Source organism: Pseudomonas syringae group sp. J254-4 (assembly GCF_032586855.1).
Lineage (GTDB): Bacteria > Pseudomonadota > Gammaproteobacteria > Pseudomonadales > Pseudomonadaceae > Aquipseudomonas > Aquipseudomonas amygdali.
Window position 1 is genome coordinate 57672 of sequence record NZ_JAWHOO010000018.1, and the last position, 57369, is coordinate 115040.

Below are 57369 nucleotides of genomic sequence, written 5' to 3' on the forward strand. Positions count from 1 at the left end.
TCGACTCAAGCACTTCAACAAGGAGGCCAACCTTGAACGAGCCTGCTGAGTTTCGTCGTCCCGACACGTTCACCGTGCATATCGGCCAGGAGCAATACCTGGTACCGAGTAGTTGCCCACATCGTGAGGGCTGGCTGGAGCATGGCGTGGTCAACGAGAAACGCCGGTCCATTACCTGCCCCCTGCACTTCTCGGTGTTCAGCCTCGAAACCGGAGAGCAATTGAGCGGCCCGCCTTGTGGCAACCTGCAGGTTCGGCGACTGAGGTAGAAGCGCGTCCCACGGCAGGATTGGCTCCTGCCGTGGAGGCGTCATGTGAGGCGCAGGAACCTTTTCAGTTCCGCACCCTGGGCAATCGCATCGTGTCGGCCCAATTCGATCAGTTCGCTGCAATAACCCGATTCAAACAACAGATAGCTCAGGACACTGGCGCCACTGCTTTTGGTCGCGCCCGGCCCGCGGAGGAACGTGCGCAATGCAGGCGGAAGTTCACGGCGGTGCCGGGCAGCGATTTCGTCCAGCGGGCGGCTTGGGGAAATCACCAGAACTTCCACCGGCTCCATACCCGGCTGCCTGATCTGATCGCCAGGCAGCAACGCGCTGGCCATGTTCAAGCGCTCCAGCAACTCGATATCGCTTTCCAGATTATCGATGAACGTGCTGTTGAGCATGTGGCCGCTGATCTGCGCCAGACTTGGCTGTATGCCGATTGGCGCACGCGGCGCCGGCCTTTCGGTTTTCAGCCCGCGCGGATTGCCGCTAACGCCTACGACCAGAACACGATTGGCACCCAGATGCAGCGCCGGACTGATCGGCGCCGACTGACGCACGGCACCGTCACCAAAGTATTCCTGATCCAGCATCACCGGGGCGAACAGCAAGGGAATGGCTGAACTGGCCAGCAAGTGATCCACGGTCAGTTGAGTCGGACGGCCGATACGCCGATGGCGCAGCCAGGGCTCGATGGTGCCACGGCCTTGATAGAACGTGACTGCCTGCCCTGATTCATAGCCAAAAGCTGTTACCGCCACGGCGCGCAGGTGATGGGCATCAATGGCGGCCTCGATTCCGGACAGGTCCAGCCGCTCGTTGAGCAGTTCACGCAGAGGAGAGCTGTTGAGCAAGGCAACCGGGATATTTCGCCCGAAGCCCATCAGGCTGCGGCCGAAAAAACGGCTGGCCTGATGAATCACACCAGACCAGTCGCTGCGCAGCACCTGATGGCTGCGGAACGACTGCCAAAACTCGGTCAACTGGTGAATGGCAATGCGAAAGTGCAGCGCGCCGCTGGCCAGTTTCACCGCGTTGATCGCCCCGGCCGACGTACCGACAATGACCGGAAAGGGATTGGGAGAACCAGGCGGCAGCAAGTCGGCAATGCCGGCAAGTACGCCAACCTGATACGCAGCACGCGCACCGCCACCTGACAAAATAAGCCCGGTCACGGGCTCGACTTCGGTTACAGCCTGGGTCACTACTGCGGTATCTGGCATCTACAACTGGCCTCAGTGGTCAACGACGCTTTTTATCTACGTTTGTTATATAGCTTCGGTTCGCCAGCCGGTCGACTCTTGAAGCGCCGATGCGCCCAAAGATACTGTTCCGGGCATTCAGTGATAGCACTTTCTACCCATTGATTGATACGCAAGCAATCGGCTTCGTCGCTTTCACCCGGAAAATCCTGCAGCGGTGGGTGAATAACCAGCCTGTAACCGCTGCCGTCCGCCAGACGCTGCTGAGTGAAGGGCACCACTTGAGCACGGCCCAGACGAGCAAATTTGCTGGTAGCGGTCACGGTCGCGGCCTGAATGCCGAACAGCGGCACAAAGATGCTCTGCTTGGCGCCATAGTCCTGATCCGGTGCATACCAGATGGCCCGGCCGGCACGCAGCAACTTGAGCATGCCACGCACGTCGTCGCGCTCGACAGCCAGCGAATCAAGGTTGTGCCGCTCGCGTCCGCGACGCTGGACGAAATCGAACAGTGGGCTCTTGTGTTCGCGGTACATGCCGTCGATGGTGTGTTGCTGGCCCAGCAGCGCCGCGCCGATCTCCAGCGTGGTGAAGTGCAGCGCCATCAGAATCACGCCCTCGCCTTTTTGTTGGGCATTCTGCAAATGCTCAAGCCCTTCGACATGGGCAAGCCTGGCCAAACGTTTTTTCGACCACCACCAGCTCATGGCCATCTCGAAGAAGGCGATCCCGGTGGAGGCGAAGTTTTCCTTGAGCAGACGCTTGCGCTCGGCCGCAGACAAATGAGGAAAACACAGCTCAAGATTGCGTGACGCGATATTTTTTCGATCAGTGGCCACTCGGTACATGACCGCACCCAATGCCCGACCGATGGCCAGCAGGGCGCGAAACGGCAACTGGACAACCAGCCATAAAAGCCCCAGCCCCAGCCACAACGGCCAGAAACGGGGGTGAAGGAAACTGGCTTTAAAGCGCGGGCGATCCATTTGGGCTTCCGTCAGAACAAAGGCCGCGCATTCTACAACGGTTCTACCTGCTTGCGGCTCGCGGGCGTTCTCGCTATAAGTCTCGGCACTTTTAGCGACAAGCTGTTGTGTATATCAACCATGAGCCAGATTGAATCGCAAAACCCGGAACCTGTATTTCAGCTCAAGGGCAGCATGCTCGCCATCACCGTGATGGAGCTGGCCCGGACCAACCTTGAAGCGCTCGACCGGCAACTGGCGGCGAAAGTGGCACAAGCCCCCAACTTCTTCAGCAATACGCCGTTGATCCTGGCTCTGGACAAACTCGCGCCGAACGAAGGCCCGGTGGATCTCCCCGGGCTGGTGCGTATCTGTCGCCAGCACGGTCTGCGCACCCTGGCGATCCGTGCCAACCGCATCGAAGACATCGCTGCAGCCATTGCCGTTGATCTTCCGGTGCTGCCGCCGTCCGGCGCACGTGAGCGCGTAATCGACCCGATTGAAGTCGAAGCGCCGAAAAAGATCCCGGAAAAACCACCCGAACCGCTCATTAAGCCGACCCGCGTGATAACCGCTCCGGTGCGCGGCGGTCAGCAGATTTATGCCCAGGGCGGCGATCTGGTTGTGGTTGCGCCGGTCAGTCCCGGTGCGGAACTTCTGGCCGATGGAAACATCCATGTGTACGGCCCAATGCGCGGCAGGGCACTGGCGGGAATAAAAGGCGACACGAAAGCACGAATCTTCTGTCAGCAGTTGAGTGCAGAGCTGATTTCGATTGCCGGGCAATACAAGGTTTCCGAGGACTTGCGCAGGGACCCGCTATGGGGCTCGCCGGTCCAGGTCAGCCTGTCAGGTGATGTGTTGAACATCATTCGTCTTTAACGGATACTGCCGCAATTTTCAAAGTATCTCTGATTCGTCGCGAAACCGTCGTGAAGGCGGCAGGAAGTTCTGACAAGCACTGCTTTTCAGCGGGTATATGAGTTGAAAGTAATAGCTTAACGCTACCTTTCCGGAATCAGACCCCAGAATTGACACAATGCTTCGACGGGCGCGGCGCCAGGAGATGCTCTTCAGGGACTTAATGTCCTTTTCCTCTAGGGGTGATACACCTTGGCCAAGATTCTCGTTGTTACATCCGGCAAGGGTGGTGTGGGCAAGACCACCACCAGCGCCGCTATCGGTACCGGTCTCGCATTGCGTGGTCACAAGACAGTCATCGTCGACTTCGACGTCGGCCTGCGTAACCTCGACCTGATCATGGGTTGCGAGCGTCGTGTCGTGTATGACTTCGTCAACGTGGTCAATGGCGAAGCCAACCTGCAACAGGCGCTGATCAAGGACAAGAAGATCGAAGGCCTGTTCGTGCTGGCCGCCAGCCAGACCCGTGACAAGGACGCACTGACCAAGGAGGGCGTTGAAAAAGTCCTCATGGAGCTGAAGGAATCGTTCGAATACATCGTCTGCGATTCGCCGGCCGGCATCGAGACCGGTGCTCACCTGGCCATGTATTTCGCCGATGAAGCGATCGTCGTGACCAACCCCGAAGTATCCTCTGTGCGTGACTCCGATCGTATGCTGGGCCTGCTGGCCAGCAAGTCACGTCGTGCCGAACGCGGCGAAGATCCGATCAAGGAGCACCTGCTGCTCACTCGCTACAACCCTGAGCGTGTCAGCAAGGGCGAAATGCTCGGTGTGGAAGACGTCAAGGAAATCCTTGCTGTTACCCTGCTCGGCGTGATCCCCGAATCCCAGGCTGTCCTGAAAGCCTCCAACCAGGGCGTACCGGTCATTCTCGATGACCAGAGCGACGCTGGCCAGGCCTACAGCGATGCCGTTGACCGCCTGCTGGGTAAAGACCGGGAACATCGCTTCCTGGATGTGCAGAAGAAAGGATTCTTTGAACGTCTGTTCGGGGGTAATTAATGAATATTTTTGACTTCTTTCGTGACCGCAAAAAAGAAAGCACGGCCTCGGTAGCGAAAGAGCGTCTGCAGATCATCGTTGCGCACGAACGCGGCCAGCGCAGTACCCCGGACTACCTTCCTGCACTGCAGAAAGAGCTGGTGGAAGTGATCCGTAAATACGTCAATATCGAGTCCGATCAAGTTCAGGTTGCGTTGGAAAGCCAAGGCAGCTGCTCGATTCTGGAACTCAATATCACCCTGCCAGATCGCTGATCAGGCAGTCGCTTGCGGCGGTATCGGCGCACTTCTCAGGAAGCTGCGCCCTTACCGCCGTTGGCGTTTCTAGCGTTTCGAGGCCGTTGCATGCCGTTGTCGAACATCCGCATCATTTATCAGGACGCAGCCGTTCTGGTAATCGATAAGCCTACCCTGCTGCTTTCCGTCCCCGGCCGCGCCGATGACAACAAGGATTGCCTGATTACCCGCCTGCAGGAAAACGGCTTCCCCGAAGCCCGCATCGTCCATCGTCTGGACTGGGAAACGTCGGGCATCATCCTGCTGGCCCGCGATGCCGACACGCATCGCGAACTGTCGCGTCAGTTTCATGATCGCGAAACCGAAAAAGCCTATACCGCACTTTGCTGGGGTCAACCGTCGCTGGACAGCGGCAGTATCGACCTGCCGTTACGCTACGACCCGCCCACCAAGCCCCGGCATGTGGTTGACCACGAGGCAGGCAAGCACGCGCTGACATTCTGGAAGGTCGTCGAACGCCACGACACCCACTGTCGGGTCGAACTTACCCCTATTACCGGTCGCTCGCACCAACTGCGGGTGCACATGCTGTCGATCGGTCATCCGCTGCTGGGCGATGGTCTGTATGCCCATCCCGAAGCGCTGGCGGCGTACCCGCGCCTGTGCCTGCATGCGAGCATGCTGAGCTTTACCCATCCGGGCACCGGCGAGCGGTTGACCTTCGAGTGCCCCGCGCCTTTCTGATCTGAATGACACGCTGGCTATCGTGCAGATGCTCCGCGTCATACAGCTGCTCTGACTATCGTTCCCACGCTCCGCGTCACACAGCGGTTCTGCGACTTCAGGTGGATTTAGGGTCGACTCAGGTCACCTTTTCGCCCCTCGGCGAGTTACTTTGATGGGGCCAAAGTAACCAAAGCCCCCCGCTCCTGTTTCCGGCCCGACTTCGTCGGGTTCCTTCGCCCTGTCACTGATCCGGGGGTCGCCGGATCAGCGCCAGGACTCAGCCGTCACTAACGTCGCACTCTGCGTCGTCAGTGCCACCGCGGTTGAAAAGCGTTTCTGTGGCAGCGGCAACGACTGAGCCAATGCGGTAAACTCGCGCCATTGCTGTCTGGAGCTATTTATGCGCGCAGAGTTGAACAAAGGCCTCATCGATTTTCTGAAGGCTTCTCCCACCCCGTTCCACGCCACCGCCACCCTCGTGCAACACTTCGAAGCTGCGGGTTTTCAACGGCTGGATGAACGTGACACCTGGGCAATAGAAACTGGAGGTCGTTACTTCGTCACCCGTAATGACTCTTCTATCGTCGCCTTCCGCATGGGCCGTCAGTCGCCACTCACCGGCGGAATTCGCATGGTTGGCGCACACACGGACAGCCCGTGCCTGCGGGTCAAACCGCAACCGGAACTGCAACGCCAGGGCTTTTGGCAGCTGGGCGTCGAAGTCTACGGCGGCGCGCTGCTGGCACCGTGGTTTGACCGTGATCTGTCGCTGGCGGGTCGCGTCACCTTCCGCCGCGATGGCAAGGTTGAAAGTCAGTTGATCGACTTCAAGCTGCCGATTGCCGTGATCCCCAACCTGGCCATCCACTTGAACCGCACCGCCAATGAAGGCTGGGCGATCAATGCGCAAAACGAACTGCCGCCGATCCTCGCGCAAGTGGCTGGCGACGAACGCGCGGACTTCCGTGCGCTTCTGACTGATCAACTGGCCCGCGAACACGGGCTGAATGCGGACGTGGTGCTCGATTACGAGCTGAGTTTCTATGACACACAGAGTGCCGCCGTTGTCGGCCTCAATGGGGACTTCCTGGCAGGCGCACGCCTGGACAACCTGCTGTCGTGTTATGCCGGGATGCAAGCGCTGCTGAACAGCGAAAGTGACGAAACCGCTCTGCTGGTGTGCACCGATCATGAAGAAGTCGGTTCGTCGTCGACCTGTGGCGCAGACGGCGCAATGCTTGAGCAGATCGTCCAGCGCCTGCTGCCGAGCAGCGAAGACTACGTACGAACCATTCAGAAATCGCTGCTGATATCGGCCGACAACGCCCACGGCATACACCCCAACTACGCCGAAAAACATGACGCCAATCATGGTCCCAAGCTCAACGCCGGGCCGGTGATCAAGGTCAACAGCAACCAGCGCTACGCCACCAACAGTGAAACAGCCGGTTTCTTCCGCCATCTGTGCATGGCTGAAGAAGTACCGGTGCAGAGTTTCGTGGTGCGCAGCGACATGGCCTGCGGCTCGACTATCGGGCCAATCACCGCCAGCCATTTGGGTATCCGCACGGTAGACATCGGCCTGCCAACGTTCGCCATGCATTCGATTCGCGAGCTGGCCGGCAGTCATGACTTGGCGCATCTGGTCAAAGTACTGAGCGCGTTCTATGCCAGCCACGAGCTGCCATAACATCTGCAATGATTGATCCTCGTGGGAGCGGCGTGCTGCTCCCGCGTAACAGTCCTGACGCCCGGTAAAACACCCTGATTGAAAAAATAAAGTTTCGCGGCTTACACATAAAAAACAACGCAGGCTTTATCGGTTTTATCCTCGGCACCTTTGGGCAGTACACCGTTGATTCGTTTATAAAGGGACTTCATGTCCCGAACCGCACCGACGTACCCTGTCGATGATTCAGTACGAATAAACCGGCTCCGTGACTCAGGTGTCGTCCTCGTCGGTTTTATTGACGATATCGTCATCGTCATTCACGTAATACGGAATGTCGGCTTCAACGCCGTTCTCTCCCGTCCTGGCCACCAGTTGTCTGTACCGCTTGCCGTCCCAGAGTCTGAAAACAAGCGTGGAGTCTTCTCCTGCCGATAACGTGGAACCTTCACTGCCAATGAGTTTGCTACGAGCGCCTGCTGTCAACACACTGTTCTTTCCGGCGGTCAATCTGCTTTGGTCTCCCGCCATCAACGTGCAGTCGTGCCCGCCGGTCAACTTGCTTCTGTCGCCAGCGGTGAGGTAACTGTTGTTACCGGCCAGTAGTTTGCTGCGGTCCCCCGCGGTCTGATTACTGTCTGCACCGGCAATCAACCTGCTGCGATCACCCGCCAGTTGTACACTGCCCGCACCGGCAATCAGCGTGCTGCGAAAGCCTGCTGTCTGCGAGCTGCCCTTGCCGGCGATCAGCATGCTTTTATTTCCGGCCACCTGAATACTTTCATGGCCCGCAATCAACGAACTGCCATAACTCGCGATCTGGTTACTGCCGTAGCCCGCAGTCAATGTGCTGCGAATGCCTGATGTGAGACTGCTGCCATAACCGGCAATCAACACACTACGAAGCCCGGCGATCAGCGTACTGCCGTAACCTGCCGTCAGAAAACTTCGGATTCCGCTGGTCAGGGAACTGCCATAACCAGCGATCAATGAGCTGTCCTGCCCGGCTGTTGCCGTACTGCCATACCCCGCCGTCAGTGAACTTCCATGCTCGGCAGTCTGGGTACTGCCATAACCTGCCGTGAGCGTACTTTTATAGCCTGCCGTCTGCGTACTGCCATAGCCCGCGATCAGCGAACTCTCATAGCCGGCGGTAGAGGTACTTCCGTAGCCGGTGGTGAGCGAGCTTTTTTCCTGCGCGGTTTGCGTACTGCCATAACCGGCTGTCAACGTGCTCTCGTAACCTGCCGTCTGCGTGCTGCCGTAACCGGCGATCAGCGAACTTGCATAACCTGCGGTGGAAGTGCTTCCGTAGCCTGTAACCAGGTCACTGCGCTCCTGCGCCGTTTGCGTACTGCCATAACCCGCAGTCAACGTGCTCTCGTAACCTGCCGTCTGCGTACTGCCGTAACCCGCGATCAGCGAACTTGCATAGCCCGCAGTGGAAGTACTTCCGTAGCCGGTGGTCAGCGAGCTGCTGTCCTGTGCGGTTTGCGTACTGCCATAACCGGCTGTCAACGTGCTCTCGTAGCCTGCCGTCTGCGTACTGCCATAGCCAGCAATCAGGGAGCTTGAGTAACCCGCAGTCGACGTGCTTCCGTAGCCTGTCACCAGGTCACTGCGTTCCTGTGCCGTCTGGGTACTGCCATACCCGGCAGTCAATATGCTTTTGAAGCTGGCCGTTTGGGTGCTTCCATAGCCGGCGATAAGCGAACTGTTTGATCCTGCCGTTGAAGTGCTGCCATAACCTGCGACCAGGTCACTGTATTCTCTGGCCGTCTGAGTACTCCCATAACCGGCGGTCAGCATGCTTCTGTAACTCGCGGTCTGGGTGCTGCCATACCCTGCAATCAGCGAACTGCCCGAACCTGCGGTTCCCGTACTGCCATAGCCCGCAATCAGGTCGCTACCGTCCCTGGCCGTCTGAGTACTGCCATAACCAGCGGTCAGGATACTTTTGTGGCCCGCAGTCTGCGTACTTCCATAACCCGCAATGATGAAACTCTCGTGACCCGCGGTACCTGTACTTCCATAGCCTGCGGTGAGGTTACTGGCAGCCCCGGCCGTTTGCGTACTGCCATAGCCCGATGTGAGTACGCTGCCCTGCTGTGCGGTCTGGGTACTGCCATAACCTGCCGTGAGCGAGCTTTCACTGCCCGAGGTTTGCGTGCTGCCGTAACCGGCGATAAGCGAGCTGTCAGCGCCAGCTGTTCCAGTACTGCCATATCCGGCCGTCAGGGTGCTGCCTTCACGGGCAGTCTGGGTACTGCCATAGCCTGCGGTGAGCGAACTTTCGCTGCCTGACGTCTGCGTGCTGCCATATCCGGCGATCAACGAACTGTCGGCACCTGCCGTGCCAGTGCTGCCGTAGCCCGCCGTCAGGTTACTGCCTTCCTGGGCCGTCTGCGTACTGCCGTAACCCGCTGTCAGCGCACTGTCACTTCCCGAGGTCTGCGTGCTGCCGTATCCCGCGATCAGAGAGCTGTCGACACCTGCTGTACCCGTGCTGCCGTACCCCGCCGTCAGGTTGCTTCCCTCCTGGGCCGTCTGCGTACTGCCGTAACCCGCCGTGAGCGAGCTGTCACTGCCCGAGGTTTGCGTGCTGCCGTAACCGGCGATCAGCGAGCTGCTGGACCCTGCCGTGCCGGTGCTGCCATACCCAGCAGTGAGATTGCTGCCTTCCTGAGCCGTTTGCGTGCTGCCGTAGCCTGCGGTCAGGGCGCTGTCACTTCCCGAGGTTTGCGTGCTGCCGTATCCCGCGATCAGAGAGCTGTCGACACCTGCTGTACCCGTGCTGCCGTACCCCGCCGTCAGATTGCTGCCCTCCTGGGCCGTCTGCGTACTGCCGTAGCCCGCGGTCAGCGAACTGTCGCCTCCCGAGGTTTGTGTACTGCCATAACCGGCGATCAACGAGCTGTCCGAGCCTGCCGTGCCGGTGCTGCCGTACCCTGCGGTGAGATTGCTGCCTTCCTGCGCCGTTTGCGTGCTGCCGTAACCAGCCGTGAGCGAGCTGTCTTCTCCGGAAGTCTGGGTACTGCCGTAGCCGGCGATCAGCGAGCTGTCCGAACCTGCCGTGCCGGTGCTGCCGTACCCTGCGGTGAGATTGCTGCCTTCCAGCGCCGTTTGCGTGCTGCCGTAACCCGCTGTGAGCGAGCTGTCTTCTCCGGAAGTCTGGGTGCTGCCGTAACCGGCGATCAGCGAGCTGTCCGAACCTGCCGTGCCAGTGCTGCCATACCCTGCAGTGAGATTGCTGCCTTCCTGTGCCGTTTGCGTGCTGCCGTAACCCGCTGTGAGTGAGCTGTCCCCGCCAGAAGTCTGAGTACTGCCGTAACCGGCGATCAGCGAGCTGTCCGAACCTGCAGTGCCGGTGCTGCCGTACCCTGCCGTCAGGTTGCTGCCTTCGCGGGCGGTCTGGGTGCTGCCGTAACCCGCTGTCAGCGCGCTGTCCCCACCGGCGGTCTGGGTGCTTCCATAGCCAGCGACCAGCGAGCTGTCGGAGCCGGCGGTGCCTGTACTTCCATAACCGGCAATTAGATCACTGTGGTTGCCAGCGGTCTCGTTACTGCCATAACCGGCAATCAGACGACTGTGATTGTCGCCACTCAACGTGCTGCCGTAAGTGGCGGTCTGCAAATTCTGCGGCGTCGTCACCGGTAGGGTGTTTACTGGGGGGGCAGCCGCGCTGACCAACGCGACATCGAACACTTCATGACGGGCCTGTTCGGCCACCGGTAACGTGACACTTGCTGCCGCAGGCATGGGCGTGGGTATGGCCGTAGGCGTTGACGTTGACGTTGACGCAGGGTCGGCCTGACGTGCCGAAATGAAGTGTGACGCGCTGATCCTGTCGCCGACATGAACCACCTCGGCCCGCGGAAACTTGACCATTCCCGGCTCTTCCAGACTGATGATGTCTGCAACGGCGACTTCACAGACAATCCATCGAGCATCGGCATGCACGCTTAGAAAAGCGCTGGTTCCAGCGCCCCACAGTAAACCGACCAGACCATTCTCATGCCGCCTGGTTGACTGCCAGTATCTGGATTCCACCGCGCCGGACGCGGGCCATATAAGGCCGCAGTGATCGGCCATGTTATTTGCACAGGTACGCAGTACCAACGCCTTGTCGAGATTCATTACAGCATCCTCATAGATCCTTTAAATAAAAGCAGCCGTACTTATCAAGCATTGCTTTATAGGACAACTGCCATGTCAGCCTTAATCCAAACATGGAACGATCGTGCAAATGATACCAACTAACCAGTGCATATCCTTCCACACCAAAAACCTACCACACCCCATTAACAAACATTAATTAATATTAAGATTTTTCTTAAATCCGCTGAAAACTAGAATAATTACTCTGGAAAATCTCATCAAAAAAACCAACTAATTTAACGCCGCCCCGCCAGCAGCAATAGAACACCGCTCATTAATTTTTTTTGCTAATCAAACGCATGCATTATACAAAACCTATTAAACAGTCTGTAAATTGCACACTTTCCTATCAAAGAAATGAGTATTTATTTATAGAAAACAGCAAACTAACGGTGGTACAGACCGCGCTTGGGAAGTGGGTTTGCCACACCGGCATTCAGTCGCCGTGCACCTCTGCGCGCACATGAATAGCATCATGACGCCAGTATTCGAGGTCACAGTCGATCAACCGATCTTTCCAATCATAATTGACACGTGCAATGCGCAGGCCCGGGCTACCCAGTGAAACCTTCAGTGCAGCGGCCGCTTCGCTGTGCAGCGCTGTGGGGACCATGTCGAAGCGCACCCGACCGTAATGAATGTCATAGCGGCGGGCGTAGAGTTCACTGAGCGATTCGTTCAGGTCGTGTTCGAGAATGCCGGGGAACAACTCCGGTCTCAGGTAGTGCTCGACATACAGCACCAGACGCTGATCGATCCGTCGCGCGCGACAGATCTGGATCACGCTCGACAGCGCCGGCAGTTCCAGCATTTCGCAGATCATCGCTGAAGCAGGTTGCAGGCGTGCAGACAGAAGCCGGGTGTGCGGCACCCTTCCCTGGGCACAGACCATTGCGTGGAAATGGCTGCGCCTGATCAGGTCATAGGCCAGTCGTGGCGGGGAAATGAACCAGCCGCGACGCTCTTCACGGTAAATAAGCCCTTGCGCCTCCAGTTGCACGAGAGCCTCACGCAACGTGATACGGGTGGTAGCAAACACCTCGCTAAGCTTGCGCTCCGCAGGCAGCTTGCTGCCATGCGGCAACAAGCCATGTTCGATCTGCTCTTGCAGAGCACTGCAAATCGTTGTTACCGCCCGTGGCACATCTTCGCGCATTCCGGTATCCGTCTGGACTAGACCAGCTCTGTTGCGGGGCACACATCAGTGCAACCGACGCCGTTAACTCCGTTGCTTCAAGCCTAGGCCGGGCACATGACCATTCTGTGACATGACAAAACACGATCCATGCCAACTGCTCTGAAAAAAGGTCTTTAACCGTTGAAAAGCAAGCATGTTCCCATGGTCTACGCTTAGCGCCAGGCACTGCCGAACCACGTTAAAAACAGCTTCTGCCACTGAACACGACACGAAAATGTCATGCAAAAAGCCTAACTTGGCTCAGGTATTGCTGATCTAGACCAAACAATCCGCAACGAACACTTCTTGCAAGAAGTGCACTAGGAGCTCCGAATGAAACATCTTTTGTTGGCATCACTCCTCGGTTCAGCCATGGCAATGAGTTCGCTGGCCATGGCTGCGGACACGGACCTTAAAACGCTGGAGGCTGCGGCCAAGGCTGAAGGCGCGGTCAATAGTCTCGGCATGCCGGATGACTGGGCTAACTGGGGTGGCATCTGGAAAGACCTGGAAACCAAATACGGCCTCAAGCACATGGACACCGACATGAGTTCGGCCCAGGAGATCGCCAAATTCGATGCGGAGAAGGACAACGCCAGCGGTGACATCGGCGACGTGGGTGCCGCGTTCGGTCCTATTGCCGTTGCCAAAGGCGTGACCCAGCCTTACAAGCCAACCACCTGGGATCAGATTCCGGAATGGGCCAAGGACAAGGACGGCCACTGGGCGCTGGCCTACACCGGCACCATCGCCTTTATCGTCAACAAGAACCTGTTGCACGGCTCTGAAATACCGAAAAGCTGGGCCGACCTGAAAACAGGTAAATACAAGGTTTCCATTGGTGATGTGAGCACTGCTGCGCAAGCAACCAATGGCGTACTGGCCGCAGCCATTGCCATGAAAGGCGACGAAAGCAACATCGAGCCAGGCCTGGCACTGTTCACCGACCTGGCCAAGCAGAAGCGCCTGTCGCTGGCCAACCCGACCATTCAAACCATCGAAAAAGGCGAAATCGAAGTCGGCGTGGTCTGGGACTTCAACGGTCTCAACTACAAAGCCAAGATGGCCAAACCGGATGACTACGTGGTGCTGATCCCTTCGGACGGCTCGGTAGTTTCCGGCTACACCACCATCATCAACAAATACGCCAAGCACCCGAACGCTGCCAAACTGGCGCGTGAATACACCTTCAGCGATGCCGGTCAGATCAACCTGGCCAAAGGCAATGCGCGTCCGATTCGCGTCGAACACATCAAGCTGCCAGACGACGTGAAAGCCCAGTTGCTGCCGCATGAACAATACCTCAATGCCAAGCCGATCAAAGACGCAGCTGCCTGGGAGAAAACCTCCAAAGCGCTGCCTCAGAAGTGGAACGAACAGGTCATCATCGAGATGAACTGATTCTCTCCTGCGGCTCAGGGATGAAGTCGTGTACATCGGGCGAGCCAGACTCGCCCGTTCTTTCAAGCGAGTCGCCCATGAAACACAACGTCATCCTGATCGTGCTCGATGGCCTCAACTACGACGTGGCCCGCCACGCAATGGGCCATCTTCAAGCCTGGCATGATGCTGGCCGCGCCGCGCTCTACAAGCTGGAATGCGCGCTACCCGCCCTCTCCCGCCCCCTGTACGAATGCATATTGACCGGGGTCGCACCTATCGACAGCGGCATCGTGCACAACAACGTTTCACGCCTGTCTAACCAGCGCAGCGTCTTTCACTACGCTCGCGACGCCGGGCTGACCACTGCAGCGGCGGCCTATCACTGGTTCAGCGAGCTGTATAACCGCACGCCGTTCGACACGGCACGCGATCGTCATACCGAGGCAACGGAACTACCCATTCAGCACGGGCTGTTCTACTGGGCCGATCACTACCCGGACTCGCACCTGTTCGCCGACGCGGAAAGCCTGCGCCTTAAACATGCACCGAACTTTCTGCTGATCCACCCCATGAACATCGACGACGCCGGGCACAAGCACGGCCTCGACACTGCGCAATACCGCAACACCGCCCGCAATGCCGACATCATTCTGGCTGACTACCTGCAACGCTGGCTGGACGCAGGCTATCAAGTGCTGGTGACCGCCGACCACGGCATGAACAACGACCGCTCGCACAACGGCCTGCTGCCGGAAGAACGCGAAGTGCCGCTGTTCGTGCTGGGTGATGCGTTCAGCCTGAATGTCGACGCTGCACCGCGCCAGATCGATCTGTGCGGCACCATCTGCGAGCTGCTCGGCGTACATCACGACAAACCGGTCTGCCGGGAGATTCTCAATTGACCCGATTTTCCCGAGGCAAGTGGCTGGGGCTGTTGTGCCTGGTGCCCTTTGCCGTGTTCTTCATTGTGTTTCAGATTGCGCCGCTGCTCTGGGTGGCGATCCACAGCCTGCAAAGCGACGCCGGTTGGGGCTGGGAAAATTTCACCAAAGCGTTCAGCTCGAAGTTCTATCGGCAGGCGATCCAGTACAGCCTGGAGATCAGCTTCTGGTCGAGCCTGTTCGGCATCATCATCGCCGTGCTGGGTGCCTATTCGCTGCGAAAGGTAGACTCACGGCTGCGGGATTTCGTCAATTCGTTCGCCAACATGACCAGCAACTTTGCCGGCGTTCCATTGGCGTTCGCGTTCATCATTCTGTTGGGTTTCAACGGCGCATTGACCCTGATCCTCAAGCAGACCGGGATCATCGATGACTTCAACCTGTACTCCAAAACCGGGTTGATCATCCTCTACACCTACTTCCAGATTCCGCTTGGCGTGCTGCTGCTCTACCCGGCATTTGACGCTGTACGCGAGGACTGGAACGAGTCGGCGGCACTATTGGGTGCCAGCGGTTATCAATTCTGGCGCTATATCGGCCTGCCGGTCCTGACCCCTGCGCTGCTCGGTACGTTCGTGATTCTGCTGGCCAACGCGCTGGGCGCGTATGCCACGGTTTACGCCCTGACCACCGGCAATTTCAACGTGCTGCCGATCCGCATTGCCGCGATGGTGGCAGGCGATATCACCCTGGACCCGAACATGGCCAGCGCTCTGGCGATGATTCTGGTCGGCCTCATGACTCTGGTCACAGTCGTCCATCAGTGGCTGTTGAAGAGGAGCTACCATGTCGCGCGCTGAACGAAGGCCCGCGGGCATTTACCACAAAACCGTGGTTTACCTGCTGTTCCTGATCCTGCTGCTGCCGCTGGCCGGGACCTTTCTGTACTCGATTTCCACCAGTTGGTCGGCGACCATTCTGCCCAGTGGCCTGACCTTCAAGTGGTACGTGGCGCTGTGGAGCGATCCGCGTTTTCTGGCGGCGTTCGGCCAGTCACTACTGGTATGCGTCGGCGCGTTGATACTCTCGGTGGTGCTGATTCTGCCGCTGCTGTTTGTCGTGCATTACTACTTCCCGCGCCTCGACGGGCTGATGAACATCCTGATCCTGCTGCCGTTCGCCGTGCCTCCCGTGGTCTCTTCGGTGGGCTTGCTGCAACTCTATGGCTCAGGCCCCATGGCCATGGTAGGCACGCCGTGGATTCTGATCGGCTGCTATTTCACAGTCGCCCTGCCTTTCATGTACCGCGCCATCACCAATAACCTGCAGGCCATCAACCTGACGGACCTGATGGACGCCGCCCAATTGCTTGGGGCGAGTACCTGGCAAGCAGCGTTCATGGTCGTGCTGCCTAACCTGCGCAAGGGCTTGATGATTGCCCTGCTGCTGTCATTCTCGTTCCTGTTCGGTGAGTTCGTGTTCGCCAACCTGCTGGTCGGCACTCGTTATGAAACCCTGCAGGTCTACCTGAACAACATGCGCAACAGCAGCGGTCACTTCAACAGCGCGCTGGTGATTTCCTATTTCCTCTTCGTGCTGGTGCTGACCTGGGCCGCCAATCGACTGAACAAGGACAAAGACTGAAATGAGTTTTGTCAGCATTGAAAACCTGCAGAAAAGCTATGCCAGCACGTCAGTGTTCAGCGACATCAACTGCAGTATCACGAAAGGCGAGTTTGTCACCTTGCTCGGCCCATCCGGCTGCGGCAAGTCCACGTTATTGCGCTGCATTGCCGGGCTGACACCGGTCAATAGCGGGCGCATCCTGCTTGATGGCACTGACCTGGTGCCGCTCACACCACAAAAACGCAACATCGGCATGGTGTTCCAGAGCTACGCGCTGTTTCCCAACATGACCGTCGAGCAAAACGTCGCGTTTGGCCTGCGAATTCAGAAAGTCAGTGCGGCCGACAGCGAAAAGCGCGTTGCCGATATTCTGCGCATGGTCGAGCTGCACGACTTTGCCACGCGTTATCCGCATCAGTTATCCGGCGGGCAATGCCAGCGCGTGGCTCTGGCGCGCTCGCTGGTCACTCGCCCACGCCTGCTGTTGCTTGATGAGCCGCTGTCGGCACTGGATGCGCGAATTCGCAAAAACCTGCGTGAGCAGATTCGCGCCATTCAGCGCGAGCTGGGCCTTACCACGATCTTCGTGACCCACGATCAGGAGGAGGCGCTGACCATGTCCGACCGCATCTTCCTGATGAACGAAGGCCGGATCGTGCAGAGTGGTGACGCAGAAACCCTTTACACCGCTCCGGTTGACGTGTTCGCTGCGGGCTTCATCGGCAACTACAACCTGCTGGAAGCCGAAGACGCCACACGTCTGATGCAACGCCCGATCACCAGCCGCATTGCGATTCGCCCTGAATCGATCCAATTGAGCCTGACCGGCGAACTGGAAGGCGAAGTACGCAGTCACAGTCTGCTCGGCAACGTCATCCGCTACCGGATACAGGCCCGCGGCGTGGAACTGGTGGTCGACGTACTGAACCGCAGCGCCGACGACCTGCACCCGGATGGAAGGCGTGTAACACTGAACATCGAACCGTCGGCGCTCTGTGCTCTGAACTGACCGTGCTCTGAACTGAATTTGTTCTGCACGGATAACGCCACACGCTTGCCGATCAAGACGCCAGGCGTGAAGCTGACAGCTGATTCAACAGACTTTTAGGAGAAACGCACATGCCCTTGGCAATTTTTGACCTGGACGAGACCCTGATCGGTGGCGACTGTGCCACGCTCTGGAGCGAGCAGATGGGTCGCCTGGGCTGGGTCGACTCAACCTCGTTCATGCAGCGCAACGACGAACTGATGGCCGCCTACAGCGCAGGCGAGCTGGCGATGGAAGAGTTCATGGCGTTCAGCCTTGAACCCATGGCGGGTCGTACGCCTGAAGAAATCGATCACCTGGTCGGCCCGTGGGTCGAGGATGTGATCGAGCCGATTATCTACAGCGACGCTTGCAAATGTATTGCTCAGCATCGCGCCAAAGGCGACCGGATTCTGGTGATCTCGGCGTCAGGTGTGCACTTGGTAAAACCCATCGCAGAACGATTGGGGATCGACGAAGTGCTGGGCATCGAACTGGACGTGCAACATGGCGTGTACAGCGGTGCCACGGTCGGCGTGCTGACCTATCGGGAAGGCAAGATCACGCGCCTGATGGAGTGGCTGGACGCCGAAGGGGAAAACCTTGAGGGGGCGAGCTTCTACTCGGATTCGCGCAATGACCTGCCGCTGCTGCTCAAGGTTGACCACCCTAACGTGGTCAACCCCGATGCCGTGTTACTGGAACACGCGCAGAAAGCAGGCTGGCCGGTGCACGACTGGAGCTGAGCCCAGAGGCACCGACGGGTCAGACCAGGCTTTCGTCGATGACCAGCACGATCTTGCCGGACACCGTGTTGGTCGCCAGCTCTTCGAACGCAGCGTCGGCATCCTTGATCGCAAAGGATTTTGCCAGTTGCGGCTTGAGGCGGCCTTCAGTGAACAGCGGCCAGACGTGCTGGCCCAGGTCGCTGAGCAGGTCGGCCTTGAATGTGTCATCGCGACTGCGCAAGGTCGAACCCATCAGCTGGATACGTTTGCCCAGCACGTGCGCCAGATCCACCTGCGCCTCGCGCCCGCTCATGATACCGATCAGCACCCAGCGACCGTCCAGAGCCAGCAGTTTCACGTTGAGTTCGGCGTAGCTTGCGCCCACCGGGTCGAGGATGACGTTGAACGGTGCAAAATCGTTCAGGCCTTCAAGACTTTCGCTACGTACTACGCCCCCCTGTGCTCCCAGTTCGACGCAATAGGCCAGACGCTCGGTCGAACCGACGCTGACCCAGACCGGGTTGCCGAACGCTTTGCAAAGCTGAATACCGGCTGAACCAACCCCACTTGCGCCTGCGTGCAACAACACCTTTTCACCCGGCTTGAGGCCTGCCAGCTGAAACAGGTTGAGCCACGCGGTGGCATACACCTCAGGGATGGCGGCGGCCTCATGCAGCGACAGCCCCTCCGGGACCGGTAATACATGTCGCCCGTCGACCACCACTTCTTCGGCCATCGCCCCGCCCGCCAACAGCGCGCAGACGCGGTCTCCGACGACCCAGGACGTACCCGGACCGACTTCGGCGATCACGCCCGAGCACTCCAGACCCAGCGTCTGAGTGACGCCGGGCGGCGGCGGATACTTGCCTTCGCGCTGTAACAGATCGGCACGATTCAAACCTGCCGCAGCCACTTTGATACGTACCTGCCCCACATCGAGGGCCGGACTCGGCTCCTCGACCCATTCCACATGTCCTTCAACGCCTTGCAATGCCTTCACGGTGCCTCCATAGTGAGTCCAGACTGAGCCCGTGGCTGTTTTGCCCGGGCTTTTGCATTATGCGGCCGGGTCCAAAGGAACCGGCGACCTCAAAGACGGCCTAATATGCGTTATCAATTGTCCTCGCGTCGAATCAGCATGAAGCAATTATTCCCCAGCACTGCCCTCGCACTGTTTGTCGGCCTTAGCGTTTTGCCGATGTCAGCCAGTACCTTTGCCGCCAACAGCTGGGATAATCTTCAGCCGGACCGCGACGAAGTGATTGCCAGCCTCAACGTGGTTGAGCTGCTCAAACGACATCACTACAGCAAGCCGCCCCTGGACGACAAGCGTTCGGCGATTATTTACCAGAGCTACATCAAGCAACTGGACCCCTCGCGCAGCTATTTCATGGCCAGCGACATTGCCGAATTCGACAAATGGCAGTTCCAGTTCGACGACTTCCTCAAAAGTGGCGACCTGAATCCGGGGTTCACTATCTACAAGCGCTACCTGGACCGCATCAAGGCGCGTCTGGACTTCGCGCTGGCTGAATTGAGCAAGGGCGTCGACAAGCTCGACTTCAACACCAAGGAAACCCTGCTGGTGGACCGCAAGGACGCCGCATGGCCCAAGGACACTGCCGAACTCGACGAGCTGTGGCGCAAGCGCATCAAGGATGAAGTCCTGCGCCTGAAGATCGCAGGCAAGGACCCGGCGAAGATCCAGGAAACCCTGACCAAGCGTTACAAGAATCAGCAGGCCCGTCTGAACCAGACTCGCGCCGAAGATATCTTCCAGGCCTACATCAACACCTTCGCCATGTCTTACGACCCGCACACCAACTACCTGTCACCTGACAGCGCGGAAAACTTCGACATCAACATGAGCCTGTCGCTGGAAGGCATCGGCGCTGTGTTGCAGAGCGATAACGACAACGTGAAAATCGTGCGTCTGGTCCCGGCAGGCCCGGCGGCCAAGACCAAGCAGGTCGCGCCGGCCGACAAGATCGTGGCCGTTGCCCAGGGCGACAAGGAAATGGTCGACGTGATCGGCTGGCGTCTGGATGAAGTCGTCAAGCTGATCCGCGGTCCGAAAGGTTCCGTGGTCCGTCTGGAGATCATCCCGGCCAGCAATGCGCCGAATGACCAGACCAGCAAAATTGTCGCCATCACCCGTGAAGCGGTGAAGCTCGAAGAACAGGCGGCCAAGAAGTCGATCCTGCACCTCAAACAGGATGGCAAGGACTACAAACTCGGGGTCATCGACATCCCTGCGTTCTATCTGGACTTCAAGGCCTATCGTGCTGGCGATCCGGAATACAAGAGCACCACCCGTGACGTGAAGAAACTGCTTACCGAGCTGCAGGCCGAGAAGGTCGATGGCGTGGTACTGGATCTGCGTAACAATGGTGGCGGTTCGTTGCAGGAAGCGACCGAGCTGACCAGTCTGTTCATCGACAAAGGCCCGACCGTGCTGGTGCGCAACGCCGACGGCAAGGTCGATGTGCTGGAAGACGAAGCCAAAGGCGCGTTCTACAAAGGCCCTATGGCCTTGCTGGTCAACCGTCTGTCCGCTTCGGCGTCGGAGATTTTCGCTGGCGCGATGCAGGATTATCACCGCGCACTGGTGATCGGTGGCCAGACCTTCGGTAAAGGCACCGTGCAGACCATTCAGCCGCTCAATCATGGCGAACTGAAGCTGACCCTGGCCAAGTTCTACCGGGTTTCCGGTCAGAGCACCCAGCATCAGGGTGTAGTGCCGGACATCACTTACCCGTCGCTGATCGATACCAAGGAAATCGGCGAGAGCGCCCTGCCCGAGGCCATGCCATGGGACAGCATCAAACCGGCGATCAAACCTGCCATCGATCCGTTCAAGCCCTTCCTGGCCCAACTGCAGGCGCGACATGAAGCGCGTTCGGCGAAAGACGCCGAGTTCGTGTTCATTGAAGACCGCCTGGCGCTGGCCAAGAAGCTGATGAACGAAAAAACGGTCAGCCTCAATGAAGCCGACCGTCGTGCCGAGCATGCGTCCATCGAAAGCAAGCAGCTCGCGCTGGAAAACACCCGCCGCAAGGCCAAGGGTGAAGAGCCGCTGAAGGAGTTGAAGAAAGAAGACGAAGACGCGCTGCCAGTGGAAGACGAGAAAACCAAACCCGAGGACGATGCCTACCTGGCAGAGACCGGGCGTATTCTGATCGACTATCTGGGGCTAAGCGCCGCTGTGGCAAAAAAATAAGGCAGACTCATTGATGGCCATTTAGCTTCAACGTCATCAAACAGTCATGAAGCTGTCGTGAAATACGGGGCTGAACGCGCAAGCGCTCAGCCCTTTTTATTCTCTTCGAGACGACCATGACCCTAACCGAACAGTTGAGCACACTGAGTTCAATTCTGGCTCGTGGTGATTTGCACAGCTTGTTCCAGCCCATCGTTTCGCTATCGGAACGTCGAATTCTGGGTTATGAAGCCTTGACCCGCGGACCGTCCAACAGCGCGTTGCATTCGCCCCTGAACCTGTTTGCCATCGCTCGACAGGCAGGCCGCCTGAGTGAGCTGGAACTGAGTTGCCGTGACAGCGCCTGCCGGCGTTTCAGTCAGCAGAAGTTGCCGGGCAAGCTGTTCCTCAACGTCTCTCCCGAATCGCTGCTCGAAACGTCTCATCCTCCCGGCCGGACGCTGGAAATGCTGCGCCGATACCACATCGCGCCGAAGGACGTGGTCATCGAACTGACCGAGCAGATGCCTACCGACGATTTCGACCTGCTGTACAACGCGCTGCACCACTACCGCGACATGGGCTTCTCCATCGCGCTGGATGACCTGGGTGCTGGTTATTCAAGCCTGCGACTCTGGTCGGAGCTGCGTCCAGACTACGTGAAAATCGATCGGCACTTCATCGACGGAATTCATCAGGATGCGGTGAAGCGCGAATTCGTTGGCTCCATGCTGCAGATGGCCAAGGCTTCCAGAGCGACCGTGATTGCCGAAGGCATCGAATTACCCGAAGAGCTGGCAACGCTGAAGGACATGGGCGTAAACCTGGTTCAAGGCTATCTGCTTGCGCGCCCGCAAGAGCGCCCGCCGCGCGACACCCGCGCCATGCTGCCCAAGGCAGAGACCACCAGCGTGTCGCTGAACGAAGAAGCGGCAGACCTTTCTGCCCTGCTCAACCCGCAACCATCAGTCAGCCAGTCCACGCCCACCGCTGAAGTACTGGAAGCGTTTCGCAGGCAGGCCAATCTCAACTCGCTGGCCGTGCTGGACGACGAGGCCAGGCCCTGCGGCATCGTCCATCGGCATTCATTGTCCGAGGCACTGCTCAAGCCCTTCGGCACCGAACTGTTTGCCCGCAAGCCGATCAGCCGTCTGATGAGCGATGACTTTCTGGCCGTGGAAGTCAGCCAGTCACTGCAACAGGTCAGCCGACTGTTGACCAGCCGCGCCCGGCAGCGCATCGAAGAGGATTTCATCATCACCTCCAACGGTACCTATCTGGGCCTCGGACGGGTGATCGATGTTCTGAAATTGATTACCGAGATGAAAATCCAGCAGGCACGTTACGCCAACCCGCTGACCCTGCTGCCCGGCAATGTTCCGATCCAGCAATGCCTGACGCGTCTGCTGCAACAGGGCCGCGAATCGGTGATCTGCTATGTGGACATTGACAGCTTCAAGCCTTTCAACGACATCTACGGCTACGCCCGTGGTGATGAAGTGCTGCTGTGTCTCGCGCAGTGCCTGAACGACCGTATCGACCCGAGCAGGGACTTTGTCGGACACATCGGCGGGGATGATTTTCTGATGGTGCTGGGCGTCGAGGATTGGGAGCGGCGCCTGAAAACCCTGCTGGATGATTTCCAGAATCAATGCCGACGTTTCTACCGCGCGGAACATCTGGAAGCCGGTTGCTTCGTCGCCCTCAACCGACAGGGACAACGCCAGGAATTCCCGTTGTTATCACTGTCGATCGGCGTGGTGCACCTGCATGAAGAAAGCTGCACGTTGGTCGATGCCAGCCAACTGGCCGACCTCGCTTCACAGGCCAAGCACTTCGCCAAGGATGTCGCCGGCGCAAGCATTCACGTCATAGATTCAACGCGGCTGGATTTGTTGATGCAGGCGTGAGGGCCGGTGCCATTCCCCTACTGCGCTTCAACTTCCGGATAACTGTATTCAAACACCCGAACCACTTCCGAGGCATGCCATGAGGCTGCCGCGACGCCGTCCGACGGTCCGGAGAAACGGCCCAGGCGTTCAGCACACTCGAAAAAACCAGGACGCGGCAGGCGGCTTGCGCCCTGGCTGATGACCAGCGAACTGCGCAAGGGCTGTTCAGCGCGGGCATCCATGGCGGCGAGGTGCTCAAGAGCCGCCGTCAGGGTCTGCATGGCCGGACTGGGCAGTTGCAGGCGTTCCACCAGCGCGCGATAGGTCAGCAGATGCCGTTGGCGACGGGCCAGATCGAGCTCATTGAGCAGCCCGTCCCAATGCTGACGACTGATGCGCACGCTCACGACTCACCTCGCCAGCCCGGCACCCCAAGCTCCCACGCCAGGCTGCGCTTGATGGCGCCGTCCGGCTCACGAGTACCGTTCTCGATCAATTCCAGATAGGACGGGCTGATCCCGACGGTACGCGCCAGGCTCGCCGCTTCAAGGCCCTTGGCCTCGCGCAGTGCACGCAACTCATCGAACCCGGGAAGCTCACCGGCGGTAGTGCCGGAAGTCGATACAGCCGGCTCGCTGGAAGGTTTGCCGGCCAGTCCGGCAGCCTTCAGCAGCGCTTGATACTGCGCCCAGGGCAGCACTGCATATTCCGGCTCACCGTCACGGGATATCACTTGAAGATCCATAGAGTCACCTTGTACTACACGACCGCACACTGATCAGGCTTGATTCATAGGCTGGCATCTTAACAGCGTAACGCTACGGCTTGTGTTCCATCCGTGAGACTTACACCTTACCCCGCTCTTTCTCCAACAGCGCCTGAGTCTTGGGCAACTGCTCGACCACGATGAGCTTCTCGGGCGGTTGCTGCTCACGCCATGCGCGAAAAGCATCCAGTTCGTCGCTCAAGTGCTTGGTGACCCAGGCCAGCACTGCGATGTCATCGAACATTCCCAGGCCTGGAATCCAGTCAGGAATAGCGTCCAGCGGGCTGAGGAAATACATCAGGCCCGCGACAATGGACAAAATGGCTTTGGGGCTGATGCTTCGGTACTCACCGCGCCAGTAAGCCAGGCACAGGGCCTGGAGCAAACGCAGATCGTCCTTGAGCTTGCCCAGACGATTACCTTCACTGTTGCCCTTGCGCGCGACCGCAAACAACAACCCTGGCAGTCGCCCCGCTGCCAGCAGACGCCGGGCTCCGGGCAGATAACGGATAAAATTCCACGGTGCTTTCATACCCACTCCCGTTCAGCAAAATGTCTTTCGATAAAAGCAGATCCGGCGAACCTGCCTGGCCGGAGCTACAAGGTTATCCACAATAATTGTGGATAACCTTGTGAACAGTGGCTTTTTTCATGCCTGAACTCCCCGTTATCGGGGGGCCACAGTCAAATCGGGCGTTTTTTACTCACAAAAAAGCTACAAAGGTGTGAAACCGGTACCTTGCTCAAGCGAGTGCCGTTACCTTGCCGGACTGTCGGACAATGCTACTGCGCGCGTCCATGATAGTGGGACTGCCCGAATGGCCAAGCGTTCGGGAAATAAGCCGGACACAAAAACGCCCTGTCGAGACAGGGCGTTTTCTGTAGCCAGGTAGTGCGTTACTTCTTGGCCGGAGCCGAAGCGGCAGGAGCTGCCTCTTCTTCTTCGTCGGCATCAGCACCAGCAGTCGGTGCCGCTGCAGGGTCCTTGATACCCAACAGTTCAAGATCGAACACAAGTACCGAGTTGGCCGGGATAGCCGGGCTCGGGCTCTGCGCGCCGTACGCCAGATCACTAGGGATGAAGAGTTTGATCTTCTCGCCTACGTGCATCAGTTGCAGACCTTCGACCCAACCCGGAATAACGCCGCCTACAGGCAGGTCAATCGGGCTGCCGCGTTCAACGGAACTGTCGAAGACCTTGCCGTCAATCAGTTTGCCTTCGTAGTGAACAGTCACAACATCGGTAGGCTTGGGCTGAGCGCCATCCGCTTTCTTGATGATTTGATACTGCAAGCCGGAAGCAGTGGTGACCACGCCGTCCTTCTTGCCGTTCTCTTCGAGGAATTTCTTGCCGGCGGCCGAAGCCTCTTCGCTCATCTTGGCCAGACGCTCCTCGGAGCGCTTCTGCAGGGCTGAGAAGGCTTCAACCAGCTCTTCGTCTTTGAGTTTCTGATCTTTCTTGCCGACTGCGTCTTCGATACCCAGGGCTACAGCCTTGGAATCCAGATCATCCATACCTTCCTGAGCCAGGCTTTTGCCCATGTTCAGACCGATGCCATAAGACGCTTTTTGTGCCGGAGTTTTCAGCTCTACGGTGCTGGCTTGCTTGTCACAACCTGCGAGTACCAGACCGACCAGGGCAATCGCCGCTGCCAACCGATGCTGTTTCATGCTAATTCCTTGTTCATGCGCCAAAAGGGCAAACGAGTAAAGCCGCGAGCTTATCAGGCCGCCGCGATCAATGGCTACCGGCATGAGAGGGAGAAAACGCCGATAAGTTCAGGTATCCAAAGGTTTTCCCGGCGCGGCACTGGATTGTTCAGTTGCAGTTCAGTTTGCGATTCGCATGGGAAACGCGCGGGTTTGCAGCGAAGGGCTCAAGGCACGGGCCTGACCACCCCTGCATGAGGCCAGCGCTCACTGGTCTGCAGCACGCGCAGTTGCCCGGCTCGTGCCACTCTGCGAACAAAGTCCTGCATATTGATCGTACCTGCGGCGAGTTGCGCCTGGATGGACTCAGCCCCCGAGTACACGCGCGACACACTTCGCAAAAGCTGAAGCTCCTCGTCGGACCGGCTGGGTGTGTACGCGAGCAGTGCACCATCGGCTGCCGAGAAATAAACTGCCGACATCTCGAAGCCATAACGAATTGGCGAGCCTTTGGGTCGCTGTGCAGGCTTGTACCGATAACTGAACATGCGATGCAGATCGTCCGGGTCGAAGAAATCGCTCACTACTTCACGCCCGCCTTCGGCTACGAGGTTGGCAGACGAAAAATATATGCCGTCAACACGATAGCCATCAGGTAACGCAGGCCGGTAGTACGCATCGGGGTGAAACGCCGAACAGGGCGCGTAGACCGGGGCACCATCCTCAAGGATCGGCTCGGCGATCCGGTAGGCGCGCGTTACCGGGTTGAACAGTAGAAAACCGATGATCTGCGAATGAATGCGAGTGCCAATCTGGCCGTGCGCGTAACGTGCGGCCTCATCCGCACGGGTAAACGGCGCGCTGAGGCTCAGAGGCCTTGGTGGCCACTGCACGGCACAGCTTGCAGGCGGTGTTACAGGAGGCCTGCGAGTGGCGGCTTCGTCCGGATAAGGGTGCCAGTCAGTCGACACTTTCCCGACCCGCCCCCACAGACGACTGGGCACTATCACTTCCAGGTTCCCGGCACCTGCCAGCAACCGGACCACATCACTGGGCAGCATGGTAAGGTTCTGCAGCGCCTTGTGGATCTGACTGAGTTCACTCAGGTGCGGCATCTTTGGTGGTCCGGCAACACGCGCAAACAGTGTGTCTTCAGCGGCAGAACGGGACAAAGTGTATTTGATCAGCGAGCCGTCAGGCCCGGAAAGATAGGTCGCCGGGCAAATATCCTGATCATCGATCACTGCATAGATGTCGCCCGCCGAAAAGCTGTTCGGGTAAGTAACCTTTTCACGCTCCGGCCATTCTTCAAGCCCGGCCTGAAGTGACGGGTGAGAGTGGTAAATCGCATAGTCGTCATACCCTTGCGGGTAGAGCACATACCCCTCCTCATCGTTGCGCGGAAAGACTTCGTTGGGGTCAAAGCTGAACCGGCTGCCGTTCATGGGTTCGGTCGCGACGTACTTGCCATCCTTGCGAACCAGAATAAAGCCGCCGTATTCACGGTCACGCCGATTGCCGATTCGCTCATGGGCATAGCGCGCCGCATCATCTGGATGATCGAAAGGCACGCTGAACGCTGGCATGCCGGGATGGTGGTCAATGGACCGTTTTTCAATTCTTTTTCTGGGGTGCATCCGGGGCTCCTTGAAAGCCTGACTGATTGAGTCATTAGCGTAAGGAAACCAAGTGCCGCGGGTGACATAGATGAATATGACAAAAGCTAGACCGGGCGGCGCCCGGCAACATGAAACTAAAGATAATTTTTAACCGTTACCGGATGTGATTCGATCCGCTGCGTGGGCGAATCTGCCCAGCCCCTGTTTCGATCACCGCGACTGGCGATCAGGGCTTATGCAGTTTGTCGTGCTCAGGAACGTTTTATGCAATCGAACAATCGTTTTCGCCTGATGCGCTCGACGGCTTGCCAGTTGGCAGGCCTTGCAGCCATCACCGCAGCAGTCATGTTGCCGATCAGCACCGCCTATGCCACCAAGAAGCCACCTATTGTTGTAACCGAGGGCATCAAGGCATACAGGCTGTGCACAGGCCCCGACAATCTGTCACACGTCATCGAAGGCTCGATTGATCAAAAGGCAATGACCGATGTCAGCGCCCTGCACTTCAAGGAAACCCCGGCGCACTCGCAATACAACTGGCACGCCGCGCCAGAAGAGCAATACGTGATCACCCTTTCAGGCACGCTCGAGTTTTCCACCACCGGCGGAGAGAATTTCATACTGCGCCCAGGGGAAATATTGTTGGCACAGGACACTACCGGCCCAGGCCATCGCTGGAAACTGATCGACGACCAGCCGTGGCGACGCGCTTACGTCATTACCAAACCAGGAGACAAGGCTGCATTCATACCGAAGGAAGGGGCTGCTTCGAAGGGCTGCTGACGCCCGCAGCTCAATGCGGGTCTTGCAGCGGGACAACCCGATCCAGACTGGCAAAACGCTCCACCAGAAAATCGATCAGACAACGCACCCTGGCGGACAGATGCAACTGCTGCGGATAGACCGCGTAGACGTCCGCCCGAGTGGGTGTCTGGTCTTCAAGTACCAGACGCAAACGGCCACTGCGTACGTACCGGGCAATGTCCCATTCGGCGCGCAGCAAAATGCCGAACCCTTCCAGCGCCCAGTTCAGCGCGACCTCACCGTCGTTGCAGCCCAATGCGCCATGTACCTTGATGTTCTGCGTACGCCCCCCGTTGCTGAAGCTCCACACCCCGTAGGGTGTTTCGTTCTGACGCAGAAAAATACAATTGTGCTGCTGCAGTTCCGCCAGACGTGTCGGCGTACCGTGCTTTTCCAGGTACAGCGGTGATGCGCAGAGCAGACGTCGATTGGACGCGATCTTGCGCGCATGAAAGGCCGCATCCGGAAGACTGCCGAAACGAATGCCCAGATCAAAACCATGGGTGGCCAGATCCAGTGGGTGATCACTGATTTCCAGCTGGATCTGCACCTCGGGGTAACGGGCAAAAAAAGCCGCCAGTGCCGGGCCTATATGACGGCGACCGAAACCCAGTGAAGCGTTGACCCTGATTAGCCCTTTGGGGCTGGCAGAACTGCTGGTGATCAACTGCTCGACTTCATCAATCTGGGTCAGAATCCGCGTCGCATGGCTGAAATACAACTCTCCCTCGGCAGTCAGACTCATGGACCGCGTGGTGCGATTCACCAGGCGTGTGCCCAGCCGCGCTTCCAGAAGACTCAAGCGCTTGCTGATGGCAGGCGGCGTCACGCCCAGTTCGCGGGCTGTCGCGGCAAGGCTGCCCTGCTGAGCCAACAGATGGAAAAACGACAGGTCCTGTGTCTGGTTCATTGGTAACTCAAGGTTAATTATGTAGTGATTTCGAGTAACTCATACGTTCCGGCTCACTACATATACTCCGTCCACACCCTGTCGAACAGAGCGTTCGCAGGCATAACAAAAAGCATCGGACAGTGGAGTGGGCCATGAACAGTTACAACATTGCAGCAGTACCCGGCGACGGTATTGGCGTGGAAGTGATCGCCGCAGGTGTTGAAGTCCTGCAGGCGCTGTCGACAAAATCCGGCTTCGATCTGACCTTCAAGCACTTTGACTGGAATTCGGATAACTACCTGAAGAACGGCCACTACATTCCTGAAGGCGGTCTGGCCGAACTCAAGACCTTCGATGCGATTTTCTTCGGCGCAGTGGGCGCCTTGAATGTACCCGACCATATTTCCCTGTGGGGTTTGCGCCTGCCGATCTGCCAGGGCTTTGACCAATACGCCAACGTACGTCCAGCGCGCGTTCTGCCCGGCGTAAAGAGCCCGCTGCACAACGGCCACGAGATCGACTGGGTCGTCGTTCGCGAAAACTCCGAGGGTGAGTACTCCGGCAATGGCGGGCGCGTGCATCGTGGCTTGCCGGAAGAAGTCGCAACCGAGGTTTCGGTGTTCACACGGGCCGGTGTAGAGCGCATTCATCGCTTCGCTTTCGAACTGGCGCGCACTCGCCCGCGCAAGCACCTGACCATGGTCACCAAGTCCAACGCGCAGCGCCATGGCATGGTGTTGTGGGACGAAATTTTCTACGAAGTGGCCAAGGACTTCCCGGACGTCAGGATCGACAAGGAGCTGGTGGATGCCGTGACCACGCGCATGGTGCTCAAGCCATCGTCGCTGGATGTCATCGTCGCCACCAACCTGCACGCCGACATCCTTTCCGATCTGGCTGCCGCCCTGTCCGGCAGCCTGGGCATCGCCCCTACCGCCAACCTCAACCCAGGCCGCAACTTCCCGTCGATGTTCGAACCGATTCACGGTTCGGCCTTCGATATCACCGGCAAAGGCGTCGCCAACCCGATTGCAACGTTCTGGACCGCTGCGATGATGCTTGAGCATCTGGGGGAATCGACAGCGGCCAAGACCCTGATGTCGGCCATCGAAGCGGTTACCGAAAGCGGTCTGCACACCCCGGACCTCGGCGGCACAGCCACCACCCGGCAGGTCACCGACGCGGTACTGCAACTGATCAACCGCTGAGGCGCGTTCGCCAGATCAACGTCGTATCGAGGTACAACGCCACGGAGACCGGCCTGCCGAGTCTCCGGGTATTTCCTGACAACAATAAAAACTCAGGACCCGGTCATGAAAAGCATTCTAGGCAAACTGTACGTACAGGTTTTACTCGCGGTCATTCTTGGCGCCATCGTTGGCGTTGTGGCACCGGAAACCGGCGCAGCGCTCAAACCCATCGGCGACGCATTCATCAAGCTGATCAAGATGCTGCTCGCACCAGTGATTTTCCTGACAGTGGTGTCAGGCATCGCGCGCATGGAAAACATGAAGGAGCTGGGCCGCGTCGGGTTTCGGGCACTGGTCTATTTTGAAGTGGTGTCGACCCTGGCGCTGGTCATTGGTCTGGTCGTGGTGGATGTGTTCAAACCCGGTGCAGGGATGAACATCGACGTAGCAACGCTGGACTCTTCCAGCCTGAGCACCTACACCAGCGCGGCGAAGCATTCGTCGTTCATGGACTTTTTGATGGGCATCATCCCCGACACCATCATCGACGCGTTCGCCAAGGGCAATATTCTGCAAATCCTGCTGTTCTCGATCCTGCTCGGGATCGCTCTGGCGCAGGTAGGCCCGCGTGCCAAACCTTTTGTCGATGCGCTGGACAGCCTGATGCAGGGCATGTTCAGAATCGTCAACATGGTCATGCGCCTGGCACCGCTCGGCGCATTCGGCGCAATTGCCTTCACCATCGGCAAATATGGTTTCGGTTCGCTGTTTTCCCTGGGCAAACTGATGGCCTGCGTCTACCTGACCTGCGCAGTGTTCGTGATCTTCGTGCTCGGGCCGATATGCCGCTACAGCGGTTTCAGCCTCTGGAAATTCCTGCGTTTCATCAAGGAAGAACTGTTCACGGTGCTGGGCACCAGTTCATCTGAATCGGTGCTGCCACAGATGATCTCGAAAATGGAGAAAGCCGGCGTATCAAAACCGGTTGCAGGAATGATCATTCCATCCGGCCTGACCTTCAACCCGGACGGACAGGCGATCTACTATACGATTGCCGCGATCTTCATCGCCCAGGCGACCAATACGCCGCTGACCCTGACCGACCAGTTGATCGTGCTGGTGGTGCTGATGTTCACCTCCAAGGGTTCGGCGGGTGTCACGGGTTCAGGCTTCATCATTCTCGCCGCGACCCTCGCGTCCCTGGGCACCATACCGGTCGCGGGCATGGTGCTGTTACTGGGCGTGGACCGTTTCATGTCCGAAGCACGGGCGATCACCAATACCATCGGCAACGGCGTCGGCACCATGGCCATCGCCAAATGGGTTGGCGCACTGGACAGCGAGAAGATGCATCGGGCGCTGAATGGCGAGGACGAGCCGACACAACCCGAGCCTTCACCCATGCCGAAAACCGGTCAGGTCAGACCTGCCACTATCACGGAAGGGGTCAGTCCGTCGCCGACCTGAATCAGGCCAATTCGGAAATTTCGATCAGGTTCAGATCAGGATCGCGCACATACACAGAACGAATCGGCCCGGTGGCACCGGTACGCTCTACCGGACCTTCAACGATAGGCCAGTCCTGCTCCTGCAGGTGCGCGATGACCTGATCCAGCGGGATGCTGGCAATGAAACACAGGTCCAGCGCACCTGGCACAGGCAGATGGGCCTTGGGCTCGAACTCTTTGCCACGCTCATGGACATTGATTTTCTGATTGCCGAAGCGAAACGCCAGTCGGCCCTGGCGAAAGCGCTCTGGGGCCATACCCATCACGCGTACGTAAAAGTCCTTGCAGGCGTCAACATCAGCAGTGGTCAATACAAGATGGTCCAGATGATCAATCACGGGATCAGCTCCGTTTGGAATAGAGTTTTGTTTACGGCAAAGGCCGCATTTCGGATCAGATGATGCCAAGCCGACGCCATTCAGCGCGAGTGGCTGCGTCTATACCGTGTGCTTCGAGAACGGCATCGGTGTGCTGACCCAGGGTCGGCGCAGGCGCTCTTACCTGGCCCGGCGTGTCTAGAAGTTTAGGCACGATCCCCGGGAGAGTGACGGGCGTGCCGTCATCCAGCGCGCTCTGCAACAACATGTCACGCGCCTGATAATGCGGGTCGCTGGCGATATCGGCAGCGTCGTAGATCTTGCCTGCCGGGATACGCGCCTCGTTGAGTGCAGCAAGAACTTCGTCCATCGAGCGCTCGGCGGTCCAGGTCGAAATGGCAGCATCAATGCGTGCCACATGCCTGACTCGCCCGTCGTTATGCTCAAGCTCGGGGTCATTGGCCAGATCCAGGCGACCGATCTTTTCCATCAACCGACGGTAGATACTGTCGCCATTGCCTGCGATCAGCGCGTACTTACCATCATTGCAGCGGTAGGCGTTGGTCGGTGCGATGCCTGGCATGCTGCTGCCTGCTGGCTCACGGACAGTATTGAATACCGAATACTCGGGAATCAGGCTTTCCATCACGTTGAACACTGACTCGTACAACGCGACATCTATCTGCTGACCGTCACCGCCATTCTGTTCGCGGTGCCGAAGCGCCAGCAGAATGCCGATAACGCCGTGCAGCGCCGACAGCGAGTCGCCGATCGACACACCGACACGCACCGGCGTACGCCCTGGCTCGCCCGATAAATGACGCAAACCGCCCATCGCCTCGCCTATTACGCCAAAACCCGGCCTGTCACGGTACGGGCCGGTCTGCCCATAGCCGGAGACGCGCAGCATGATCAGTTTCGGATTGAGGGCATGCAGCTCTTCCCAACTGAGCCCCCAACCCTCAAGCGTACCGGGGCGGAAATTCTCGACCAGCACATCGGCATCACGAATCAGCTGGCGGGCCATTTCCTGCGCCTGAGGCTGGCGCAGATCGAGGGTCACTGACTGCTTGTTGCGCGACTGCACCGCCCACCATACGGAGGTACCGTTGTGCAGCAAACGCCATTTGCGCAGAGGATCACCGGTCAGCGGCGGCTCGACCTTGATGACCTCGGCACCGAACTCGGCAAGGATCTTCGCCGCAAAAGGTCCGGCAATAAGCTGGCCCAGCTCCACCACCTTGATGCCCTGAAGAGGTAAATTCATGACACGTCCGTTCTTGTTGGGAATGGATAGATGATCTGCGCAAATGCGATGGATGGAAAGCCGCAGGTGTTTAACGAGGTTCTGCCCCCGAGAAAGCCCCGCACCCGGTGAGGCTCATTCAATCAGTTGCTGCACGCCAGCTGAAAGCTCATGGAAGCATCGCCCGAGGCACCGTCCTTGCCGACCATGAGACCTAACACATTGACTTCTTTTGTGGTGGCAGCCCCACCCAACTTGACGTGACCGTAGAACAGCCGTTCATAGTCACTGGTATCAATAGAAGATGCCGAGCAGAAACCAGGCGAGTGTTTGAAGTGGCCCTCATTGAAAATCACTTTATACGTTGCGAAATAGTCGCTCTTACTACTGTAACTTACGGACTTGATCCACGGAGACGATTGAGTAACAACAGTGCCGTGCTGATCGATAGTCGCGGTGTGCAGCGCAGGCAAGGCCAACGCGCTGACGGAGGCTGCCATGACAGAGGCAGCCATGAGCAGTTTAATACCAGTGTTCATATAATTTCCTTATTTAAATATAGAGTATTCAACCGCCTTGACAGGGCGATCTTACAGAATCAGATATAAGACAGTCGGTCAGCACACTGAAGTGCTCTAACCGACAAAACCAGCTAATACCAGCGAAGATGAGAAATCAAGGACCTGATTGCGTTAAACAAAGAGCGAGCCAGAAACTTCAATAAATAAGGAAATAACTTACAGTGGCAAAGAGGAAGTCTTACCTGATGATGCGTGGAAGCGCACGACAATGCATCACATGAAAACAGCGCTCCTCTGCAAAAATCAACCAGACCGTGCCATTAGAAACCAAACGTCAAGGGTATTGAACTGCGATGACTGCACTGAATATTGTTTTCACAACGCGCATCAAAATGGACTGCTGACCCTGGCCAACGTGGCCGATGCAGATGGCCCGCACATGGTCGAAAGCCTGGGCGGAAATAGCTTGGTCGTATGGTTACCAGGATGGCTCGGTAGCTGCCTGTCACACCCCGATGAATGAACGAGGACTTCATCGTTTCAGGAAAGCAGAAAGCAGAAAGCCCGCACAAGGCGGGCTTTCTGTTTGCTTCAAGGAGTTCAAGGGCCTTGAAGCTGAATATGGCGCAGCGGACGGGACTCGAACCCGCGACCCCCGGCGTGACAGGCCGGTATTCTAACCGACTGAACTACCGCTGCGCGTAACACTAAAAGCGAGTTTGGTGGGTGATGACGGGATCGAACCGCCGACCCGCTGCTTGTAAGGCAGCTGCTCTCCCAGCTGAGCTAATCACCCTTCACTCTCGGTGTGGCGCGCATTCTACGGAGCGACCTGCACTCTGGCAAGCACTTTTTTAAATAATTTTTATAATCCTTCCAAAGGCTTACAAACGCTCTGTGCAGGGTTGGCCGCAGCCGCCGAGGAGCGAATAATGCCCGCCTTTGTATAGAAAGAGAGACTCACCTCATGTGGTTCAAAAACCTGCTTGTCTATCGCCTGACCCAGGACGTGCCTTTCGATGCCGAAGCGCTGGAGACAGCACTGGCAACCAAACCGGCTCGTGCCTGCGCCAGCCAGGAGGTGGCCACCTATGGTTTCGTCGCTCCTTTCGGCAAGGGCGAGGACGCTCCATTGGTACACGTCAGCCAGGACTTTCTGCTGATTGCTGCACGCAAGGAAGAACGCATTCTGCCAGGCAGCGTTGTACGCGACGCGCTCAAGGAAAAAGTCGACGAGATCGAAGCCGAGCAGATGCGCAAGGTCTACAAGAAGGAACGCGATCAACTCAAGGATGAAATCATCCAGGCCTTTCTGCCGCGTGCGTTTATCCGCCGCTCCGCGACCTTCGCTGCCATCGCGCCAAAGCAGGGCCTGATTCTGGTCAACGCCTCCAGCCCGAAACGCGCCGAAGACCTGCTGTCGACCCTGCGTGAAGTGATCGGCTCGTTGCCGGTACGTCCGCTGACCGTCAAGGTTTCGCCAAGTGCGACCATGACCGACTGGGTCAAGACCCAGAAAGCGGCCGACAACTTCTTCGTGCTTGACGAATGCGAACTGCGCGACACCCACGAAGACGGCGGCATCGTACGTTGCAAGCGTCAGGACCTGACCAGCGACGAAATTCAGCTGCACTTGAACACCGGCAAGGTCGTCACCCAGCTGTCGCTGGCCTGGCAGGACAAGCTGTCGTTCGTGCTGGACGACAAACTGGTAGTCAAGCGCCTGAAGTTCGAAGACCTGCTGCAGGATCAGGCGGAACAGGACGGTGGCGACGAAGCGCTGGGCCAGCTCGACGCCAGCTTCACACTGATGATGCTGACGTTCGGCGAGTTCCTGCCGGAGCTGTTCGACGCGCTGGGCGGCGAGGAAATCCCGCAGGGGATCTGATCCCCGCCCGTCGCTGCCTGCAACACCGCGCCGTCCTGTGAGACGGCGCGTTCATTTCACACAGTTTTTTTTACAGGAGGGAACACGCCATGCGCGCGTTGGCAGCCTTGAGTCGGTTTGTCGGTAATACCTTTGCTTATTGGGTGCTGCTGTTCGCCATCCTGGCGTTTCTGTTCCCGCAGGCTTTTATCGGTCTGAAAAGCTGGATCGTACCGCTGCTGGGTCTGGTCATGTTCGGCATGGGTCTTACCTTGAAGCTGGAAGACTTCTCTGAGGTGGCGCGCAACCCGTGGCGCGTTGCGCTGGGTGTGGTCGCGCATTTTGTGATCATGCCCGGCGTGGCCTGGTTGCTGTGTCAGGTGTTTCAACTGCCGCCGGAAATCGCCGTGGGTGTGATTCTGGTCGGCTGCTGCCCGAGCGGTACGTCCTCCAACGTCATGGCCTGGCTGGCCAAAGGTGATCTGGCGCTGGCGGTGGCAATCGCAGCGGTGACTACCCTGCTCGCCCCGCTGCTGACCCCGACGCTGATCTGGTTACTGGCGTCGGCGTGGTTGCCGGTGTCCTTCCTCGATATGTTCTGGTCGATCCTGCAACTGGTCATGCTGCCGATCGTGCTCGGTGTAGTTGCACAGCGTCTGCTGGGTGCGCGGGTCAGATATGCCGTGGACGTGCTGCCGCTGGTCTCGGTGGTGAGCATCGTGATGATTGTCTGCGCCGTAGTCGCCGCCAGCCAGGCGAAAATCGCCGAATCGGGCTTGTTGATCATGGCCGTGGTGATCCTGCACAACACCTTCGGCTTTTTGCTGGGTTATTTTACCGGCAAGGCATTCAAGCTGCCCTTGCCGCAACGCAAGTCACTGGCGCTGGAAGTAGGCATGCAGAACTCAGGGCTTGGCGCCGCATTGGCCAGCGCTCACTTTTCGCCACTGGCGGCGGTGCCAAGCGCGCTGTTCAGCGTCTGGCACAACATTTCCGGGGCGTTGCTATCGACGTATTTCAGGAAGATGCCGGAGGAAGAAACCAAGCCCGGCCTTTGATCCGCGGCGGCACCTGAAGGTGACGCAGAGCATCACGAAATGCATGCCTACGAGCATTGGCACGATAGTCATATCGTGCCAATGCAGCGCGGAGCGCTTATTGCACCTTCCCTCTCAGCGCCTTCACCTCTTCGCGCACATCCACCGGCGTTGCAACATCTGCTGCAATGGGCGAACCGGCGACCAGCACCACGCGTGACCACAAGCGACGGAACAGGGTCTTGCTCGGATCACGGCTGAAAAAGCTGCCCCACAAGCCTTGTAGTGCGAGCGGAATGACCGGCACTGGCGTTTCCTGGATGATGCGGCTCATGCCGCTCTTGAAGCCGCTGATCTCGCCGTCGGTGGTCAGCTTGCCTTCCGGGAAGATACACACAAGCTCGCCTTCCGCGAGGTACTGAGCGATGCGCTTGAACGATTGCTCGTAGATGTCCATGTCCTCGTTGCGCCCGGCAATCGGGATGGTCCCGGCCGTGCGGAAGATAAAGTTGAGGACCGGCAACTGGTAGATCTTGTAGTACATGACAAACCGGATCGGCCGCCGCACTGCACCGGCAATCAGCAACGCATCGACAAAGGACACATGGTTGCAGACCAGCAGCGCTGCGCCTTCATCAGGTATCCGGTTCAAATCCCGGTGTTCGACGCGGTACATGGAGTGGCCCAGCAGCCAGATCATGAAGCGCATGGTGAACTCGGGGACGATCTTGAAGATGTAGATATTGACGGCGATGTTCATCAGCGACACCGCCAGAAACAGCTGCGGAATCGACAGTTTGGCGAAGCTCAGCAACAGGATCGAAACAATCGCCGAAACCACCATGAACAGCGCGTTGAGGATGTTGTTGGCAGCAATGACGCGCGAGCGCTCTTTCACCGGCGTTCGCGACTGGATCAGGGCGTACAACGGCACGATATAGAAGCCGCCGAACACGCCAATACCCAGAATATCGAACAGCACCAGCCAGCCCTGCCCGTAGGAAAGGACCGCCAGCCAGTCGTTGGCCTGCACGTTCTGCGGGAAACCACCGGAATGCCACCACAGCAACAGACCGAAAATCGTCAGCCCCATCGAGCCAAACGGCACCAGCCCGATCTCGACCTTATGCCCGGATAACCGCTCGCAAAGCAGCGAGCCCAGCGCGATGCCGATGGAGAACACGGTCAGGATCAGGGTAACGACCGTTTCGTCGCCATACATCCATTCCTTGGCATAGGCCGGGATCTGCGTCAGGTAGATCGCCCCCACGAACCAGAACCACGAGTTGCCGACAATCGAGCGCGAAACCGCAGGCGTTTGCCCCAGCCCCATGCGCAAGGTCGCCCATGACTGGGTGAAGATGTTCCAGTTGAGCTTCATCTCCGGCGAGGCGGCATCGGCGCGCGGGATACCGAAGCTGGCCAGGAACCCCAGGCAGGCGACCAGCACGATGGCAGCCGCCACCACCCAGGCATAGTGCGAAGAAGACATCATCACACCCGCGCTGATGGTGCCGGCCAGAATCGCCAGAAAGGTACCCATCTCGACCAGCGCGTTGCCGCCGACCAGTTCGCTCTCGCGCAGGTGCTGGGGCAGGATCGAATACTTGACCGGTCCGAACAGCGCCGAATGCGTGCCCATGGCAAACAGCGCCGCCAGCATCAATTCAAGGTGATCGAACAGAAAGCCCGCAGCCCCGACCGCCATGATGACGATCTCGCCGAACTTGATAATGCGGATCAGCGTGTCCTTGGGGTACTTCTCGCCGAACTGCCCGGCCAGCGCCGAGAACAGGAAGAACGGCAGGATGAACAGCAAGGCACACAGATTGACGTAGATCGAACGATCCCCGTCAATGCTCAGCTTATAGAGGATGGCGAGGATCAATGACTGCTTGAAAATATTGTCATTGAACGCCCCGAGGGACTGCGTGATGAAAAACGGCAGGAAACGGCGTTTCCCGAGCAAGCTGAATTGTGACTGTTGGCTCATCGTCCGTGGTCCTGAGAGGCTGGGGTGAACTGACGTAGCCGCCAATCCGAGGCACATTGAAGACGTAACGCCGCCGAATGTCGATAGGACATTTCTTTTTACAAAACACCCCGCACCATTTTTCATCGTTACGGGCGTTTGCGTAACAGCTGCGACACCGCGCCACGCTCGACCTTGGTCGACAAAGACGAAGCGCGGCCATCGTGCGAGACTGCGCGCTATCAATACGGTGTGGAATTTCATATGTCGCTGTCCAGCGGGCTGATTGCGGCCGTTGCCTTGTCCTATATGGCCATCATGTTTGCTATCGCCTTTTACGGCGACCGCTACAGCGCATCGCTGCGCCCGACAATGCGCGCCTGGGTCTACAGCCTGTCGCTGGCAGTGTATTGCACCAGTTGGACGTTTTTCGGCGCGGTGGGTCAGGCGGCCGAACAGCTGTGGTCTTTCCTGCCGATTTATCTGGGGCCTATCGTGCTGATGGTGCTGGCGCCCTGGGTGCTGCAGAAGATGGTGCTGATCAGCAAGCAGGAAAACATCACCTCAATTGCCGACTTCATCGCAGCACGCTACGGCAAGTCCCAGTCACTGGCGGTCATGGTCGCGCTGATCTGTCTGATCGGCATGCTGCCGTATATCGCGCTGCAACTGAAAGGCATCGTGCTGGGCGTGAATATCCTGATTGGTGCCGTGGCTGATTCCACCGGCACCCGCGCTCAGGACACCGCGCTGGTGGTGTCGCTGATTCTGGCGCTGTTCACCATCGTCTTCGGTGCACGCAATCTGGATGTGACCGAACACCATCGCGGTATGGTGCTGGCGATTGCCTTCGAAGCACTGGTCAAGCTGTTTGCCTTCATGGCGGTCGGCGTGTTCGTCACGTTCGGTCTGTATGACGGTTTTGATGACCTGTTCAATCAGGCCAAACTTGCGCCACGCCTCGAGGAATACTGGCAAGACACGATCAACTGGCCGTCGATGTTCGTGCAGACCGGTGTGGCGATGATGGCGATTGTCTGCCTGCCGCGACAGTTTCACGTCACGGTGGTCGAAAACATCGAGCCTCAGGACCTGAATCTCGCCAAATGGGTGTTCCCGGCCTATCTGGCACTGGCTGCATTGTTCGTCGTGCCAATTGCGCTGGCCGGACAAATGCTGCTGCCCGCCTCCATGCTGCCCGACTCATTCGTGATCAGTCTGCCCCTGGCGCACGCTCATCCGTCACTCGCCCTGCTGGCCTTCATCGGCGGCGCATCGGCGGCAACCGGCATGGTAATCGTCGCCTGCGTGGCGCTGTCGACGATGATATCCAACGACATGCTGCTGCCGTGGCTGTTAAGACGCAAAAACACCGAAAGGCCGTTCGAAGCGTTTCGTCACTGGATGCTCTCGGTAAGGCGCATCAGCATTGTGATGATTCTCCTGCTGGCCTATGTCAGCTACCGGATGCTGGGTTCGACGGCCAGCCTGGCGACTATCGGCCAGATCGCCTTTGCCGCGATCACTCAGTTGGCACCGGCCATGTTCGGAGCGCTGTACTGGAAGCAGGCTAACCGGCGTGGTGTCTTTGCAGGCCTGGCGGCGGGTATCTTCATCTGGTTCTACACCCTGGTGCTGCCGGTCGCGGCGCATGGCATGGGCTGGTCGCTGAGCAATTTCCCGCTACTGTCCTGGCTGCACAGCAACCCGTTCGACCTGCCGATCTCGCCGATGACTCAGGGCGTGGTGCTGTCGATGGCCGGCAACTGCACGCTGTTCGCCTGGGTGTCGATGTTGTCGAGAACCCGAGTGGCGGAGCACTGGCAGGCAGGTCGTTTCATTGGTCAGGAAACCCAGGGACGCGACTTCAGCCGACCGCTGCTTGCCGTCCAGATAGAAGACCTGCTCAGCCTCTCGGCGCGTTTTGTCGGTGAAGACCGGGCACGTCAGAGCTTCATTCGCTTCGCCTACAGACAAGGCAAGGGTTTCAACCCCAGCCTGAATGCCGATGGAGAGTGGATCGCGCATACCGAGCGGCTGCTGGCTGGCGTGCTCGGCACTTCCTCGACCCGCGCCGTGGTCAAGGCCGCTATCGAAGGGCGCGATATGCAGCTGGAAGACGTCGTACGCATCGCCGACGAAGCGTCCGAAGTTTTGCAGTTCAACCGTGCACTGTTGCAGGGTGCCATCGAAAACATTACCCAAGGCATCAGTGTGGTGGATCAGTCCTTGAGGCTGGTGGCCTGGAACCGCCGCTACCTCGAGCTGTTCAATTACCCCGAAGGCCTGATTGGCGTCGGCCGGCCGATCGCCGACATCATTCGCTACAACGCCGAACGCGGGCTGTGCGGGCCGGGTGAGGCTGAAGTTCACGTGGCGCGACGCCTGCACTGGATGCGTCAGGGCCGCGCGCACACCTCGGAGCGACTGTTCCCCAACGGTCAGGTGATCGAGCTGATCGGCAATCCGATGCCCGGCGGCGGTTTCGTCATGAGCTTCACCGACATCACCGCGTTTCGTGCCGCCGAACAGGCCCTCAAAGGCGTCAATGAAAGCCTTGAGCAGCGTGTCGCCGCACGTACCCACGAGTTGTCGCAGCTCAATCAGGCGCTGACCGAGGCCAAGGGCACCGCCGAAGCCGCCAACGAATCGAAAACCCGCTTTCTGGCCGCCGTCAGCCATGACCTGATGCAGCCGCTGAATGCTGCAAGACTGTTTTCTGCAGCGCTGTCGCATCAGCAGGACGGCATTTCCAGCGACGCCCAGCAACTGGTCCAGCATCTGGACAGCTCGTTGCGTTCTGCCGAAGACCTGATCAGCGACCTGCTGGACATCTCGCGCCTGGAAAACGGCAAGATCACCCCGGACCGCCAACCGTTCCCGCTCAACGCGCTGTTTGACACCTTGGGCGCCGAATTCAAAGCGCTGGCCCAGGAGCAGGGTCTGAGTTTTCGTTTCAGAGGCAGTTCACTGCGCGTCGACAGTGATATCAAGCTATTGCGCCGGGTCCTGCAAAACTTTCTGACCAATGCTTTCCGCTATGCCAAAGGCCCTATTCTGCTGGGTGTCAGACGTCACGGCGGCAGCCTGAGCCTTGAGGTCTGGGACCGCGGGCCGGGCATCCCCGAAGACAAGCGCCAGGTGATCTTCGAAGAATTCAAACGCCTCGACAGCCACAAGACTCACGCGGCCAAGGGGCTGGGCCTGGGGCTGGCGATTGCCGATGGTTTGTGTCGCATTCTCGAGCACCCTTTGCAGGTGCGTTCGTGGCCTGGCAAAGGCAGCGTTTTCAGCGTGCGCGTGCCACTGGCAGCAGCCCCGGCGACAATGCCCGATACGCTGCCGGATGTCAGCCGACCCGCGCTGAACGGCACGCAGGTGCTGTGTGTCGACAATGAAGACAGCATCCTGATCGGCATGAACAGCCTGTTGTCACGCTGGGGTTGTCAGGTGTGGACCGCTCGCAGTCGCCTGGAATGCGAAGCGCTGCTGAACAATGGCGTCAGGCCGCAGATTGCGTTGGTGGATTACCATCTGGATGAGGGCGAAACCGGTACTGAACTGATGGCCTGGCTACGAACCCGCCTGGGTCAACCGGTGCCGGGCGTGCTCATCAGCGCTGATGGCCGTCCGGAGTTGATTGCTCAGGTGCATGCAGCAGGACTCGATTACCTGCCCAAACCGGTCAAACCCGCAGCGCTGCGAGCGTTGTTGAGCCGGCATGTGAATCTGGACTGAGAAAGGGCTGACGGTTGTTCGCCGTGACAGCGAACAACCGGATCAAAGCGGTTGCTTAACCAAACAACCAGTAGCCCAGCAACGTCAGCACCACCACCGCCAGTACAGGCCGCAAAATGCGGTAGGCCTTGGGGTTGGCGCGCTTGAACTGCTTGACCTTGCCACTGAAGCCGTCGCTGAAGCGCTTGCTGAACGCATACGCCTGATTGATCCCGCCGACACGCTCGTCATCCAGATTCTGCGGCGCGGTTGCGCGGCCCAGAAACGCACTGACGCTGCGGTTCACACGCGTCATGAAGCGGTTGGTCAGCGGACGCTCGACGTCACAGAACAGAATCACCCGGGTCTGCGGCGTTTCATTCTTGACCCAGTGCACGTAGGTCTCGTCGAACATCACGTCCTGGCCATCACGCCAGGCGTATTCCTTGCCATCGACAAAGATCCGGCACTCATCGGAATTCGGCGTAGACAGCCCCAGGTGATAACGCAGGGAACCGGCAAACGGATCGCGGTGCGGGTTGAGGTGGCTGCCGCCCGGCAACAGCGCGAACATCGCGCCTTTGACGTTGGGAATGCTGTTGACCAGCTCAACGGTCTTCGGGCACAGCGCTTCGGCAGATGGCAGTGCCTTGTCATACCATTTCAGATAAAAACGCTTCCAGCCCTTCTTGAAGAACGAGCCGAAACCGGCGTCGTTATTCTTCTCGGCCGCACGAATGTAGCCTTCATCGAACAGGTGCATGGCTTCGTCGCGAATGGTTTCCCAGTTGTCCTTGAGGATATCCAGCTCAGGGAATTTGCTGCGATCCAGATACGGCTCGGACGGCACACGGGAAAACAGGTACATCAGTGCGTTATAAGGCGCGAACAATGCCGAATGGTTGACGAACTGCCGCAACAGGGGCAGCCGGGCCCGACCGCGCAAATGAACGTACAGCGTGCTGCCCAGAAACAGCATCAGGATCGATGCCTTGGCAACAAATGAAAGGGTCATGAAGCTCTCCTTGAAGCGGGCAGATAACGCCAAACGTCACGCGGGCAGTACTGATGCATGATTCTGAATGAAGGACCGCAAGCACCGGACGAACAGAGATAATCGTCCGGTGACGCGTAAGCTGGCCATCATAAACCCTTGCGTTGCCCGCATGAAGTGCACACTTGCGAAGATGTGTTACTGAGAAAGCTCCTGATCGGTAAACAGGTCGCTGAACAGCATGCTGGACAGGTAACGTTCGCCAGAGTCAGGCAGGATCACCACGATAGTCTTGCCCTGCATCTCCGGTTTTTCAGCCAGACGAACGGCTGCCGCCATGGCCGCGCCGCAGGAAATACCACAGAGAATGCCCTCCTCCTGCATCAGACGCCGGGCCATGGCCTTGGACTCTTCATCGGTGACACGCTCTACCCGGTCGACAATCGACAGATCGAGGTTTTTCGGAATGAAACCGGCACCGATGCCTTGAATCTTGTGCGGGCTGGGTTTGATCTCTTCACCGGCCATCGCCTGGGTGATAATCGGCGAACCGTCTGGCTCGACCGCAACCGACAGGATCGGCTTGCCTGCGGTGTGCTTGATATAGCGGGAAATACCGGTGATAGTCCCGCCAGTCCCGACGCCTGCCACCAGTACGTCGATAGCGCCGTCGGTGTCCGCCCAGATTTCAGGGCCGGTGGTCTTTTCATGGATGGCCGGGTTGGCCGGGTTCTCGAACTGTGCGGGCATGAAGTATTTTTCCGGATCGCCCGCCAGCAGCTCTTCTGCCTTGGCAATCGCGCCTTTCATCCCCTTTGCCGGTTCAGTCAACACCAGTTCGGCACCCAGCGCCTTGAGTACCTTGCGACGTTCTATGCTCATGGAAGCGGGCATGGTGAGCATCAATTTGTAACCACGGGCGGCGGCAACGAATGCCAGGCCAATCCCGGTATTGCCCGAGGTCGGTTCGACGATGGTCATGCCAGGCTTGAGTTTGCCGCTGCTTTCAGCGTCCCAGATCATGTTGGCGCCGATACGGCACTTGACGGAGTAGCCCGGATTACGTCCTTCGATCTTGGCCAGAATCGTGACACCGCGGGGCGCAATACGATTGATCTGCACCAGCGGCGTATTACCGATGGAATGGGCGTTATCAGCGTAGATACGGCTCATGAAAGTGTCCTTGTGCACATCGGTTAAAGACCCAAAGCCTATGCCGCCAGCCTTGGGGCGTCCAGTCTGACCGAACGGATGACCGCGTGCGTAGTCAATCCCTCATTGAAACAGGAGACTCATGTCATGAAACGTCGCTACAGCTGGCCGCTATGGACCATGGCCGCTCTGGTAGTTCTGCTGATCGCGGTCAATATCGCCTTGCCCTATCTGGTGCGCGACTATCTGAACGACAAACTGGCCGACATGGGCGACTACCGAGGTGAGATCACCGACGTAGACCTCGCACTATGGCGAGGGGCTTACCGGATCAAGGGACTGAAGATCGTAAAGACCGATGGCAAGGTCCCGGTGCCCTTTTTCGACGCACCGATGATCGAACTGGCTGTCAGCTGGCATTCACTCTGGTATGACCATGCAGTGGTCGCGAAAGCCCTCTTCACCGGCCCGCAGATCAACTTCGTGGACGGCGGCAGCAAGCAGAACTCGCAGACCGGTCAGGGCACCGACTGGCGTACCCAGATGGACAAGCTGCTGCCCATCACCCTCAACGAATTGCGCATCGATAACGGGCGCATCACGTTCAATAACTTCAACTCCACGCCCAAGGTAAAAATCGAGGCGGATCAGGTCAATGCCAGCATCTATAACCTGACCAACGTGGTCGACGTGGAAGGCAACCGCGATGCCGAGTTCAAGGGCAAGGCACGTCTGCTGGGCCATGCCGACCTGGAGAGCACCGCCAGATTCGATCCGTTCAGCAACTTTGAAGATTTCGACTTCAAACTGCGCGCCACCGGCATTCAGCTCAAGAAGCTCAACGACTTCTCGTCGGCGTATGGCAAGTTCGATTTCAACGCCGGCGATGGCGATGTGGTGATTGAAGCGCAGGCCGACAAAGGCCAGCTCAAGGGCTATATAAAGCCGCTGCTGCGCAACGTGGACGTGTTCAACTGGCAGCAGGACGTCGAGAACAAGGACAAGGGCGTTTTCCGCTCGATCTGGGAAGCGCTGGTCGGCACCAGCGAAACCGTATTGAAAAACCAGCGGGAAAACCAGTTCGCCACCCGTGTCGATCTGAGCGGCAGCGTCCATCAGCAGGACATCAGCGGCTTCCAAGCGTTTCTGCAGATCCTGCGCAATGCTTTCGTGCAGGCATTCAATGCGCGTTATGAGAGCAGCAAGGGGTCTTAGTGGTCCTTTTTATCCACGGAATAAACACCCCGCTCCTCGGCGGCATGTGCCTGTTGCTGCAATGCATCCCAGCCCAGGCAAGCCAGCGCAAGGGTACGTGGCGTAGCTTCGCGAGAGTTGCTGTAGCGAGTGATGCTGCGAGGGCTGACACCCAATGCCTGTGCGGCCTTAGCCAAGGGCAAACCCGTGCGGGCACGCCACCCGATGAAAATACGCGTGTTTTCGTCGGTGGCAGCTTGAGCCTGAGCGTCGAGATACAGGGTATCCGCACCGATCTGGATATCCAGTTCAGGCCATTCAACCGTCCAGCCATCATCGCCCACTTGGGCGTGGGCAAAGGCTTCAGCAGCAATCAGGGGTCGTAACCCCGGAAAAGCCTGCACATCAGCGCTCATGTCGAGGACGAATTGTTGATCGTCGATGAATGTCAGGGCCAGCCGGTATCCGGACTGCGCCTGAACATCCCTGAGCCGGGGTCGTTTCATGGATGCCATCGTTTCCACTCCTCCATCAGTTCGTCGCGGTGAATTCGTATCCATTCGAGAGCTTCCTTAAGCACAACAGTCGGGGCATGTCCGCGCATGGGCTCTACGAGCTCAAGGCAAATCAGTACATCCAGACCACCACCGGTCAGATGCACATGCGGCGGCAGGTGGTCTTTTTCCCTCAACTGAATCCTGTATTTATCCCTGAATCTGTATTTAGTCGACATGAAGCGTATGGTATAGCCAAATTAGCCATACCAAAAGCAGCGTTACAATTTCGACCCGGTCACTGCGTGACGCCCCATTCAAGAACTGAATGAGGCGTCTGCGTTCACAGCCGTCCGGCAGCCACGTTATAGTTCCGGCATTGCTTGCCCCTGTTACGGTGTGCGCACCGGCAGGCTGCGCCTACCCACGTGAAAAGGATTGATCATGAAGTTCGAAGGCACCCCGGCATACGTCGCCACTGACGATCTCAAGCTGGCGGTCAACGCGGCAATCACGCTGGAGCGTCCGCTGTTGGTCAAGGGCGAGCCCGGCACCGGCAAGACCATGCTGGCCGAGCAAATGGCCGAGTCCTTTGGCGCGAAGCTGATCACCTGGCATATCAAGTCCACTACCAAGGCGCATCAGGGCCTCTACGAATACGATGCCGTCAGCCGTCTGCGTGACTCTCAATTGGGCGTGGACAAAGTCCACGACGTACGTAACTACCTGAAAAAGGGCAAGCTCTGGGAAGCCTTCGAGTCCGATGAGCGGGTCATTTTGCTGATCGACGAGATCGACAAGGCCGACATCGAGTTCCCCAACGACCTGTTGCAGGAACTCGACAAGATGGAGTTCTACGTCTACGAAATCGATGAAACGATCAAGGCCAAAAAGCGCCCGATCATCATCATTACCTCCAACAACGAAAAGGAATTGCCGGACGCCTTCCTGCGTCGCTGCTTCTTCCACTACATCGCCTTCCCGGACCGTGCCACCCTGCAACGCATCGTCGACGTGCATTACCCGGACATCAAGAAAGACCTGGTGAGCGAAGCGCTGGACGTGTTTTTCGACGTGCGCAAAGTGCCGGGCCTGAAGAAGAAGCCCTCCACGTCCGAACTGGTGGACTGGCTGAAGCTGCTGATGGCCGACAACATCGGTGAAGCCGTACTGCGTGAGCGCGACCCGACCAAGGCGATCCCGCCGCTGGCCGGGGCGCTGGTCAAGAATGAACAGGATGTGCATTTGCTTGAGCGTCTGGCGTTCATGAGCCGCCGCGGCAACCGTTGAGCGCGTCCATCAACCCCGTTACGTAAAAGGGCGACAGCCATGCTGCTCAACCTGTTCAACGAAATGCGCGCGGCCAAAGTGCCGGTGTCTCTGCGTGAACTGCTGGACCTGATCAATGCGCTGAAACAGCGGGTTATCTTTGCCGATATCGATGAGTTCTACTTTCTTGCGCGCACGATTCTGGTCAAGGACGAGCGCCATTTCGACAAATTCGACCGGGCCTTCGGTGCGTATTTCAAAGGTTTGGAAAATCTCGACGATCATTTGCAGGCATTGATCCCTGAAGACTGGCTGCGCAAAGAGTTCGAGCGCTCACTGAGTGACGAGGAACGCGCGCAAATTCAGTCCCTCGGCGGCCTCGACAAGCTGATCGAGGAATTCAAGAAGCGTCTGGAAGAACAGAAGGAACGCCACGCGGGTGGCAACAAATGGATCGGCACAGGCGGCACCAGCCCTTTCGGCTCGGGGGGCTATAACCCTGAAGGCATTCGTGTCGGCGACGCAGGGGAACGCAAGGGCAAGGCAGTCAAGGTCTGGGATCAGCGCGAATATAAAAACCTGGACGATCAGGTCGAACTGGGTACGCGCAATATCAAGGTGGCCCTGCGCCGTCTGCGCAAGTTTGCCCGCCAAGGCGCTGCGGATGAACTGGACATCGACGGCACCATTGATCACACAGCTCGCGATGCGGGCCTGCTGAACATTCAAATGCGCCCTGAGCGGCGCAACACCATCAAATTATTGCTGCTGTTCGACATCGGTGGTTCGATGGACGCACACGTCAAGATCTGCGAAGAGCTGTTCTCGGCCTGCAAGACCGAGTTCAAGCATATGGAGTATTTCTACTTCCATAATTTCATCTACGAATCGGTGTGGAAGAACAACCTGCGCCGCGGTTCAGAGCGAACCGCCACGCAAGACCTGCTGCACAAGTACGGCGCAGACTACAAAGTGATTTTCATCGGCGACGCTTCGATGGCACCGTATGAAATCACCCAGCCCGGTGGCAGCGTCGAACACTGGAATGAAGAAGCAGGCTATGTATGGATGCAGCGCTTCATGGCCAAATTCAAGAAGATCATCTGGATCAATCCCTACCCCAAGGATGCCTGGGACTACACCACGTCCACGCATATCGTGCGCGACCTGATTGAAGGGCAAATGTACCCGCTAACCCTGCGCGGCCTGGAAGAAGGCATGCGTCATCTGGCGAAATAAGCATGACGGGCGCGTGCTGACTCTACGCAACGCCCGTTGTCGTTATTACCGTATCCAGCGATCAGCGCCAGTCCCGCTCAAGTTGCGGCTTGCGTCGTCCACCGTGAATCACCCAGCCGAGTAACAGCCCAACGCTTTCCACCACAAGGGCCAGCAGCAATGCACTGATGATGCCCCAGGCAATGACTTCGGGGGCCAGCAGAACTTGCCACGTATAACCGTTGAACGTTTCCCGGCGAATATCCGCATCGGCTGACGTGACGACGAACAGGGCCTTGGAATACCAAGGCCCCTGGAGCCCAAGCCACTGACGCTCAAGGATGTGGGTACGGCTCATCAACGTATCGATGTTGTCCGCATCGGCTCGGAAAACCGGGTCTTCGCTGCTGCGATAGTGTTGGATCAGCGCTTGTATATCGCCCTTGAAGAACTGCTGCGCAGTAGCGGTGTAGCCCTTGACGGCCTGTTGCGCCTCGATCAGATGCGCTTCGACACGCTTGCTGTAATCACTGATGAACCCGGGAATCTGTACCCCGAACAGCAGGCCCATGGTGAACAGGACCAATCGCAGATAACTTCGCAGCATCAATATCCCTCTTCTTTTTTATCCAATGTGCCGGTGGAGGCGCTGTTACTGCACTGCTGTCTCGACCGAGCCTTGCGCCACGCACTCACCCTTGCGCCACAGGCTCCACTGGCCCGGCTCATAGCGCTTCCAGTTTTCGTTCTCGGTCAATGGCTCGGTGGCGATCACAGTCACCACGTCGTGCGGCGTTGTTTCAGCCTGAAAATCGACAATCACGTCTACATCTTTCAACCTCGCCGGGCCGAACGGCGCGCGCCGGGTGATCTGGACCAGTTTGGTACTGCAAAAGCAAAACAGCCAGTCGCCATCGCTCAACAGGCAGTTGAACACGCCTTTACTACGGTATTCAGTGCAGGCCTGGATCAGTGAAGGTAGTAATTGCTCAACCTCAACCGGCTCGGGAAAGGCTTCGCGAACGCGATTGAGCAGGTCGCAGAATGCAGCTTCGCTGTCGGTATCGCCCACCGGCCTGTAAAAAGTGGCACCGGGGGTGAAATCGGCTAGCTGACCATTGTGCGCAAAGCACCAGTTGCGACCCCAGAGTTCACGCACGAAAGGATGAGTGTTGGACAGGCAGACCTTGCCGACGTTGGCCTGACGAATATGGCCAATCACCACTTCGCTCTTGATCGGATAGCGCTGCACCAGTTGTGCAACTTCTGATTCACTGCTGGCTGCCGGGTCCTGAAACAAGCGCAGGCCGCGACCCTCGTAGAAGGCAATGCCCCAGCCATCGCGATGCGGACCAGTACGCCCGCCACGCTGCATCAGCCCGGTAAAGCTGAAGACTATGTCGGTCGGGACATTGGCGCTCATGCCCAGTAGTTCACACATGCTCAGGTTCTCGCTTCAAGACGTTTTGCAGCAGGGCATGCGCCGACAATGACGGCGCATGCCAACGAAGCGGGATCTACAACCGCGGTTCGACCCGTGCAGCCCTGGTCGGAGGAAGCGGCGCAGCGGATTTGCGAGGGTAGCGATCGTCCTCGGCAAACGGTTCGTCAGTGGAGTCTGTGTCGGCAGGCTGAGCGACGGGCCGGGGCTGGCGAGCCTTGCGGCTGCGCTCGATCGGCCAGCGGATGAGCACGAACAGCGCGTACGCAGCAAAGGCGAACATGCCATACATGGCCAGATCCGACACAGCGGTCCAGACATTGCTGCCGACCTTGAACATCAGGTCGAGCGCGGTGATCGCCACGGCGGGCGCCATCGCATCCTTGGCAGGGTCGACCATGGTCGGCGTAAACAGCAGCACCGCGACTGCTACCAGCAACGGTTCCTTGAGATAACGCCACATCCAGCGGGTCATCAGGAACCATACCAGCAGGCAACCCAACGCGGCGAAGGCGTAGACGCTCCAGGCGATCAGATAGTCGTTTTCGGTCATGACGTCCGTGGTAAGGCAGGTAAAGAGGCGCTTATGATAACGGCTTTTGCCTGACGCGGCTTGCCTCGCTTCAGTAATCGGTTCAGCGTGTACCGAATTTCCATGATTGATGCCTAAACAGAGAGCCCAGCATGTCCTTCTCGAATGCAACCTCCAGCGCCCCGATTGCTCGCAAGGCCGACGGTTCCGATCCCTATGCCTGGCTACAGAACCGCGACACTGACGAGGTGCTCGACTACCTCAAGGCGGAAAATGCCTGGCAGGAGCAGCAACTGGCAGAGCAGACCGGGTTGCGCGAAAACCTGTTTCAGGAGATCAAGGGCCGTATCCTCGAAACCGATCTGTCACTGCCCTCCCCTTGGGGGCCGTACCTTTATTACACGCGCACCACACAAGGCGATGAATACGCCCGTCACTATCGCTGCCCGCGCCCGGCCGACGACTCCAACACGGTGGACGAAAGCCGTGAAGAACTGTTGCTGGACCCGAACGCGATGGCCGATGGCGGCTTCTTTTCGCTGGGTGCGTTCAGCATCAGCCCCGACCATCAGCGCCTGGCCTACAGCCTGGACACCAGTGGCGACGAGGTGTACCAGCTTTACGTCAAGGAACTGAGCACCGGCCAGATCAGCAGCCTGCCGTTTGAAGACTGCGACGGCAGCATGACCTGGGCCAACGACAGCCAGACCCTGTTTTTCGGTGAGCTGGACGAAACCCACCGCCCCGGCAGGCTGCATCGCCACACATTGGGCAATGCATCGGCAGAGCTGGTGTTCGACGAGCCGGACGGCCGATTCTTCCTGCACTGCTTCCGTAGCAGTTCCGAACGCCAACTGATCATTCTGCTCAACAGCAAAACCACCAGCGAAGCCTGGGTGCTGGATGCCGATCATCCGCAACAGGCCTTCACCTGCCTCGCGCCGCGCAGCGAAGGGCATGAGTATTATCCGGATCACGGCCTGCTCAATGGTGTGTGGAGCTGGTTCATCCGCAGCAATCAGAGCGGCATCAACTTCGCGCTGTATCACGCAGCGGAACACGCCAGTGGCGCCCCGGCTCGCGAAGACTGGCAGACCCTGGTTGCACACGACGACAAGGTCATGCTCGAAGGCGTGAGCCTCAACGCCAAGGCCGTCAGTCTGAGCCTTCGCGAGGGCGGCCTGCCGATCATCGAAGTACGCCCGCAGGATCTGCCCGCCTATCGCGTGCAGTTGCCCGACGCCGCCTACAGCCTGTATGTGCAGGACACCCTGGAGTTCGACAGCGACAGAATTCGCCTGCGCTACCAGTCGCTGAACCGTCCGGCCCAGGTGCGTCAACTGACCCTGGCCAGCGGCGAGCAGGTAGTACTCAAGGAAACGCCGGTGCTGGGCACCTTCGACGCCGATGCCTACGTCAGCCAGCGTTTGTGGGCCACCGCCAGTGACGGCACTCAGGTGCCGATCAGCCTGGTGGTCAAGCGCGAACTGGCCGGCAAAGCGAACCCGCTGTATCTGTACGGCTACGGTGCCTACGGCGAGAGCCTCGACCCGTGGTTTTCCCACGCGCGCCTGAGCCTGCTCGAGCGTGGCGTGGCGTTTGCCATCGCCCATGTACGCGGCGGCGGCGAGCTGGGCGAGGCCTGGTATCGCAATGGCAAGCAGGAGCATAAACAGAACACCTTCGGCGACTTCATTGCCTGCGCCGAACATCTTGTTGCCCAGGGCCTGACCAGTGCCGAACAGCTTGTGATCAGCGGTGGCAGCGCTGGTGGCCTGCTGATCGGTGCCGTGCTCAACCAGCGACCCGAGCTGTTCAAGGCAGCGATTGCCGAAGTACCGTTCGTCGATGTGCTGAACACCATGCTCGATCCGGACCTGCCGTTGACCGTTACCGAATACGACGAATGGGGAAACCCGCAGGAGCCTGAGGTCTATGAGCGAATAAAGGCCTACGCGCCTTATGAGAACGTCAGCGCTCAGGCGTACCCGGCCATGCTGGTCATCGCCGGGTACAACGACAGCCGTGTGCAGTATTGGGAAGCCGCCAAATGGGTGGCGAAGTTACGCGCCCGCAAAACCGACGACAATCTGCTGCTGCTCAAGACAGAACTGGGTGCCGGACACGGCGGCATGAGTGGACGCTATCAAGGGTTGCGTGACGTGGCGCTGGAGTACGCGTTTATCTTCAAAGTATTGCAGATCGCCGAATGAACTTGGCGTGAAACACCTGTCTTACTAGCATCGGGGGGCACGGAGCTGCCCCCTTCGTATCAGGATTGAAAGACCGAACCATGTCAGAACCATTGTCCAACCTGAACAACGCCATACGCGACATGCTGCTGGACTGCGGCCTGTTCGACACGCTGCTGCCCGGCGACTTCGTGACCGTAGCCGGGTATTTCAGCATTACCGACATCGAAAAAGGCGAGACCATCTTTGCCGAGGGCGATGCCGGGACATTCATGTGCATCATTCATCAAGGCACCGTGTCCGTGCAGAAACTTGCTGCAGACGGCCAACAGGTCGACATTGCCGTTCTGCGTCGCGGGCGGGCATTCGGAGAAATGGCTGTACTGGATGGCGAACGTCGCTCAGCCAGTTGTATCGCGGCCACCCATTGCCAGTTATTGAACCTGGGACGCGACTCTCTGGACAAGATGCTCGACGAAGCGCCGAAAATCGCCGCCAAGATCATTCGTGCCCTGGCCATCTCGTTGTCCAGGCGCCTGCGCATGGTCGACGGCCAATTACTGTCTCAGCAGGTGTGAGTTTGCCCATCTGGCGCTAAACTTGCCGATATTCCGCTTTCAATGCGCACACGCACAGGTGACACCATGAGCACGGCCAATCCTCCTTCCCATACTGCCAAGCTGGACCGCATTCTGGCCGACGCCCAGCGCGACCGCGAGATGGGCTACCGCGACAAGGCGTTGCGCATGTACCCGCATGTTTGCGGCCGTTGCGCCCGCGAGTTCGCTGGCAAACGCCTCAGCGAACTGACCGTGCACCACCGCGACCACAACCACGACAACAATCCGCAGGACGGTTCCAACTGGGAGCTGCTGTGCCTGTATTGCCACGACAACGAGCACTCGCGCTACACCGATCAGCAGTACTTCGCCGATGGCTCCCTGGGCAGTCCGAAAACCGCCAAGGCGACCCACAACCCGTTCGCCGCGCTGGCAGGTTTGATGAAGAAGGACGAGTAACCCGGCACTTTCCCGCAACTGCACCTCCCCGCCCTACCCGCGCAGTCTTCGGCCTGCGGCCAACCGACTGACCGGATATTTCGCCATGCCCTCCCGTACCTCAAGACGAACCTTTGTGAAAGGGCTTGCCGCCAGTGGCATCCTCGGCGGCCTGGGGCTGTGGCGCAGTCCGGCATGGGCAGTTCCGAACCCGGGTCAGCCGGCCGGGCTGTCCGGTACCGAGTTCGACCTGTTTATAGGCGAAACCCAGGTCAATATCACCGGTAATACCAGAACCGCGATGGCGATCAACGGCGGTATTCCAGGCCCGCTGTTGCGCTGGCGCGAAGGCGATACGGTGACCATCAGGGTAAAAAACCGTCTCGCCGAAACCACCTCGATCCACTGGCACGGCATCATTCTGCCCACCAACATGGACGGCGTGCCGGGGTTGAGCTTCGACGGTATCGCGCCCGATGGCATGTACGTCTATCGCTTCAAGGTCAAACAGAACGGCACCTATTGGTACCACAGCCACTCGGGCTTGCAGGAACAGTCGGGGGTTTACGGGCCGCTGGTGATCGACGCCAAAGAGCCTGAGCCATTCGAGTACGACCGCGAACACGTGATCATGCTCAGCGACTGGACCGACGAAGAGCCGCTTCAACTGATGAAGACGCTCAAGAAACAGTCCGATTACTACAACAATAACAAGCGCACCGTCGGCGATTTCATCAACGACGTCGGTGAGAAAGGCTGGAGCGAGACCACTGGTGATCACTGGATGTGGGCGAAAATGGGGATGGACCCGACCGACCTGGCGGATGTCAGCGGCGCGACCTACACCTACCTGATGAACGGCCAGGCCCCGGACATGAACTGGACAGGTCTGTTCAAGGCTGGCGAGCGGATTCGACTGCGCTTGATCAACGGCTCGGCCATGACGTATTTCGACGTGCGTATTCCGGGCCTGAAAATGACCGTAGTCGCCAGCGACGGTTTGCACGTCAAGCCAGTGACGGTCGATGAATTGCGCATCGCTGTGGCAGAAACCTTCGACGTGATCGTCGAGCCTGCCGAAGGTGCCTACACGCTGTTCGCCCAGTCGATGGACCGCACCGGCTACGCCCGCGGCACCCTGGCCAGCAGGCCAGGCTTGCAGGCCGTCGTCCCGCCCCTGGATCCACGACCATTGCTGAGCATGGATGATGTGGGCATGGCGGGTATGGATCATGGCAGCATGAACCACGGCGCAGCCCCGGCAATGGACGACATGTCAGGCATGGACCACGGCAAGATGGGCCATGACTCGATGCCCGGCATGGACCACAGCAAGATGCCGATGAAAGAAACACCTGCCATGCAGTCACACCCGGACAGCGAACAAAACAATCCGCTGGTCGACATGCAGGCCATGAGCACCTCGCCCAAACTCGACGATCCGGGCATAGGCCTCAGGAACAATGGCCGCAGAGTTCTGACTTACGCAGACCTGCGCAGCACCTTCGAAGACCCCGATGGCCGTGAGCCCAGCCGCACGATCGAGCTGCACCTGACCGGGCACATGGAAAAATTCGCCTGGTCGTTCGACGGTGTGAAGTTCTCGGACGCCAAACCGCTCATGCTCAAGTACGGCGAGCGAGTGCGTGTCGTGCTGGTCAACGACACGATGATGACTCACCCCATCCATCTGCACGGCATGTGGAGCGATCTGGAAGACGAAAACGGTCAGTTCATGGTGCGCAAACACACCATCGACATGCCTCCGGGTTCACGCCGCAGCTATCGCGTCACAGCTGACGCACTGGGCCGTTGGGCTTATCACTGTCACATGCTGTACCACATGGAAATGGGCATGTTCCGCGAAGTGCGGGTGGAAGAATGAGGATTTTACCGGTGAATGGATTGCGCAACTCGTCCTGCCTGCCAACCCTGCTGCTGACAGCAGGCCTGGCCATAACACCCTGGGCAACCACGCAGGCTGCCGGAATGGAAGGCATGGAAGGCATGGATCATGGCAGCCACTCGATGCCTATGGACGCCAGCGAGCACAATGCCGCCCCAATGCAGAGCCGGACACCAATCCCGCCTGTCACCGACGCCGACCGGGCTGCGGTGTACACCAGCCATAGCGGGCACCAGGTCCACGACAGCGCCATCAACAGTTACTTTCTGGCCGACAAGCTGGAATGGCAGGACGCAAACGACGGCAGCGCGCTGGCCTGGGACCTGTCCGGCTGGATTGGCGGTGATGTCGACCGCTTGTTATTGCGTTCAGAGGGCGAGCGCAGCAACGGCAAGACCGAGGAGGCGGAAGTCCAGGCGTTATGGGGTCATGCCGTCAGCTCATCGTGGGACGTAGTCGCCGGGGCACGCCAGGACTTCAAACCTGGCGCGCCACAAACCTGGGCGGCTTTCGGCCTGCAAGGGCAGGCGATTTCGGATCTTGATATCGAAGCCACGGCATTTATCGGTGAAGCCGGGCAGACCGCTGCGCGCCTGGAAGCCGACTACGACCTGTTGCTGACCAACAATCTTATTCTTCAGCCCACTGCCGAGCTGAATTTCTACGGCAAGAACGACCCGCAACGCGGCAATGGCTCGGGCCTGTCGACCAGTGAGTTCGGCCTTCGGCTGCGCTATGAAATCACCCCGCAATTCGCTCCTTACGTGGGCGTAACCTGGGATCGGTCCTACGGCAATACTGCCGATTACGCACGCGAAGACGGTGAGGACGTTGCCGACGCGCGGCTGGTCGTCGGTTTACGCATGTGGTTCTGAGCGTCGGAATTGAAAATGGCATTGCTCTGAAGCTGCCGTATAATCCGCGGTTTTCTTCAGAGCACCCTCCCCGTGGCCAATAAACGGTACGCCTGCATCGGTCTTTACAACCCCAAGTCCCCGGAAAATGTCGGCTCCGTCATGCGAGCGGCCGGCTGCTACGGCGTGGCGTCGGTGTTCTATACCGGTAAACGCTATGAGCGTGCGCGGGACTTCATCACCGACACCAAGAAAATCCATCAGGACATCCCGCTGATCGGCATCGAAGACCTCAAGAGCATTCTGCCGCTGGGTTGTATTCCGGTGGCCGTCGAACTGGTGGACGGTGCCCGTGCCCTGCCTGAATACACGCACCCTGACCGCGCGTTGTATATCTTCGGTCCGGAAGACGGCTCGCTCGATCAGGACATTCGCGACTGGTGTGAAGACGTGGTCTATATCCCGACCGAGGGCTGCATGAATCTGGCCGCAACCGTCAACGTCGTGCTCTACGACCGCATGGCCAAAGGCATCAATACCCGCTCGGGGCCACAGTTCGGTCGCGAGAAAATCGATCCGGCCAGCGACCGCTGACGGAAAAGCATTGAACCTGTGTCGCGGGCGAACAGTCAGTTTCTCTGAACCGGGTTACTACCTACTTCCTGCGAATTACCGCCTCATGGAGAGCCATCATGCGCGACACCCCGATTATCGAACGCATCGACACACCTGAACTGCTGCAGCGCAACCCTGATCAGAACGTCCACGGCTGGGAGCGCATTGGCTCACTGGCTGGCGGTGTACTGATGATGGGCAAAGGTGTCCGTCGTGGCGGCTTTCTGGGCCTGATCCAACTGGCCATCGGCGGCGCAGTGCTGGCTCGCGGCATCAGCGGTCACTGCTCGGCCAAAAGCCTGGTGGAAAAAGGTCGCAGCGACCTGCACAGCGCCCGCTC

The 57369-nt window shown here is 58.5% G+C and carries 53 protein-coding genes and 2 tRNA genes (2 of these 55 running past the window's edge); 31 read left to right on the forward strand and 24 right to left on the reverse strand.

The genetic code is table 11. From position 1 onward, the window contains the following. Positions 1-49: the end of an iron-containing redox enzyme family protein gene (locus tag RYB09_RS19865; RefSeq protein ID WP_316889885.1), read on the forward strand. 809 nt of this gene lie to the left of the window's left edge; the window shows 49 of its 858 coding nt (coding positions 810-858); its start codon lies off the left edge, out of view; the stop codon is at positions 47-49. After that, positions 33-269 carry a Rieske (2Fe-2S) protein gene (locus RYB09_RS19870; protein WP_002552658.1) on the forward strand — a complete coding sequence of 79 codons (237 nt, stop codon included), beginning with the start codon at positions 33-35 and terminating at the stop codon, positions 267-269. The genes RYB09_RS19865 and RYB09_RS19870 overlap by 17 nt, the downstream gene beginning before the upstream one ends. Positions 270-310: 41 nt before the next feature. On the opposite strand, the gene RYB09_RS19875 is transcribed toward RYB09_RS19870, so the two are convergent. Together RYB09_RS19875 and RYB09_RS19880 are read right to left on the reverse strand one after the other, a co-directional pair. Further along, entirely contained in the window at positions 311-1492 is a 1182-nt protein-coding gene (locus RYB09_RS19875; protein WP_058408948.1) for a patatin-like phospholipase family protein, read from the reverse strand. A 32-nt stretch (positions 1493-1524) separates the two neighbouring features. Continuing rightward, a complete protein-coding gene (locus tag RYB09_RS19880; RefSeq protein ID WP_058408949.1) occupies positions 1525-2457 on the reverse strand; it encodes a lipid A biosynthesis lauroyl acyltransferase in 933 nt (310 codons plus the stop codon). A gap of 120 nt (positions 2458-2577) precedes the next feature. Here RYB09_RS19880 and minC point away from each other — a divergent pair, with 120 nt between their 5' ends. The 5 genes from minC to RYB09_RS19905 all read left to right on the forward strand — a co-directional run bounded on the left by minC (position 2578) and on the right by RYB09_RS19905 (position 7014). Further along, positions 2578-3318, forward strand: coding sequence for a septum site-determining protein MinC (gene minC, locus RYB09_RS19885; RefSeq protein WP_002552655.1), 741 nt, complete (start codon positions 2578-2580; stop codon positions 3316-3318). Positions 3319-3549: 231 nt separating this feature from the next. Then, the gene (gene minD, locus RYB09_RS19890; RefSeq protein ID WP_003382726.1) at positions 3550-4362 is read left to right on the forward strand and encodes a septum site-determining protein MinD; all 813 of its coding nucleotides are present in this window, start codon (positions 3550-3552) and stop codon (positions 4360-4362) included. Then, complete coding sequence (gene minE / locus RYB09_RS19895; protein ID WP_002552653.1) at positions 4362-4616, forward strand: cell division topological specificity factor MinE; 255 nt, start codon at positions 4362-4364, stop codon at positions 4614-4616. The genes minD and minE overlap by 1 nt, the downstream gene beginning before the upstream one ends. Positions 4617-4706: 90 nt before the next feature. Further along, positions 4707-5342: an RluA family pseudouridine synthase gene (locus RYB09_RS19900; RefSeq protein WP_122258285.1), complete on the forward strand. Its 636-nt coding sequence runs from the start codon at positions 4707-4709 to the stop codon at positions 5340-5342. Positions 5343-5724: 382 nt separating this feature from the next. Then, positions 5725-7014, forward strand: coding sequence for a M18 family aminopeptidase (locus RYB09_RS19905; RefSeq protein ID WP_122258286.1), 1290 nt, complete (start codon positions 5725-5727; stop codon positions 7012-7014). Between the two features lie 252 nt (positions 7015-7266). On the opposite strand, the gene RYB09_RS19910 is transcribed toward RYB09_RS19905, so the two are convergent. Next, complete coding sequence (locus tag RYB09_RS19910; protein ID WP_410478324.1) at positions 7267-10752, reverse strand: Ice nucleation protein; 3486 nt, start codon at positions 10750-10752, stop codon at positions 7267-7269. 835 nt (positions 10753-11587) lie between these two features. After that, the gene (locus RYB09_RS19915; RefSeq protein WP_058399784.1) at positions 11588-12307 is read right to left on the reverse strand and encodes a UTRA domain-containing protein; all 720 of its coding nucleotides are present in this window, start codon (positions 12305-12307) and stop codon (positions 11588-11590) included. A gap of 354 nt (positions 12308-12661) precedes the next feature. Between RYB09_RS19915 and RYB09_RS19920 the strand changes: the two genes are divergently transcribed. From RYB09_RS19920 to RYB09_RS19945, 6 genes are all read left to right on the forward strand, one after another. Continuing rightward, positions 12662-13729, forward strand: a complete 1068-nt coding sequence (locus RYB09_RS19920) for an ABC transporter substrate-binding protein (protein WP_058408877.1) — start codon at positions 12662-12664, stop codon at positions 13727-13729. Between the two features lie 77 nt (positions 13730-13806). After that, complete coding sequence (locus RYB09_RS19925; protein WP_058408878.1) at positions 13807-14613, forward strand: alkaline phosphatase family protein; 807 nt, start codon at positions 13807-13809, stop codon at positions 14611-14613. Then, on the forward strand, positions 14610-15452 hold the full coding sequence (locus RYB09_RS19930; protein ID WP_316889895.1) for an ABC transporter permease subunit: 843 nt from the start codon (positions 14610-14612) through the stop codon (positions 15450-15452). Before RYB09_RS19925 ends, RYB09_RS19930 begins: the two co-directional genes overlap by 4 nt. Beyond that, positions 15439-16236 carry an ABC transporter permease gene (locus tag RYB09_RS19935; RefSeq protein ID WP_002552644.1) on the forward strand — a complete coding sequence of 266 codons (798 nt, stop codon included), beginning with the start codon at positions 15439-15441 and terminating at the stop codon, positions 16234-16236. Before RYB09_RS19930 ends, RYB09_RS19935 begins: the two co-directional genes overlap by 14 nt. 1 nt (position 16237) lies before the next feature. Then, complete coding sequence (locus RYB09_RS19940) at positions 16238-17227, forward strand: ABC transporter ATP-binding protein (protein ID WP_002552643.1); 990 nt, start codon at positions 16238-16240, stop codon at positions 17225-17227. 110 nt (positions 17228-17337) lie between these two features. After that, positions 17338-17991: an HAD family hydrolase gene (locus RYB09_RS19945; RefSeq protein ID WP_058399780.1), complete on the forward strand. Its 654-nt coding sequence runs from the start codon at positions 17338-17340 to the stop codon at positions 17989-17991. A gap of 19 nt (positions 17992-18010) precedes the next feature. Here RYB09_RS19945 and RYB09_RS19950 read toward each other — a convergent pair whose 3' ends face one another. Further along, complete coding sequence (locus tag RYB09_RS19950; protein WP_005732900.1) at positions 18011-18973, reverse strand: NAD(P)H-quinone oxidoreductase; 963 nt, start codon at positions 18971-18973, stop codon at positions 18011-18013. 138 nt (positions 18974-19111) lie between these two features. On the opposite strand from RYB09_RS19950, the gene RYB09_RS19955 reads away from it, so the two are divergent. After that, the gene (locus RYB09_RS19955) at positions 19112-21193 is read left to right on the forward strand and encodes a carboxy terminal-processing peptidase (RefSeq protein ID WP_004657761.1); all 2082 of its coding nucleotides are present in this window, start codon (positions 19112-19114) and stop codon (positions 21191-21193) included. Between the two features lie 116 nt (positions 21194-21309). Next, the gene (locus RYB09_RS19960; RefSeq protein ID WP_058399779.1) at positions 21310-23082 is read left to right on the forward strand and encodes a bifunctional diguanylate cyclase/phosphodiesterase; all 1773 of its coding nucleotides are present in this window, start codon (positions 21310-21312) and stop codon (positions 23080-23082) included. Positions 23083-23099: 17 nt separating this feature from the next. On the opposite strand, the gene RYB09_RS19965 is transcribed toward RYB09_RS19960, so the two are convergent. The 5 genes from RYB09_RS19965 to RYB09_RS19985 all read right to left on the reverse strand — a co-directional run bounded on the left by RYB09_RS19965 (position 23100) and on the right by RYB09_RS19985 (position 27117). Continuing rightward, positions 23100-23471 (reverse strand): hypothetical protein, encoded by a 372-nt coding sequence (locus RYB09_RS19965; protein ID WP_003430937.1) that lies wholly within the window; start codon positions 23469-23471, stop codon positions 23100-23102. Continuing rightward, complete coding sequence (locus RYB09_RS19970; RefSeq protein WP_003368334.1) at positions 23468-23809, reverse strand: helix-turn-helix domain-containing protein; 342 nt, start codon at positions 23807-23809, stop codon at positions 23468-23470. Before RYB09_RS19970 ends, RYB09_RS19965 begins: the two co-directional genes overlap by 4 nt. Positions 23810-23909: 100 nt before the next feature. After that, on the reverse strand, positions 23910-24362 hold the full coding sequence (locus tag RYB09_RS19975; RefSeq protein ID WP_002552636.1) for a YkvA family protein: 453 nt from the start codon (positions 24360-24362) through the stop codon (positions 23910-23912). Positions 24363-24727: 365 nt separating this feature from the next. Then, positions 24728-25501 (reverse strand): FKBP-type peptidyl-prolyl cis-trans isomerase, encoded by a 774-nt coding sequence (locus tag RYB09_RS19980; RefSeq protein ID WP_002552635.1) that lies wholly within the window; start codon positions 25499-25501, stop codon positions 24728-24730. A 206-nt stretch (positions 25502-25707) separates the two neighbouring features. Continuing rightward, a complete protein-coding gene (locus tag RYB09_RS19985) occupies positions 25708-27117 on the reverse strand; it encodes a DUF4329 domain-containing protein (protein ID WP_058399778.1) in 1410 nt (469 codons plus the stop codon). 246 nt (positions 27118-27363) lie between these two features. Here RYB09_RS19985 and RYB09_RS19990 point away from each other — a divergent pair, with 246 nt between their 5' ends. After that, complete coding sequence (locus RYB09_RS19990; RefSeq protein WP_058399777.1) at positions 27364-27882, forward strand: hypothetical protein; 519 nt, start codon at positions 27364-27366, stop codon at positions 27880-27882. Positions 27883-27892: 10 nt separating this feature from the next. Here RYB09_RS19990 and RYB09_RS19995 read toward each other — a convergent pair whose 3' ends face one another. Then, positions 27893-28813, reverse strand: a complete 921-nt coding sequence (locus RYB09_RS19995; protein ID WP_316889900.1) for a LysR family transcriptional regulator — start codon at positions 28811-28813, stop codon at positions 27893-27895. A gap of 134 nt (positions 28814-28947) precedes the next feature. On the opposite strand from RYB09_RS19995, the gene RYB09_RS20000 reads away from it, so the two are divergent. Continuing rightward, positions 28948-30003: a tartrate dehydrogenase gene (locus tag RYB09_RS20000; RefSeq protein WP_058399776.1), complete on the forward strand. Its 1056-nt coding sequence runs from the start codon at positions 28948-28950 to the stop codon at positions 30001-30003. Positions 30004-30108: 105 nt separating this feature from the next. Further along, a complete protein-coding gene (locus RYB09_RS20005) occupies positions 30109-31452 on the forward strand; it encodes a dicarboxylate/amino acid:cation symporter (protein WP_316889902.1) in 1344 nt (447 codons plus the stop codon). Between the two features lies 1 nt (position 31453). Here RYB09_RS20005 and RYB09_RS20010 read toward each other — a convergent pair whose 3' ends face one another. The 5 genes from RYB09_RS20010 to RYB09_RS20035 form a co-directional block, all read right to left on the reverse strand. Beyond that, complete coding sequence (locus RYB09_RS20010) at positions 31454-31831, reverse strand: VOC family protein (RefSeq protein ID WP_058408885.1); 378 nt, start codon at positions 31829-31831, stop codon at positions 31454-31456. Between the two features lie 55 nt (positions 31832-31886). Next, on the reverse strand, positions 31887-33077 hold the full coding sequence (locus RYB09_RS20015; RefSeq protein ID WP_122258290.1) for a CaiB/BaiF CoA transferase family protein: 1191 nt from the start codon (positions 33075-33077) through the stop codon (positions 31887-31889). A 122-nt stretch (positions 33078-33199) separates the two neighbouring features. After that, positions 33200-33595 carry a hypothetical protein gene (locus RYB09_RS20020; RefSeq protein ID WP_058399773.1) on the reverse strand — a complete coding sequence of 132 codons (396 nt, stop codon included), beginning with the start codon at positions 33593-33595 and terminating at the stop codon, positions 33200-33202. 604 nt (positions 33596-34199) lie between these two features. Continuing rightward, positions 34200-34276: transfer RNA gene (locus tag RYB09_RS20030), tRNA-Asp, on the reverse strand. Positions 34277-34297: 21 nt separating this feature from the next. After that, a tRNA-Val gene (locus RYB09_RS20035) sits at positions 34298-34373 on the reverse strand. A 171-nt stretch (positions 34374-34544) separates the two neighbouring features. Here RYB09_RS20035 and rdgC point away from each other — a divergent pair. Together rdgC and RYB09_RS20045 are read left to right on the forward strand one after the other, a co-directional pair. Continuing rightward, the gene (gene rdgC / locus RYB09_RS20040; protein ID WP_057402085.1) at positions 34545-35465 is read left to right on the forward strand and encodes a recombination-associated protein RdgC; all 921 of its coding nucleotides are present in this window, start codon (positions 34545-34547) and stop codon (positions 35463-35465) included. Between the two features lie 89 nt (positions 35466-35554). After that, positions 35555-36502, forward strand: coding sequence for a bile acid:sodium symporter family protein (locus RYB09_RS20045; RefSeq protein ID WP_058399772.1), 948 nt, complete (start codon positions 35555-35557; stop codon positions 36500-36502). A gap of 97 nt (positions 36503-36599) precedes the next feature. Here RYB09_RS20045 and RYB09_RS20050 read toward each other — a convergent pair whose 3' ends face one another. Then, a complete protein-coding gene (locus RYB09_RS20050; RefSeq protein WP_058408887.1) occupies positions 36600-38474 on the reverse strand; it encodes an MFS transporter in 1875 nt (624 codons plus the stop codon). Between the two features lie 243 nt (positions 38475-38717). On the opposite strand from RYB09_RS20050, the gene RYB09_RS20055 reads away from it, so the two are divergent. Next, complete coding sequence (locus RYB09_RS20055) at positions 38718-42191, forward strand: PAS domain-containing hybrid sensor histidine kinase/response regulator (protein WP_058408888.1); 3474 nt, start codon at positions 38718-38720, stop codon at positions 42189-42191. A 55-nt stretch (positions 42192-42246) separates the two neighbouring features. Here the strand turns inward: RYB09_RS20055 and RYB09_RS20060 are convergent, their stop codons facing one another. Then, positions 42247-43185: an aspartyl/asparaginyl beta-hydroxylase domain-containing protein gene (locus tag RYB09_RS20060; RefSeq protein ID WP_122258292.1), complete on the reverse strand. Its 939-nt coding sequence runs from the start codon at positions 43183-43185 to the stop codon at positions 42247-42249. A 177-nt stretch (positions 43186-43362) separates the two neighbouring features. Continuing rightward, positions 43363-44337, reverse strand: coding sequence for a cysteine synthase A (gene cysK / locus RYB09_RS20065; protein WP_002552621.1), 975 nt, complete (start codon positions 44335-44337; stop codon positions 43363-43365). Positions 44338-44463: 126 nt separating this feature from the next. On the opposite strand from cysK, the gene RYB09_RS20070 reads away from it, so the two are divergent. Beyond that, positions 44464-45531, forward strand: a complete 1068-nt coding sequence (locus RYB09_RS20070) for a DUF748 domain-containing protein (RefSeq protein WP_058399768.1) — start codon at positions 44464-44466, stop codon at positions 45529-45531. On the opposite strand, the gene RYB09_RS20075 is transcribed toward RYB09_RS20070, so the two are convergent. Together RYB09_RS20075 and RYB09_RS20080 are read right to left on the reverse strand one after the other, a co-directional pair. Next, a complete protein-coding gene (locus RYB09_RS20075; protein WP_031594859.1) occupies positions 45528-46016 on the reverse strand; it encodes a DUF2442 domain-containing protein in 489 nt (162 codons plus the stop codon). The two genes, RYB09_RS20070 and RYB09_RS20075, sit on opposite strands and share 4 nt — an antisense overlap. Beyond that, a complete protein-coding gene (locus RYB09_RS20080) occupies positions 46013-46243 on the reverse strand; it encodes a DUF4160 domain-containing protein (protein WP_044317730.1) in 231 nt (76 codons plus the stop codon). Before RYB09_RS20080 ends, RYB09_RS20075 begins: the two co-directional genes overlap by 4 nt. A 205-nt stretch (positions 46244-46448) precedes the next feature. Between RYB09_RS20080 and RYB09_RS20085 the strand changes: the two genes are divergently transcribed. Beyond that, entirely contained in the window at positions 46449-47294 is an 846-nt protein-coding gene (locus RYB09_RS20085) for an AAA family ATPase (protein ID WP_058399767.1), read from the forward strand. A 39-nt stretch (positions 47295-47333) separates the two neighbouring features. Further along, positions 47334-48512 (forward strand): vWA domain-containing protein, encoded by a 1179-nt coding sequence (locus RYB09_RS20090; RefSeq protein ID WP_058399766.1) that lies wholly within the window; start codon positions 47334-47336, stop codon positions 48510-48512. A gap of 61 nt (positions 48513-48573) precedes the next feature. Here the strand turns inward: RYB09_RS20090 and RYB09_RS20095 are convergent, their stop codons facing one another. From RYB09_RS20095 to RYB09_RS20105, 3 genes are all read right to left on the reverse strand, one after another. Next, complete coding sequence (locus RYB09_RS20095) at positions 48574-49098, reverse strand: DUF2937 family protein (protein ID WP_058399765.1); 525 nt, start codon at positions 49096-49098, stop codon at positions 48574-48576. Between the two features lie 45 nt (positions 49099-49143). Next, positions 49144-49932, reverse strand: coding sequence for a class II glutamine amidotransferase (locus tag RYB09_RS20100; RefSeq protein WP_005782804.1), 789 nt, complete (start codon positions 49930-49932; stop codon positions 49144-49146). Between the two features lie 76 nt (positions 49933-50008). Further along, positions 50009-50485 carry a hypothetical protein gene (locus RYB09_RS20105; RefSeq protein ID WP_058399764.1) on the reverse strand — a complete coding sequence of 159 codons (477 nt, stop codon included), beginning with the start codon at positions 50483-50485 and terminating at the stop codon, positions 50009-50011. A gap of 131 nt (positions 50486-50616) precedes the next feature. Between RYB09_RS20105 and RYB09_RS20110 the strand changes: the two genes are divergently transcribed. The 7 genes from RYB09_RS20110 to RYB09_RS20140 all read left to right on the forward strand — a co-directional run. Continuing rightward, the gene (locus RYB09_RS20110) at positions 50617-52677 is read left to right on the forward strand and encodes a S9 family peptidase (RefSeq protein ID WP_316889909.1); all 2061 of its coding nucleotides are present in this window, start codon (positions 50617-50619) and stop codon (positions 52675-52677) included. Between the two features lie 80 nt (positions 52678-52757). Beyond that, entirely contained in the window at positions 52758-53234 is a 477-nt protein-coding gene (locus RYB09_RS20115) for a cyclic nucleotide-binding domain-containing protein (protein WP_058408894.1), read from the forward strand. A 66-nt stretch (positions 53235-53300) separates the two neighbouring features. Then, positions 53301-53675, forward strand: coding sequence for a YajD family HNH nuclease (locus RYB09_RS20120; RefSeq protein ID WP_003317410.1), 375 nt, complete (start codon positions 53301-53303; stop codon positions 53673-53675). An 85-nt stretch (positions 53676-53760) separates the two neighbouring features. After that, positions 53761-55539, forward strand: a complete 1779-nt coding sequence (locus RYB09_RS20125; protein WP_122258294.1) for a copper resistance system multicopper oxidase — start codon at positions 53761-53763, stop codon at positions 55537-55539. Positions 55540-55550: 11 nt separating this feature from the next. Further along, a complete protein-coding gene (locus tag RYB09_RS20130) occupies positions 55551-56435 on the forward strand; it encodes a copper resistance protein B (protein ID WP_193600939.1) in 885 nt (294 codons plus the stop codon). A gap of 72 nt (positions 56436-56507) precedes the next feature. Next, positions 56508-57008, forward strand: coding sequence for an RNA methyltransferase (locus RYB09_RS20135; protein WP_002552608.1), 501 nt, complete (start codon positions 56508-56510; stop codon positions 57006-57008). 98 nt (positions 57009-57106) lie between these two features. Further along, positions 57107-57369, forward strand: partial view of a DUF2892 domain-containing protein gene (locus RYB09_RS20140; protein ID WP_054078587.1) — the 5' portion only. 118 nt of this gene lie beyond the right edge of the window; the window shows 263 of its 381 coding nt (coding positions 1-263); it begins with the start codon at positions 57107-57109; the stop codon falls past the right edge of the window.

Excerpts from the sequence above, each read along its gene's own strand:
- RYB09_RS19875 (WP_058408948.1), bottom strand. The coding sequence starts at position 1,492 with ATGCCAGATACCGCAGTAGTGACCCAGGCTGTAACCGAAGTCGAGCCC.
- RYB09_RS19880 (WP_058408949.1), bottom strand. The coding sequence starts at position 2,457 with ATGGATCGCCCGCGCTTTAAAGCCAGTTTCCTTCACCCCCGTTTCTGG.
- minC (WP_002552655.1), top strand. The coding sequence starts at position 2,578 with ATGAGCCAGATTGAATCGCAAAACCCGGAACCTGTATTTCAGCTCAAG.
- minE (WP_002552653.1), top strand. The coding sequence starts at position 4,362 with ATGAATATTTTTGACTTCTTTCGTGACCGCAAAAAAGAAAGCACGGCC.
- RYB09_RS19900 (WP_122258285.1), top strand. The coding sequence starts at position 4,707 with ATGCCGTTGTCGAACATCCGCATCATTTATCAGGACGCAGCCGTTCTG.
- RYB09_RS19905 (WP_122258286.1), top strand. The coding sequence starts at position 5,725 with ATGCGCGCAGAGTTGAACAAAGGCCTCATCGATTTTCTGAAGGCTTCT.
- RYB09_RS19910 (WP_410478324.1), bottom strand. The coding sequence starts at position 10,752 with ATGCCTGCGGCAGCAAGTGTCACGTTACCGGTGGCCGAACAGGCCCGT.
- RYB09_RS19915 (WP_058399784.1), bottom strand. The coding sequence starts at position 12,307 with ATGCGCGAAGATGTGCCACGGGCGGTAACAACGATTTGCAGTGCTCTG.
- RYB09_RS19920 (WP_058408877.1), top strand. The coding sequence starts at position 12,662 with ATGAAACATCTTTTGTTGGCATCACTCCTCGGTTCAGCCATGGCAATG.
- RYB09_RS19925 (WP_058408878.1), top strand. The coding sequence starts at position 13,807 with ATGAAACACAACGTCATCCTGATCGTGCTCGATGGCCTCAACTACGAC.
- RYB09_RS19935 (WP_002552644.1), top strand. The coding sequence starts at position 15,439 with ATGTCGCGCGCTGAACGAAGGCCCGCGGGCATTTACCACAAAACCGTG.
- RYB09_RS19940 (WP_002552643.1), top strand. The coding sequence starts at position 16,238 with ATGAGTTTTGTCAGCATTGAAAACCTGCAGAAAAGCTATGCCAGCACG.
- RYB09_RS19945 (WP_058399780.1), top strand. The coding sequence starts at position 17,338 with ATGCCCTTGGCAATTTTTGACCTGGACGAGACCCTGATCGGTGGCGAC.
- RYB09_RS19955 (WP_004657761.1), top strand. The coding sequence starts at position 19,112 with ATGAAGCAATTATTCCCCAGCACTGCCCTCGCACTGTTTGTCGGCCTT.
- RYB09_RS19960 (WP_058399779.1), top strand. The coding sequence starts at position 21,310 with ATGACCCTAACCGAACAGTTGAGCACACTGAGTTCAATTCTGGCTCGT.
- RYB09_RS19970 (WP_003368334.1), bottom strand. The coding sequence starts at position 23,809 with ATGGATCTTCAAGTGATATCCCGTGACGGTGAGCCGGAATATGCAGTG.
- RYB09_RS19975 (WP_002552636.1), bottom strand. The coding sequence starts at position 24,362 with ATGAAAGCACCGTGGAATTTTATCCGTTATCTGCCCGGAGCCCGGCGT.
- RYB09_RS19980 (WP_002552635.1), bottom strand. The coding sequence starts at position 25,501 with ATGAAACAGCATCGGTTGGCAGCGGCGATTGCCCTGGTCGGTCTGGTA.
- RYB09_RS19985 (WP_058399778.1), bottom strand. The coding sequence starts at position 27,117 with ATGCACCCCAGAAAAAGAATTGAAAAACGGTCCATTGACCACCATCCC.
- RYB09_RS19990 (WP_058399777.1), top strand. The coding sequence starts at position 27,364 with ATGCAATCGAACAATCGTTTTCGCCTGATGCGCTCGACGGCTTGCCAG.
- RYB09_RS19995 (WP_316889900.1), bottom strand. The coding sequence starts at position 28,813 with ATGAACCAGACACAGGACCTGTCGTTTTTCCATCTGTTGGCTCAGCAG.
- RYB09_RS20000 (WP_058399776.1), top strand. The coding sequence starts at position 28,948 with ATGAACAGTTACAACATTGCAGCAGTACCCGGCGACGGTATTGGCGTG.
- RYB09_RS20005 (WP_316889902.1), top strand. The coding sequence starts at position 30,109 with ATGAAAAGCATTCTAGGCAAACTGTACGTACAGGTTTTACTCGCGGTC.
- RYB09_RS20015 (WP_122258290.1), bottom strand. The coding sequence starts at position 33,077 with ATGAATTTACCTCTTCAGGGCATCAAGGTGGTGGAGCTGGGCCAGCTT.
- RYB09_RS20020 (WP_058399773.1), bottom strand. The coding sequence starts at position 33,595 with ATGAACACTGGTATTAAACTGCTCATGGCTGCCTCTGTCATGGCAGCC.
- rdgC (WP_057402085.1), top strand. The coding sequence starts at position 34,545 with ATGTGGTTCAAAAACCTGCTTGTCTATCGCCTGACCCAGGACGTGCCT.
- RYB09_RS20045 (WP_058399772.1), top strand. The coding sequence starts at position 35,555 with ATGCGCGCGTTGGCAGCCTTGAGTCGGTTTGTCGGTAATACCTTTGCT.
- RYB09_RS20050 (WP_058408887.1), bottom strand. The coding sequence starts at position 38,474 with ATGAGCCAACAGTCACAATTCAGCTTGCTCGGGAAACGCCGTTTCCTG.
- RYB09_RS20055 (WP_058408888.1), top strand. The coding sequence starts at position 38,718 with ATGTCGCTGTCCAGCGGGCTGATTGCGGCCGTTGCCTTGTCCTATATG.
- RYB09_RS20060 (WP_122258292.1), bottom strand. The coding sequence starts at position 43,185 with ATGACCCTTTCATTTGTTGCCAAGGCATCGATCCTGATGCTGTTTCTG.
- cysK (WP_002552621.1), bottom strand. The coding sequence starts at position 44,337 with ATGAGCCGTATCTACGCTGATAACGCCCATTCCATCGGTAATACGCCG.
- RYB09_RS20070 (WP_058399768.1), top strand. The coding sequence starts at position 44,464 with ATGAAACGTCGCTACAGCTGGCCGCTATGGACCATGGCCGCTCTGGTA.
- RYB09_RS20075 (WP_031594859.1), bottom strand. The coding sequence starts at position 46,016 with ATGAAACGACCCCGGCTCAGGGATGTTCAGGCGCAGTCCGGATACCGG.
- RYB09_RS20080 (WP_044317730.1), bottom strand. The coding sequence starts at position 46,243 with ATGTCGACTAAATACAGATTCAGGGATAAATACAGGATTCAGTTGAGG.
- RYB09_RS20085 (WP_058399767.1), top strand. The coding sequence starts at position 46,449 with ATGAAGTTCGAAGGCACCCCGGCATACGTCGCCACTGACGATCTCAAG.
- RYB09_RS20090 (WP_058399766.1), top strand. The coding sequence starts at position 47,334 with ATGCTGCTCAACCTGTTCAACGAAATGCGCGCGGCCAAAGTGCCGGTG.
- RYB09_RS20095 (WP_058399765.1), bottom strand. The coding sequence starts at position 49,098 with ATGCTGCGAAGTTATCTGCGATTGGTCCTGTTCACCATGGGCCTGCTG.
- RYB09_RS20100 (WP_005782804.1), bottom strand. The coding sequence starts at position 49,932 with ATGTGTGAACTACTGGGCATGAGCGCCAATGTCCCGACCGACATAGTC.
- RYB09_RS20105 (WP_058399764.1), bottom strand. The coding sequence starts at position 50,485 with ATGACCGAAAACGACTATCTGATCGCCTGGAGCGTCTACGCCTTCGCC.
- RYB09_RS20110 (WP_316889909.1), top strand. The coding sequence starts at position 50,617 with ATGTCCTTCTCGAATGCAACCTCCAGCGCCCCGATTGCTCGCAAGGCC.
- RYB09_RS20115 (WP_058408894.1), top strand. The coding sequence starts at position 52,758 with ATGTCAGAACCATTGTCCAACCTGAACAACGCCATACGCGACATGCTG.
- RYB09_RS20120 (WP_003317410.1), top strand. The coding sequence starts at position 53,301 with ATGAGCACGGCCAATCCTCCTTCCCATACTGCCAAGCTGGACCGCATT.
- RYB09_RS20125 (WP_122258294.1), top strand. The coding sequence starts at position 53,761 with ATGCCCTCCCGTACCTCAAGACGAACCTTTGTGAAAGGGCTTGCCGCC.